41 protein-coding genes, 1 tRNA gene and 1 riboswitch (2 of these 43 cut by a window edge) are annotated in these 57,671 nt (G+C 42.3%); of the genes, 20 read left to right on the top strand and 22 right to left on the bottom strand.

Annotated features, from left to right (window positions below; translation table 11 throughout):
• From C900_RS08125 to C900_RS08105, 5 genes are all read right to left on the bottom strand, one after another.
• Positions 1–225 carry the 5' portion of a M16 family metallopeptidase gene (locus C900_RS08125; RefSeq protein WP_009579257.1) on the bottom strand. The gene continues 1,041 nt to the left of window position 1, outside the view, so only the first 225 of its 1,266 coding nucleotides appear in the window; its start codon is at positions 223–225; its stop codon lies beyond the left edge, outside the window.
• A gap of 3 nt (positions 226–228) precedes the next feature.
• The gene (gene porV / locus C900_RS08120; protein ID WP_009579256.1) at positions 229–1,389 is read right to left on the bottom strand and encodes a type IX secretion system outer membrane channel protein PorV; all 1,161 of its coding nucleotides are present in this window, start codon (positions 1,387–1,389) and stop codon (positions 229–231) included.
• Positions 1,390–1,416: 27 nt separating this feature from the next.
• Positions 1,417–4,842 carry a type IX secretion system sortase PorU gene (porU, locus tag C900_RS08115; protein ID WP_009579255.1) on the bottom strand — a complete coding sequence of 1,142 codons (3,426 nt, stop codon included), beginning with the start codon at positions 4,840–4,842 and terminating at the stop codon, positions 1,417–1,419.
• 78 nt (positions 4,843–4,920) lie between these two features.
• Positions 4,921–5,601: a CDP-diacylglycerol--serine O-phosphatidyltransferase gene (gene pssA, locus C900_RS08110; protein ID WP_009579254.1), complete on the bottom strand. Its 681-nt coding sequence runs from the start codon at positions 5,599–5,601 to the stop codon at positions 4,921–4,923.
• A gap of 12 nt (positions 5,602–5,613) precedes the next feature.
• On the bottom strand, positions 5,614–6,258 hold the full coding sequence (locus C900_RS08105; RefSeq protein WP_040496133.1) for an MBL fold metallo-hydrolase: 645 nt from the start codon (positions 6,256–6,258) through the stop codon (positions 5,614–5,616).
• A gap of 69 nt (positions 6,259–6,327) precedes the next feature.
• On the opposite strand from C900_RS08105, the gene C900_RS08100 reads away from it, so the two are divergent.
• The 4 genes from C900_RS08100 (at position 6,328) to C900_RS31110 (ending at position 11,828) form a co-directional block, all read left to right on the top strand.
• The gene (locus tag C900_RS08100; protein WP_009579252.1) at positions 6,328–7,407 is read left to right on the top strand and encodes an NAD(P)/FAD-dependent oxidoreductase; all 1,080 of its coding nucleotides are present in this window, start codon (positions 6,328–6,330) and stop codon (positions 7,405–7,407) included.
• Positions 7,408–10,677, top strand: a complete 3,270-nt coding sequence (locus tag C900_RS08095; protein ID WP_009579251.1) for a hypothetical protein — start codon at positions 7,408–7,410, stop codon at positions 10,675–10,677.
• A 48-nt stretch (positions 10,678–10,725) separates the two neighbouring features.
• Positions 10,726–11,604, top strand: coding sequence for a YicC/YloC family endoribonuclease (locus C900_RS08090; protein WP_009579250.1), 879 nt, complete (start codon positions 10,726–10,728; stop codon positions 11,602–11,604).
• A gap of 62 nt (positions 11,605–11,666) precedes the next feature.
• On the top strand, positions 11,667–11,828 hold the full coding sequence (locus tag C900_RS31110) for a FeoB-associated Cys-rich membrane protein (RefSeq protein ID WP_009579249.1): 162 nt from the start codon (positions 11,667–11,669) through the stop codon (positions 11,826–11,828).
• Here C900_RS31110 and C900_RS08085 read toward each other — a convergent pair.
• On the bottom strand, positions 11,825–12,847 hold the full coding sequence (locus tag C900_RS08085; RefSeq protein WP_009579248.1) for an SPASM domain-containing protein: 1,023 nt from the start codon (positions 12,845–12,847) through the stop codon (positions 11,825–11,827). The genes C900_RS31110 and C900_RS08085 overlap by 4 nt on opposite strands.
• A gap of 115 nt (positions 12,848–12,962) precedes the next feature.
• On the opposite strand from C900_RS08085, the gene C900_RS08080 reads away from it, so the two are divergent.
• From C900_RS08080 to C900_RS08030, 10 genes are all read left to right on the top strand, one after another.
• Positions 12,963–13,751: an ion transporter gene (locus C900_RS08080; RefSeq protein WP_009579247.1), complete on the top strand. Its 789-nt coding sequence runs from the start codon at positions 12,963–12,965 to the stop codon at positions 13,749–13,751.
• 135 nt (positions 13,752–13,886) lie between these two features.
• The gene (locus tag C900_RS08075) at positions 13,887–15,071 is read left to right on the top strand and encodes a lipoprotein N-acyltransferase Lnb domain-containing protein (RefSeq protein ID WP_009579246.1); all 1,185 of its coding nucleotides are present in this window, start codon (positions 13,887–13,889) and stop codon (positions 15,069–15,071) included.
• The gene (locus C900_RS08070) at positions 15,058–15,489 is read left to right on the top strand and encodes an SRPBCC domain-containing protein (protein WP_009579245.1); all 432 of its coding nucleotides are present in this window, start codon (positions 15,058–15,060) and stop codon (positions 15,487–15,489) included. The genes C900_RS08075 and C900_RS08070 overlap by 14 nt, the downstream gene beginning before the upstream one ends.
• A complete protein-coding gene (locus tag C900_RS08065) occupies positions 15,486–16,460 on the top strand; it encodes a helix-turn-helix transcriptional regulator (protein WP_009579244.1) in 975 nt (324 codons plus the stop codon). The genes C900_RS08070 and C900_RS08065 overlap by 4 nt, the downstream gene beginning before the upstream one ends.
• A gap of 225 nt (positions 16,461–16,685) precedes the next feature.
• Positions 16,686–16,798, top strand: a riboswitch (SAM riboswitch).
• Positions 16,799–17,133: 335 nt separating this feature from the next.
• Positions 17,134–18,465: an O-acetylhomoserine aminocarboxypropyltransferase/cysteine synthase family protein gene (locus C900_RS08055; protein WP_009579242.1), complete on the top strand. Its 1,332-nt coding sequence runs from the start codon at positions 17,134–17,136 to the stop codon at positions 18,463–18,465.
• A gap of 1 nt (position 18,466) precedes the next feature.
• Positions 18,467–19,477, top strand: coding sequence for a homoserine O-acetyltransferase family protein (locus C900_RS08050; protein WP_009579241.1), 1,011 nt, complete (start codon positions 18,467–18,469; stop codon positions 19,475–19,477).
• 2 nt (positions 19,478–19,479) lie between these two features.
• Positions 19,480–20,691, top strand: coding sequence for a homoserine dehydrogenase (locus tag C900_RS08045; protein ID WP_009579240.1), 1,212 nt, complete (start codon positions 19,480–19,482; stop codon positions 20,689–20,691).
• A 243-nt stretch (positions 20,692–20,934) separates the two neighbouring features.
• Positions 20,935–22,239: an NADH:ubiquinone reductase (Na(+)-transporting) subunit F gene (gene nqrF / locus C900_RS08040; RefSeq protein WP_009579239.1), complete on the top strand. Its 1,305-nt coding sequence runs from the start codon at positions 20,935–20,937 to the stop codon at positions 22,237–22,239.
• Positions 22,240–22,406: 167 nt separating this feature from the next.
• Positions 22,407–23,567 carry a formimidoylglutamase gene (locus tag C900_RS08035; protein WP_009579238.1) on the top strand — a complete coding sequence of 387 codons (1,161 nt, stop codon included), beginning with the start codon at positions 22,407–22,409 and terminating at the stop codon, positions 23,565–23,567.
• A gap of 26 nt (positions 23,568–23,593) precedes the next feature.
• Complete coding sequence (locus tag C900_RS08030; RefSeq protein WP_009579237.1) at positions 23,594–24,325, top strand: DUF6503 family protein; 732 nt, start codon at positions 23,594–23,596, stop codon at positions 24,323–24,325.
• Here the strand turns inward: C900_RS08030 and C900_RS08025 are convergent.
• Positions 24,322–25,593 carry an NRAMP family divalent metal transporter gene (locus C900_RS08025; RefSeq protein WP_040496128.1) on the bottom strand — a complete coding sequence of 424 codons (1,272 nt, stop codon included), beginning with the start codon at positions 25,591–25,593 and terminating at the stop codon, positions 24,322–24,324. The genes C900_RS08030 and C900_RS08025 overlap by 4 nt on opposite strands.
• A gap of 111 nt (positions 25,594–25,704) precedes the next feature.
• Between C900_RS08025 and C900_RS08020 the strand changes: the two genes are divergently transcribed.
• Positions 25,705–28,836 (top strand): caspase family protein, encoded by a 3,132-nt coding sequence (locus C900_RS08020; RefSeq protein ID WP_009579235.1) that lies wholly within the window; start codon positions 25,705–25,707, stop codon positions 28,834–28,836.
• Between the two features lie 87 nt (positions 28,837–28,923).
• Here C900_RS08020 and C900_RS08015 read toward each other — a convergent pair whose 3' ends face one another.
• The 6 genes from C900_RS08015 to C900_RS07990 form a co-directional block, all read right to left on the bottom strand.
• The gene (locus C900_RS08015) at positions 28,924–30,063 is read right to left on the bottom strand and encodes a PorP/SprF family type IX secretion system membrane protein (RefSeq protein WP_040496126.1); all 1,140 of its coding nucleotides are present in this window, start codon (positions 30,061–30,063) and stop codon (positions 28,924–28,926) included.
• Positions 30,064–30,070: 7 nt separating this feature from the next.
• Entirely contained in the window at positions 30,071–31,150 is a 1,080-nt protein-coding gene (locus C900_RS08010) for a T9SS type B sorting domain-containing protein (protein WP_009579233.1), read from the bottom strand.
• Positions 31,147–34,431 (bottom strand): tail fiber domain-containing protein, encoded by a 3,285-nt coding sequence (locus tag C900_RS08005; RefSeq protein WP_040496125.1) that lies wholly within the window; start codon positions 34,429–34,431, stop codon positions 31,147–31,149. The genes C900_RS08010 and C900_RS08005 overlap by 4 nt, the downstream gene beginning before the upstream one ends.
• A gap of 721 nt (positions 34,432–35,152) precedes the next feature.
• The gene (locus tag C900_RS08000; protein ID WP_009579230.1) at positions 35,153–36,136 is read right to left on the bottom strand and encodes an NAD(P)H-dependent flavin oxidoreductase; all 984 of its coding nucleotides are present in this window, start codon (positions 36,134–36,136) and stop codon (positions 35,153–35,155) included.
• Positions 36,123–37,511 carry a M28 family peptidase gene (locus C900_RS07995; protein ID WP_009579229.1) on the bottom strand — a complete coding sequence of 463 codons (1,389 nt, stop codon included), beginning with the start codon at positions 37,509–37,511 and terminating at the stop codon, positions 36,123–36,125. The genes C900_RS08000 and C900_RS07995 overlap by 14 nt, the downstream gene beginning before the upstream one ends.
• Before the next feature lie 42 nt (positions 37,512–37,553).
• Complete coding sequence (locus tag C900_RS07990) at positions 37,554–38,861, bottom strand: DEAD/DEAH box helicase (RefSeq protein ID WP_009579228.1); 1,308 nt, start codon at positions 38,859–38,861, stop codon at positions 37,554–37,556.
• A 53-nt stretch (positions 38,862–38,914) separates the two neighbouring features.
• Here C900_RS07990 and C900_RS07985 point away from each other — a divergent pair, with 53 nt between their 5' ends.
• From C900_RS07985 to C900_RS07975, 3 genes are all read left to right on the top strand, one after another.
• Entirely contained in the window at positions 38,915–40,252 is a 1,338-nt protein-coding gene (locus C900_RS07985; RefSeq protein WP_009579227.1) for a dihydroorotase, read from the top strand.
• A gap of 80 nt (positions 40,253–40,332) precedes the next feature.
• Positions 40,333–40,406 (top strand) — tRNA-His (locus C900_RS07980).
• A 560-nt stretch (positions 40,407–40,966) separates the two neighbouring features.
• Complete coding sequence (locus C900_RS07975; RefSeq protein ID WP_009579226.1) at positions 40,967–41,224, top strand: hypothetical protein; 258 nt, start codon at positions 40,967–40,969, stop codon at positions 41,222–41,224.
• A 188-nt stretch (positions 41,225–41,412) separates the two neighbouring features.
• On the opposite strand, the gene C900_RS07970 is transcribed toward C900_RS07975, so the two are convergent.
• The 6 genes from C900_RS07970 to C900_RS07940 form a co-directional block, all read right to left on the bottom strand.
• The gene (locus C900_RS07970) at positions 41,413–42,102 is read right to left on the bottom strand and encodes an OmpA family protein (protein WP_185113960.1); all 690 of its coding nucleotides are present in this window, start codon (positions 42,100–42,102) and stop codon (positions 41,413–41,415) included.
• The gene (locus tag C900_RS30345; RefSeq protein WP_221408112.1) at positions 42,044–43,852 is read right to left on the bottom strand and encodes a DUF5723 family protein; all 1,809 of its coding nucleotides are present in this window, start codon (positions 43,850–43,852) and stop codon (positions 42,044–42,046) included. Before C900_RS30345 ends, C900_RS07970 begins: the two co-directional genes overlap by 59 nt.
• A gap of 564 nt (positions 43,853–44,416) precedes the next feature.
• A complete protein-coding gene (locus C900_RS07955) occupies positions 44,417–45,169 on the bottom strand; it encodes a hypothetical protein (RefSeq protein WP_009579223.1) in 753 nt (250 codons plus the stop codon).
• Between the two features lie 264 nt (positions 45,170–45,433).
• Positions 45,434–48,175: a translation initiation factor IF-2 gene (gene infB / locus C900_RS07950; protein WP_040496121.1), complete on the bottom strand. Its 2,742-nt coding sequence runs from the start codon at positions 48,173–48,175 to the stop codon at positions 45,434–45,436.
• Between the two features lie 41 nt (positions 48,176–48,216).
• Positions 48,217–49,458, bottom strand: coding sequence for a transcription termination factor NusA (nusA, locus tag C900_RS07945; RefSeq protein ID WP_009579221.1), 1,242 nt, complete (start codon positions 49,456–49,458; stop codon positions 48,217–48,219).
• A gap of 7 nt (positions 49,459–49,465) precedes the next feature.
• Positions 49,466–49,933: a ribosome maturation factor RimP gene (locus tag C900_RS07940; RefSeq protein WP_009579220.1), complete on the bottom strand. Its 468-nt coding sequence runs from the start codon at positions 49,931–49,933 to the stop codon at positions 49,466–49,468.
• A gap of 190 nt (positions 49,934–50,123) precedes the next feature.
• Here C900_RS07940 and C900_RS07935 point away from each other — a divergent pair, with 190 nt between their 5' ends.
• Positions 50,124–51,137, top strand: a complete 1,014-nt coding sequence (locus C900_RS07935; RefSeq protein WP_009579219.1) for a M28 family peptidase — start codon at positions 50,124–50,126, stop codon at positions 51,135–51,137.
• A 68-nt stretch (positions 51,138–51,205) separates the two neighbouring features.
• Here the strand turns inward: C900_RS07935 and gcvP are convergent, their stop codons facing one another.
• Entirely contained in the window at positions 51,206–54,103 is a 2,898-nt protein-coding gene (gene gcvP / locus C900_RS07930; protein WP_009579218.1) for an aminomethyl-transferring glycine dehydrogenase, read from the bottom strand.
• A gap of 235 nt (positions 54,104–54,338) precedes the next feature.
• Here gcvP and C900_RS07925 point away from each other — a divergent pair, with 235 nt between their 5' ends.
• Entirely contained in the window at positions 54,339–55,868 is a 1,530-nt protein-coding gene (locus C900_RS07925; RefSeq protein ID WP_009579217.1) for a M28 family peptidase, read from the top strand.
• Between the two features lie 227 nt (positions 55,869–56,095).
• On the opposite strand, the gene lipA is transcribed toward C900_RS07925, so the two are convergent.
• Positions 56,096–56,983 carry a lipoyl synthase gene (gene lipA, locus C900_RS07920; protein ID WP_009579215.1) on the bottom strand — a complete coding sequence of 296 codons (888 nt, stop codon included), beginning with the start codon at positions 56,981–56,983 and terminating at the stop codon, positions 56,096–56,098.
• Positions 56,984–57,049: 66 nt separating this feature from the next.
• Positions 57,050–57,671, bottom strand: partial view of a hypothetical protein gene (locus tag C900_RS07915; RefSeq protein ID WP_009579213.1) — the 3' portion only. 107 nt of this gene lie beyond the right edge of the window; the window shows 622 of its 729 coding nt (coding positions 108–729); the start codon falls outside the window, past its right edge; the stop codon is at positions 57,050–57,052.

Here is a 57,671-nt window from a genome sequence, read left to right as displayed (position 1 = left end):
CTTTGTACCTTCTTGCAGCATCTTTAGCGTTATGAAGGATGCTGCTGTTTTATTTTCATAATACGAGCCACCAAGCGGGAATAGGACTTCCAGCTTTATGATTGGCTGCGAGCCGGCAGCAAGCGTGTAGACCGGAATGTTGTTATCCAGTTTGTGCTCTGCTGCTTTTGGGAAATTAATCGTATAGGATGTAGAGTGCTTGGGCGCAACAGTTCTATCTAACATAAATTAGTCCACTACTGATTCCTCTTCCTGAACGCTTTTATTGAAGTTAAACAGAATAGTGAATCTAAGTGTTTCAGCCAGTGGATGCTCCTGTTCCTTGGGAACCAAATAAGCGAAGTCAATACCAAAGACCTGATACCTGAATCCTAATCCAACTGTAAGGTACTTTCTGTTACCCTTATCTTCAGCTTCAAGAAAATAGCCTGCGCGGGCTGCAAACATGTTATTGTACCAGTATTCAGCGCCAGCAGACACAGTGAATTCTTTCATTTCTTCACTAAATCCCTCTTCAGCATCAGAGAATGAGCCGAAGATTCCGCTTAATAGAGATTTTTCGCTTTCGCTACCATCGTACCGAGGGCTAGGTACAAGTAGCTTATTCAGATCCAATCCAAAAGTAAGTTTATTGTAGGGATCAAGGCTCGTTGTAAAAGCAGAGCCTAACCGTAGATTTGTAGGTATAAAATCTTTATTGTTTTCATCTGAATATGTTAGCTTGGAACCTATGTTGGAGATTACAGCTCCAAGAGCCAGATTGGAATTATTCCCGCTCAATAAAAGGTCTTTATCATAAAACATAGCTATATCAGCAGCAATGCTATTTCCCGGTCTTGCCTCTACACCTCCCGATGAAAAACTACCAGTGAGGTTGGAATGGATATATCGGCCGACAACTCCGATACTAAGGTTTTGCGTAAGCATACGAGAATAGGTAGCATCAAATGAAAACTCACGAGGGTTGAACTGTCCTTCACTACCTCCTGCTTCATTAGTGAAGAATATCTCGCCCAGGTCGAAGTATCTCATGGAAACAGCTACGGCTTGCTCTTTAGTAAATTTATAATATCCTGAAAGATAGGTTATGGACATATCATTGATGATCTTGCCCAGCCAAGGAGTATAGGACAGTGCAAATCCGATATTGTTTTCAATAAAAACGAGTTTGGCGGGGTTCCAATAAACTGAGTTGGCGTCTGGTGATGTGGCAACGCCTACATCTCCCATACCTCCGGCACGAGCATCAGGAGTGATGGTTAAAAAGGGGACAGCAGTTGTTATAACTCTTCGTGTGGAATCCTGCCCAACAAGGCCTTGGGCCTGAAGTGATGAATGTATTAAAATGAATACCGCAAGCGCTGCTGTTAGCTTAAATAACCTTTTCATGTGAATTTCGTTAGCAAACAAATATAATTAATTAATAATAATAACTTTTTGATATTTCTGATTTTTTGCCCCGTCTGCCATAGAACGAACGGATAGCTTAAAAATGTATATCCCTGCGTTAAGTTTTTTGCCTGAGCTGTTTGTTCCGTCCCATTCAAAAAGGTTGACCCTGGCAGTACTTTCATCTACCTGAAAATCAATATCTTCCACGACTTCTGCATGCCTGGAAATGATCTGGAGGTTTATTTCAAGGTCCTCGCCAACTCTGGTATGTTCAAAAGTTAATGTTGTATTATCGAAGAACGGGTTGGGAGAATTTATGAAATTAGTAATGAAAAGGCCATTGGGGTCAGCCACTGTAAATTCAATTACAGCTTCACCAGAATTGTTGTGGGTGTCCCAGGCTTTGAGCTGAATAGTGTGTTTTCCTTTTTTCAGTCCGTTCAATGGAAACAAAAGTAGTCCTTCCTTATAGCTATCCTTAGACGCAGTATAGTAGTCATTCAAAACAAAGGTGGTTTCATTGTCTAAGGTTGCAGTAATATTATTTCCAACACCATATTGGGAAATATTGATACCGCTTTCATCGTAAAGCTTTGCAACAAGAAGCGTGTTGGCGCCCACCTCTCCTGAGCCGGTATAGGTTGTGTCACCAAGGTATAGCTTTATCTTTGGACCGGTATTATCCTGTTCAACATCTGTTGCCGATCCTCCGAATACTACATCAATATCAGCTCCATTTGCATCGGTTTTCTTATCATCATCAACGGCATAAAGGCTGATCTTTCCTTTTCCAGGCTTGTATGACATGTTTTTTGGGACTATGAACTTCACCTCGAACTGGCCGTTTGAAATGGTGGATTTGCCTCTGAACAATGCATTTTCCCTTGAGCTGTATGAATAAGGGCTACTTTGGTTGCCTAGCGTTGAAAGGGTAGATTCCTTATCGAAAACAATAACTTCCAGTTCTCCATCGAAATGGCTATCAATAGATTTATTGCTATTTTGTACTTCTCCGGTTATTGTTACTAAGCTCAATGCCTTAAGTGTATCGGTTTTATTGCTATTATCATTAATGCTTTTTATGGCAATTTGTTTTTCAGGATAGTTAAGTTTAAGTGAAGGGTCGCCCAGCAGAGCAAAATTTCTGTTACCTACCTGGTTATAGTCAATAGCTTTATCAATACTATTATTCTTGGTGATACGAAGTATGTCTCCCAATCTCAAATAGCTATCCCCTTCTTTTCTGAACGCTTCATCGTAAAATGCTTTGTTCAGCTCAAAATTTGAGCTGGAGTAGACAGGTCGGCATGTACTGATAATAGCTATTCCACCGCCATTGGGATGAGTAACTACCATTTCACCTCCTGAAGCAAGTTGCGGGTCGTCATGGCGGCCAAACTCACAGGTAGCCGTTACAAATAGTGGTAGTTTGCGGATGTTTTTCCAACCCTCGATCATAAACAAGGTTAAAACGCGCTCTTGCATCCAACCTAGTTCTCCCCCATGGCCAGTGAAATTTACTACAAGAGCCCCTTTTTCTACTGCCTGATCAAGTGCTTCACGGGCTTTCGGAGACGTTTCTCCATTGGGTGTGGAAATTTGAGGAAAGGCGTCCAGGTAAAGTTTGTTGTAGTTAAAGCTGGTAAAAGCTGTATCTATAAGCACTGCTAACTGATCGGACTGCTTGATATGTATGTTGTTATCTCCATCATCGGCTACAAAAACTACCTCATTTCTCCAGGGGCCAAAGTTTTTTGTGCCGGTGCTGTAGCTGATGAGTTTGTCTACCATATCTTTAGCTTGTTGCAGGCTGGTGACTGGCAGCCTTCCTATTCCTATTTCCAGGGTGTGGTTCCCGCCGGGCTCTTCAAGCCACTCTCCTTCATCATCCTCAAGAAAGCCATAGAAATCATCCGAGCCATACGTTTCCAGTGGGTGTAAAGAATTTCGTGATTCATATATGGGAACCAGGTTAGTGTTATTTTTCAATATGTCTTTGTAGTCATAGGACCCCTTTCCAAACAGTAAGAGATATTTAAGTCGATCGCTTTTTGTAAAAAGGTGTTTTGCAAGGTCTCGAATGGCGGTTACATCTTGTTTCCCACTTGAGAATTCATTGTATACCTGTTGGGTGGTCACCACCCGTGCGGTCATGTTGTCGTTTGACGACCTGAAGTTTGCCAGACGTTTTGCTTCAGGCAGTAGATCAGGATGGGAAACGATCAGAAGGTCAGGGGTGGTCATTCCTCTTAGATTCTGACTTGCAATTTCACCCGCAAAGATAGGAGTAATCACTTTTGAGGGGTCGAAAACGACAAATGAGTGCAGTTGCGTAGTTGAAGACCCGAATGAGGCCGTGCCATTACTCAGACTATATTGTTGATTCAGAGGTGCAAGAGGGCTGGTTATATCCCAGATTTTTACCTGGTCATTTACTCCTTTCACTTCAAATGCTGAGTTGGTATTGTTCAGGCTTTCCAGGGATCTGAAAATGGTATATTTATCATTTAAACGAAGTTCACAGATGGCTTCTAATTTTAAGTAGTTGAGGTATCCGATGGATCTTCCCGAGCTATTTTTTTCATAAGCTACTGTTACGGAAAGCTGGTTATTACCGGATAGCTGATTGCTGTTGATTGTATATGTACTTTCATCGTTTCTGCCTTTGACGCTGTAGCGATAGGCGCCTTCTCTGAAATCGGGAACAGGTGCAATATTCTGCTCTCCAAGAGCGACACCATTTATGCTCAGCTTGAATGTTGACTGAGCGAAGGACTGAGCCATTACAGATGATGTAATCGTAATTTCGGTACCCGCCATCAACCCGGGAAAACTGAAGTCATAGGTTTTTTCTGTCTGGACATCGAATTTATCGGTATACCATTCCCTGCCGGATTTGAGAAGATTATAGGCTTCTTTCTCAAACCATGAGATGGCATTGTACCTTCTGATTTTTTGGAAATCGGATCCGAGATCTTGTTGCGCCTTTACTCGCTGCCCGGCATCATTACCAATGGTTAGGAAATAGAAATTGAGATCAGAGTAAATATTTCGTTCATAAATTAAGGTTCCGCTTTCATCATAATGATACTGATCGGGTCCCTGGGCATAAAAAATTACATAATCACCGTTATCAAACTTGCCATCGCTTTCCCCATTCACCCAAATGCTGTTCTCGACCAGGTCTGTTAGCCTGGGCGCATTGTTGGCCTGGGGTAACATGCCTCCGCCATTTCCGTAGATCTTAATATTCCTTGGGTCTATAGACGAAGCGTCTATACCTATATCACTCAGGAATTTACGGTCTATTTTATAAATGCCCTCCTCAGCTACAGCCAGCTTATACCAGGTGCCTTCAGCTAATACCGAATTAGATGGCTGCGACAGCACCGGAATACTTAAAGTAATTACACTTACGAGGCAAAATATGACTTGTAAAAGTCTTGACATGTAGATGGTTGATTGATTTTAACAGAGAAACATGGCATCAGAAATAAACGTTTCTTATCGGTTATTATTATGATGTCTTTATTGGGATATCATGTTGTTGATCACTGACAATACAATATAACCAATAATGATCATAGGAATGGCCAAAACCTGAAACAATCCTAACAATAATACGCTCAGCAGAAGAAAAGTAAACCTTAATTTGTTGTCTGTCCACTTAAACGACTTGAATTTTAATGCAAAAAGTTCAATGGGTGAAACAAGAAGTAGGGAAAAACCTATTGAGACTATAACAAGTGACGTCAGGTTAATGATGCTGGAATAATCGGATCCGGCAATAAAAACTAAAGAGGATATAAACAGTGCATTAGCGGGTGTTGGCAGCCCGATAAATACTGATGTCTGCCTGTCATCGATATTGAATTTAGCTAATCTTAAGGCTGAGAAAATGGCAATAACAAAACCTATATAGGGTAAGTAAGCATTGTCAGTATAGTCTGTGATCAGGTGATACATGATCACTGAGGGGAGCACACCAAAGGTGACCATATCTGCCAGCGAGTCCAGTTCTTTGCCGATTGGAGAACTCACTTTCAATAATCTGGCTACAAATCCATCAAAAAAGTCGAGAACAATAGCCAGCCATAGCAGATAAGTGGCAAAAATAAGTTCTCCTTTGAAGGTAGCAACTATACCTATGCAGCCGCAGAGTAGATTTCCGCAGGTAATACTATTGGGGATGTGCTTTTTAATATTCAAAATAAACGATGATCAGGCAACCGCGCAGAAGGGGTTAGATTTTTTCTCGTACCCGATGTTGGTGGCAGGACCATGGCCACTGTACACCGTGACGTCATCGCCTAAAGGGAATATCTTTTTATGAATACTATTGATCAACGTTTCGAAGTCACCGCCAGGAAGATCAGTTCTGCCGATACTGCCCTGAAACAATACATCACCACCAATGCAAAACTTATCTTCCTTACTGTAAAAAGCAATGTGTCCTGGTGCATGTCCGGGAACAAAGAGTACTTCAATGCTTGAACTTCCAAATCTTACCTCATCGCCTTCATTTAGAAACTGATCGGGGTACGCTTCATGGTAGTTGGTAAATCCATAGGCAGGCGCGTAGGCTTTTACCGCCCTTAAGGTAGCCTCATCTTCCTGATGAATGTAAAGCTCCACCTTGTAATGGTCTTTAACAAACTGATTGCCAAATACATGATCAATATGACAGTGAGTATTTAAAAGTTTCACCACCTTCAGGTCGTTCGAAGCGATAAATTCTTTCAATTCTTCTTGTTCATAGCGCTCATAACATCCCGGATCAATAATTACGGCCTCCTTTGTGTCGTCATGAAGTATATAGGTGTTTTCCATAAAAGGATTAAAAACGAAAGACTTGACGTGTATCATTAAAATTTCTTTTCTCTTTTAGCAAATTTGTACGGTCAAGACAAAATTACATTATTTAAATCATTTTAAATGAATAACAGCAATGAGTTTGACTACATCGTTGTAGGGCAGGGGTTAGCAGGTTCGGCTTTGAGTTATCAAATATTAAAAGCGGGAAAGCGTGTGCTTGTAATAGACGACAATAGGCCTGTTACATCCTCTAAAGTGGCAGCCGGCCTTTACAATCCGGTTACGGGAAGGAAGATGGTGAAGACATGGAAGGCAGATACACTTTTTCCATACCTGATCTCATTTTATAAAGAACTTGAGGAGCTTTGCGGAGATCAATTTCTTATTGAAAGGTCAATATACCGGCCTTTTTTATCAATGGAGGAGCAAAACGAATGGATGGGTAAGAGTGCCTCTGAGGAATTTGAGCATTTTATAACAAAGGTCCATCATAGGTCGCAGTATGCTTTTTCTACAGATGATTATGGCGGTATAGAACTTAACATGTCCGGCTATCTCGACATACCCCGGTATCTGAAGGCTTATAGAAGTTACCTCGAATCAAAAAAAATAATGTTGAGTGCGAAATTTGATCACAAACTCCTCAAACCAGGTAGCGATGCAGTAGTGTATAGAGGATATAGCACAAAAAAGATTATATTTTGTAACGGACTTGATGCATTTCATAATACACATTTTGACTGGCTACCATTTCAGCCGGTAAAAGGCGAAGTATTGCAGATAAAAACAGAAATACAACTGGAACATATCCTTAACAGAGGTGTTTTCGTTATACCCATTGAAGATGATGTTTTTAAGGTAGGGTCGAACTATGACAATAAAGATCATACAATGGGGATAACATCAAAAGCCAGAGAAGAAATAACCATGAAACTGAAGGAGTTGGTGAATGTGCCATTTGAGGTAGTAGACCAAATTGCCGGAGTGCGCCCTGCTACAAAAGACAGGCGACCATTTATAGGTTTACATCCTGAATATGAAACTATTGGCATCTTTAGTGGGTTAGGAACAAAGGGAGTCTCTCTGGCGCCATATTTTTCCGGGCATTTCATCGATTTTCTGGAACATGGTAAAGAACTCTACCCGGAGGTAAATATTAGTCGCTATTTTTCGTTATATTACGATTCTCTAAAAAATTGAATGAAAAGAAGTAATTACTTTTTAGGAGCAGTGCTCTCCCTGGTTTTCTTATCGCAGTTGGCCACCGCTCAAAATACCAATGAAAAGTTCGGAAGGAACAGAATTCAGTATGAACAGTTCAACTGGCGATACCTGAGTTCTGACAATTTTGATATTTATTTTTATGAAGGCGGTGACAAAATAGCGAAGGAAGTTACTGAATATCTTGAAGAGGAGTTTGACCGGGTAACAGACATTATTGGTTATCCACCCTATTCAAAAACCAAAGTCTTTTTATACAATTCGGTTTCTGATCTGCAGCAGAGCAATGTTGGTATTAATGATGTAGCATTTAATCCCGGGGGAGAGACAAATTTTGTAAAGTCATACATAGAAGTTGCAAACCCCGGAAATATCAAAGATCTAAAAGATGAGCTGCTATACAAGGTATCCTCTCTGATGGTAAATGAGATGATGTTTGGAGGGAGCCTGAAGGATATGTTCCAAAATGCTGTCCTTCTCAACCTTCCCGAGTGGTTTATCAACGGAGCATCATTATATGTGGCAAGGGGCTGGTCTATCGAGATGGATGATTATGTGCGGGAACTGATAGATAAAAAGCATCCTAAAAAGCTCAACAAGCTTTCGGGGAAGGAAGCAGCCCTGGCTGGACAGTCTGTGTGGAACTTCATTGCAGAGAAATATGGCAGGAGCAATATTTCAAACATATTAAATTATACCCGGATCATCAGAAATGAAGAAAAAAGTGTAGCAATAACCCTTGGTGTTTCTTTTGATCAGGTAATGTATGAATGGCTCAACTTTTACACGGAGATAGACCGGCAGGTAAATGAAAATTATGCGGAACCTTCAAAAGACAATTTGATCACTAAGAAAAAGAATAAAAAAGGGATAGTTTACAAGCATGTGAAATTAAGCCCCGATGGCACCAAGCTGGCGTATACAGCTAATAATAGAGGACGATACACGGTTCACATGCAAGATCTTAGTAGTGGAAAAGAGAGGGAAGTGTTGTCAGGGGGCTATAAAGTGATCAACCAGGAGGTAGACAATAACCTTCCGCTTATAGATTGGGTGGATGAAAATACCTTAGGAATGGTACACTCTAAACGGGGTCAGTTATATTTTGTGCTATATGATGCTGTAACTAACAGCAGGCTTCCACGGCCAATGGGAAAATTCGAGCAAGTCAATAGCATGGATTTTTCAGATAACGGAAGATTAATGATTGTAAGTGCGGTGGTTAATGGCAAGAGTGATCTTTATCTGATGAGCACTCGCAGGGACAGAACCAAAAGACTAACGGATGATGTATACGATGATCTGTACCCCACGTTTGTGCCCAACTCCAATACTGTGGTGTTTAGCTCCAACAGGGTTAGCGATTCACTAAAAGTTGCTCAAAAAAGCTTTGAAAAGGTGAGTGACAACTTCAACCTGTTCTTCTTCAATTTGGATACAACTACCAATGTTGTGCATAGAGTAACCAATACTATCAGCAAGGATACAAAACCTTTGGCGTTGAGTAGTAATCGATTATTTTATTTAAGTGACCAAAAAGGGATATGGAATATCTTTAGTTATGATATAAACCGGGGGATCTATTCCCAGGTTACAAACTTTGCCACTAGTATTGAAAATTACGATATAGAGTTTAATAGCTCTAAACTGGTTTTTGTGATGGCAGATAAAGGTAAGGACTTTATTTATCTCAACCCTCAATTTAATTATGAGCAACAGATATTTACACCATTGACAAAACGGCAGCAGGTTATGCAGGCTAAGGCTTTTCGTATGAAAAGGAATGAGGATAAGCGAGAGGCGCTGACGGTAAAAGACATCGTGGAGCAAAGACTGAAAGAGGCGCGTAAAAAAGAGAAAGAAGAACAACAAAAGCCCGATACCCTTGAAGATGGTGTGATCGATACGGATAATTATAAGTTCGAAATAGAAAAGGAGATAGAGGAAGAGGAGAAGGAGGACGATGTCATTAATACTGATAACTATACATTCGATACAGAGATATTGCAAGAAGAGCAGAAGGATTCTTTCCTTTCTCAATATCGAAAGCTGAGAAAGGGCAATCAGATTTCGGGGCCATTCCCTTATGAAACGCGTTTCAGTGCAGATAATTTAGTTACATCCTTTGTGATCGACCCTTTGAGGGGATTCGGAATACTGCTGGAAACGGAAATGAATGACATGCTGGAAAACCATAAGTTTTCAGGAGGGATAATGGCAACAACGGATTTGCGGAGTGGAGATATTTACGCTGAGTATCAGTATCTGAAAAATCTGGTCGACTATAATGTAAGGTATGACAGGAATGTGATCTTTTGGGATACAGAGGCTGTACTTCACAGGTACAGCAAAAATACTTTTGAAGTTGGCGCTGCATATCCCTTTAATATTAAAACCAGGCTTGCGGTAAAGCCATTTTTTACCATTACCAAATTTGAAGACCTGGGCAATCTCATCACAAGCCCTCCGGTATTCAGGAAAACTGAAAGCGAGCAGTATGCCGGTGCTACTGTGGAGTGGGTATTTGATAATTCCATCATTAATGGCATGAACCTTATCGAAGGTACAAGAGCGAAGGTGCAGCTAAAACATTACGAAGGAATAACTGATAAGGGGCGAAGCTTCACAAATGTATCCGCTGACTTCAGGCACTATCAGAAAATATACCGGGAGATTGTACTGGCGGGCAGGTTATATTACGGAACCTTTTTTGGTAGCAGCCCCAAACAGTATCTGTTAGGGGGAATGGATAACTGGCTGTTTAACAAGGAAAATAAAGATGGAACAAACAACCCTCTAAGTTCGAGCAGGGAAGGCAACAATAGAGACCTTTTATTTGTAGAATATGCGACAAATCTCCGTGGCTTTGATTATGCAACCCTTTTTGGCCGAAACACATTGCTGTTTAATGCGGAGCTAAGAATACCGCTTATTCGTGCTTTAAGCAGTGGTCCTATTACATCAAACTTTTTTAGAAATCTCCAGTTCACAGGCTTTTTTGATGTAGGTTCAGCATGGACGGGGAAATCACCTTTTAGCGATGATAATAGTGTGAGCAGCCAGAGAATCCAGCAGGGTAACTTTCAGATTGATTTGAAAAACTTCAGGAACCCATGGCTCTACAGCTATGGGGTTGGTCTGAGAACAATTATTTTGGGGTACTATATGAAGTTCGATGTGGCCTGGCCTGTGGAAGATTACATAGTGGGCGATCCACGCTTATTCGTGACATTAGGATACGACTTCTAAGTCTGTTATTTTTGCATCCCATAGAATAATTCTTTTTAAAGGCGACTTATGCTTAAATCTATGACTGGTTATGGCTCATCGAACTTCTCAGATGACAACCTGACGATCAACATTGAAGTAAAGACATTAAATTCAAAATACCTGGACCTTAACTTCAGGCTGCCACGCGCATTCTCTGAAAAGGAGATTGAGCTTAGGAATTTAGTAAACGATAAATTGCAAAGAGGCAAGGTATCTCTAAGCATTGATTATATCAATGAAAGAGAAACGGAACTTAAGCAGCGATATAATGAAGAGCTCTTTGAGCAGTATTACCGTAGTCTGAAAAGGCTGGCTGATAAAGTCATTGCTCCCGACCAGGACTTGTTCAAGCTGGCTCTCAGCGCTCCTGATGTAGTGATCACTGACCAGGCAGAAGAGGTAGATGAGCAGGAGTGGGCGAAATTGAGGAGAATGGTGGAAGAGGCATTGGAGAGTTGTGATGCCTTTAGGAAGAAAGAAGGCGCTGAGCTCCAGCAGAAGTTTCACAGCTATATCTCTACCATAGGTGGGCATTTGGAAGAGATAAAGGCACTTGATCCAAAAAGAGTGGAGCGGATAAGGGAGCGGATAAAAGGAAATCTGCTGAAGTTCGTTGAAGATGAGGGATTGGATAAAAACAGACTGGAGCAAGAGATCGTTTACTATATAGAAAAGCTTGATATCACCGAAGAGAAAGTAAGGCTGGCGAGCCATCTCAAGCATTTTGAAGAGGTACTTGAGGATAAGCACTCTCTAGGTAAAAAGCTAGGTTTTATTTCGCAGGAAATTGGCCGCGAAATCAACACAATTGGCTCCAAGGCTAATGATGCTGATATACAAAAACATGTAGTGGCCATGAAGGAAGAGCTGGAGAAAATTAAGGAGCAGTTGCTTAATGTGCTTTAAAGAGAGGTAGGAAAAATGTCCCCGGAAACTAAACGATATTAATTACCGTTACAATTATCAGTATGCAGGAGGTTTTGATTATAATACTGTTTTTAGGCGCCCTGGCTTATCTGGGGAATATGCTTTATAAGCAGACCAGGGGTAATAGCGGCTGTTCTTCAAATTGTGGTTGTGATTCTGCTCCGGTGGCTAATTTCAAGAAGGTTCAGAACAACAAAAGCTAGGCCCACACCCTGGTGCCCTCTGTGCAGTTTCTGCACATCTCTACTTCACTTCTTGAATTGATCAGCGATTGTCTGAATCGTTGATACGGCTTGCTTTCCCATATTTCTTTAAAATCAGCGCCTGTCAGTTGTCCCATTTCATGGTGTGCATCTTTATCAAAACAACACGGCACCACCTTCCCATCCCAGGTAATAACGCATGAATGCCACATTTTCCAGCAGTGGTCCAGCAATTGATTTTTAATGGAGTATGTACCATCGGTATTTTTGCGATAGCGGGAATACTTGTCGTTTACAGGTATGAACTCAGAGCCATTTTTGTAGTCATATACCTGGGCAGTCTTAAGCCCAACTTCATCCACCCCAAGGACTTTAGCAAGCTTTTTTACCTCTCCGATCTGGTGTTCATTGGGGCCGACTACCAGGAATTGAAATACAATATGTGGAGTTCTAGATTTTAATTCTTTTTTCCATTTCACCACATTTTTGGTGCCTTCTATTACCTTATGCAGGTTCCCCCCTACTCTATATGACTGATAAGTTTCCTGCGTGGTGCCATCGATAGAAATGATCAGCCTGTCGAGGCCTGAGAGTACAGTTTTTTTTGCTATATCTTCTGACAGAAAGTGCGCATTGGTGGAGGTGGCAGTATAGATCTTTTTGTCAGAGGCATACTTTACCAGGTCAAGAAAGTTGGCATGTAAAAAGGGCTCTCCCTGAAAATAAAAAAGCAGGTACATGAGACTTTCTTCGAGTTCATCGATGGTTTTTTTAAATAATCCCTCCTGTAGCATTCCCGTTGGCCGGGTAAAGGATCTTAGTCCACTGGGGCATTCCGGGCATCGAAGGTTGCAAGAGGTAGTTGGTTCAAAGGAGATGCTTATCGGCAGGCCTTTGATCTTCGGGCTTCCGGTGGCTCTTGAATACAGATAGCTGGATACAATGCGGGCAGCATTCCAAGCTCTTCGTGGTGTGAGCTTAGATAAAAAATTCAGGCCGTCCCAGATATTTCTGTTCATCAAGGTTAAAGATAAGGAAATTGTTTGATGGATGGTTTTGCTATAAAGGCTCGTAAGTTTGCAATACATTGTATAATGTTTTTATCTTGCTTAGAGAAGTCAAAAAGCCACTGCTATGAAACTTTTAAGAAGGTTAAATATTATTGTTGATGATTCAAAGCACACAAAAGGTGGACGGCTCTATAATCAGATTCTAATTGTTCTTATAACTCTAAATGTCTGTGTGGTTATTATTGAGTCCTTCTCGTTACCTTCTTATACACGCCCTTATCTGAAGTCTTTTGAAGTTTTTTCAATTGTTGTATTTACGTTGGATTATTTGGTACGGATAGTTACTGCTCGTATCAGACACAAGAAATTGAATGGTATCAAATCATATTTAAGGTTTATTATATCACCGCTGGGGCTAATAGATTTGCTTTCCATATTGCCATTTTACCTTCCCTTACTCTTGCCAATTGATCTACGCTTTTTACGTTTATTAAGAGTTTTTAGAATCATGCGGGTTTTTAAACTCAATCGCTATTACAAATCTTTCCGTCTGATACTGCATGTTATCAACATAAAAAAGAGGGAGCTAACTATGTGTTTGTTTGCAGTTATTATTTTGTTGGTCATCGCATCTGCTATTATGTTCTATATTGAAAATCCGAAACAGCCAGATAAATTTCCGAATATTATTGCCTCCCTTTGGTGGGCTATCGCCACTCTTACCACAATTGGGTATGGTGATGTATATCCGATTACAGCGGCAGGGAAAGTAGTGAGCAGTTTTATAGCATTGGTGGGCATTGGATTTGTTGCTTTACCAACAGGTATTTTAAGCTCCGGGTTTTTGGAAGTACTTGATGAAAAAAGAAAGTTTAATTATTGTCCTCATTGTGGAGAGAAACTACCCTGCTAGATGTTGCACTTCGTGCCTTAGTGTCTCCATGGCCATCACTGAACTAAAAAAATCTAAATCACTAACCCCTGGCTTTTTCTTTCGTAGTATATTCACAATATTGAAAGGCTTACGGACTTCTTGAACAATCTCTGCATGAAAAAAATCTGTTTACTACTTCTAACAATATCTCCATTTTTTGGCTATGCACAGAATTTAAAGCTTTCTCCTGAAGCAGAGATCCATGTGCTGACCTGTGGCCCGTATCAGGGGGAGCTCTATTCGGCATTTGGTCATAGCGCCATTAGAGTAAAAGACCCGGGAAAGGGGTACGACATTTTATATAACTATGGCGTATTTGATTTCGATCAACCTAATTTTTACCTCAATTTTACCAGGGGGCATCTGTATTACAAATTGGGAGTGACCGACTATCGCAGGTTTCGTGACTATTATATTTATTACAACAGGTATATCCGTGAGCAGGTGCTTAATTTATCAGTAGAGCAGAAGCAGGAACTGTTTGATTTTTTGCAATGGAATGCCTTGCCCGAAAATCAATACTACCTGTATGACTATTTTTATGACAACTGTGCCACCAGAGTTCGCGATGCCCTCGTGAAGACCTTTGGTGACAAGGTGAGCTTTGACGGATCTTATGTGGAAACGAAACATACTATTCGGAGTCTTACCGACATATACCTGAAACAGCAACCCTGGGGTGATCTGGGAATAGACATATGCTTAGGCCTGCCAATGGATGTTGAGGCCACGCCTTACATGTACATGTTTTTACCAGATTATATAGAGCAAGGCTTTAATCATGCGACAATAGTACGAGACGGCAAAAACGTGCCATTGGTGAAAGAAACCCTGATCACTTATGAATCGAAACCGGAAGCCGATCAGGCATCTGCGATCACTCCATTTATAGTTTTTGTTCTCTTGTTAGCTGGTGGGACCTTTCTTACCTATCTCGGCTTCACCAGGGACAAACGGTTTGTTTGGGTTGATTGCTTTATGTTCTCAGTGGTAGGAGTATTGGGGTGGTTGCTGTTATTTTTGTGGGCAGGCACCGATCATCGTGCTGCTGCTAATAATCTCAATTTGTTGTGGGCAGTTCCTTTACATTTTCCGGTAGCATTGATGCTGCTTAAGAGAAACAAATCGTTATTTTTAAAGAACTATTTCAAAATAATGGCCATCTTAAGCCTGCTATTACTTGCGGCTTGGGCTTTTTTGCCACAGCAACTGCATTACTCACTGATTCCTTTGGTGATGCTGCTTGGCTTGCGGTCATTTTATATTCAACGATACCTATCCAAAAATGAAGGAGCTTAGCACATCTGTGAACATCTCAGCCTCTCCCGATAAGGTCTGGAGTATTTTGATGGATTTTGATAAATACCCGGAATGGAATCCGTTCATTATCAGTATTATAGGTAAGGTCAAGCTCCGGGAAAGACTAAAGATAACCATACAACAGCCTGGGGCGAAACCGATGGTATTTAAGCCTCAGGTGACATTATTTAAAAAAGAGAAGCAATTTGGCTGGCTGGGAAGTCTCTTTATGAGAGGGATCTTTGACGGACATCATATCTTTGAAATTGAAGATCATGGCGATGGAACATGTACCTTTGTGCAAAGAGAGGAATTTGCCGGGGTACTCGTGCCATTTTTATGGAAAAGCCTCGACATCAAAACCAGGGCAGGCTTTGAAGCTATGAATAATACTCTTAAATCACTTGCTGAACGATGAACCGCATTGACAGATTATCGGCTATTCTTATTCAATTACAAAGTAAAAAGGTAGTGACTGCCCAACAGGTAGCTGATCGCTTTGAAATAAGTCTGCGCACGGTTTATCGTGATATCCGAGCATTGGAGGAGGCGGGCGTTCCTATTGGGGCGGAGGCGGGTAAAGGTTATTTTATTATGGAGGGATACAGCCTTCCTCCTGTAAGCTTTAGTAAAGATGAGGCAGGAGCCATTCTTCTGGCTGCTAAGCTGGCGGAGAAAAATACCGACAAGTCTATTCAGCAACACTTTGAAAATGCCCTGTTTAAGATCAAATCAGTACTGAAAACACAGGAAAAGGACTACCTGGAAAGCCTGGAGGAACACATACAAGTACTTCAGGCGCCTAATCAGAACAGAAGTGAATTCCCGGATCACTTCTTGTCAGATATTCAGGCTGCTCTGGCAGAAAATAGAGTGGTGTCTTTTGAGTACTATTCTAATTACAAAGATCAGTTTAATACCCGTGAAGTGGAGCCTTTAGGTTTATGCTTTTATAGTTCACACTGGCATATGATAGGATACTGCAGAATGAGGCAGGATCTTCGTGATTTTAGAACAGACAGGATAACTAAATTAAAGGTGTTGGACGAAAAATATGATCCTACGAACCATCAATCATATCAATTATACCTCAATAATTTCATGAGAGGCACTGATCTCAAGCGTGTGGTGATCAGGTTTAATGCAGAGACTATCAGGTATATTGGAGAGCAGAAGTATTACATGGGCTGGACTGATGAAAAAAGGGTTGATGGAGATCTTGAGATGAGATTTATGACCTGCAATTTTAGAGGATTCTCCCGCTGGCTTCTGATGTTTGGCGCCAAGGCCACCGTGCTATATCCGCAGGAACTTATTGAGGAAGTACAGCAAATATCAATGGAAACTTATGAACATTATAGTAAGTCCCTTTTGGTTCGTAACAATTGAATAGTGAAGCGTAGCTTTATGTCTTAAGTCGAAAACAGGGCAAAGAACTCACACGCCTGCCTATAATGAGAATCTGTTCCATTTTATTAAATATCCCTTGGTCTTGGGCGGTACTTTAACAGGGTGCAGCTATTTGTCAAACAAAAATTTCAAAAATTATTTGGAAACCTTACAAACCCTCACTAGGTTTGTAAGATCAATTCGATGCTCTCTTTTGAGAAAGTCGATTTATAAAGAAGCGTGGAGAGACTGGCTCTGAGAAACGCTAGCAACCTGGTCACCAAATCCAAGGTGCTAAATCCTGATCCCGGGAATGTTCGTCAAGTGACGGATGAGGGAGAATATAAATTGATGAAAAATGAAAAGATCAATCCAACATCAAACAGGACTTTTAGCCGCATTTCAGCGATCAATTCAATCACTGGCTAATCACATTATTTCTTATTTCTGCAACGACTGTTGTTGTTGCTGTTGTTGCTGTTAGGCGATCTCCTGCCTCACTCCGAGCAACAAGCTGCCCCTGAACTACCGGGATAGAGAATCGTATATTGTTTTGATTCTCGCCTCCTGCGGATTGTTACGCAATGACACTCCGCCCCATCAGCGCAGCATACCACCAAACACACAATTTAACGGTAAGAAATTTTTAACAATAAGAAATAAAAATAAGATCATGGCTAAGAAATTAAATTTCGAAACACTACAGTTGCATGCAGGATATGAAGATGTAGAGACTACAACCCGTTCCCGGGCAGTTCCTTTATATCAAACCACATCCTACACATTTAAAAACTCGGAGCATGGCGCTAATCTATTTGCGCTAAAAGAGTTTGGCAATATCTATACCCGTATTATGAATCCTACCACCGATGTATTTGAGAAGCGGATAGCCGCCCTCGAAGGTGGTGTAGCAGCATTGGCCGTAGGGTCAGGCCAGGCGGCACAATTTATAGCACTTAACAACATACTTACGGTCGGTGACAATTTTGTTTCTACCTCTTTCCTATACGGAGGTACCTATAACCAATTTAAAGTTGCCTTTAAGAGGATTGGTATTGAAGCCAGATTTGCTGAGAGCGATAAGCCTGAGGATTTTGAAAAACTTATCGATGAGAAAACAAAAGCCATTTACCTGGAAACTATCGGTAATCCTGGTTTTAATGTTCCCGATTTTGATGCAATCGCTAAAGTGGCCAGGAAGCATGACATTCCTTTAATAGTCGATAATACGTTCGGAGCCGGAGGCTATTTGTTCAGACCCATAGAGCATGGCGCTGCCGTGGTTACTGCCTCTGCTACAAAATGGATTGGCGGACATGGCACTTCAATCGGAGGGGTGATCATCGACAGTGGAAATTACAACTGGGGAAATGGTAAATTTCCTCAGTTTACGGAGCCTTCAGAAGGTTATCATGGCCTGAATTTCTGGGAAACATTTGGTTTTAATAACCCATTAGGGCTTCCGAATATAGCATTTGCGATCAGGGCCAGGGTGGAAGGTCTGAGGGATTTCGGTCCGGCGCTTAGCCCCTTTAATTCATTCCTATTGTTGCAAGGCCTGGAAACCCTTTCACTACGGGTACAGCGCACAGTTGACAATGCCCTTGAGCTGGCCGAATGGCTGGAGGCTCACCCTCAGGTAGAATCAGTGAATTATCCAGGGTTGAAGAGCAGCAGTTATTATGATCTGGCTAAGAAATACCTGAAAAATGGCTTCGGTGGAGTGCTATCCTTTGTGATCAGAGGAGGCAAAGAAGAAGCAACAAAATTTGTTGATAGCCTGAAGTTGGTGAGTCACCTGGCCAACTTAGGCGATGCCAAAACACTGATCATACAGCCATCGGCAACCACACACCAACAATTAAGCAATGAAGAGCAGTTGACTGCCGGTGTGCTGCCCAATCTGCTGAGAATATCGGTAGGAATAGAACATATAGACGACATAAAAGAAGATTTAAAAAATGCCTTTGACAAAATCAATACCGAAGTTTCAGCAGAAGCATAATTTGCAATCCCTACAGTTGAGTCAGGAGTTCAGGTTGGAGTGTGGCGACATACTCCCTGAACTCGAGATCAGCTATACCACCTATGGCACGCTTTCTCCAGAAGGAGATAATGTAGTGTGGGTATTTCATGCGCTTACTGCCAACGCTGATCCAGTAGAGTGGTGGCCAGGCCTGGTTGGGAAGGGCTTTCTGATCAACCCTGATAAATATTTTATTGTCTGCGCTAATATGCTGGGCTCATGTTATGGCACCACCGGTCCCGATAGTATTGATCCAAGAACCGGAGAAAAGTATGGAGCCAGTTTCCCGGTCGTAACTATTAAAGATATGGTTAATGTGCATAAGCTTTTGCGGGCTCACTTAGGTATTGATAAGATATTGCTGGGTATTGGAGGCTCGATGGGTGGTCAGCAGTTGCTGGAGTGGTCATCTACTGATGTTGATCTGTTTGATAATATCTGTGTGATTGCTACCAATGCGCGGCATTCCGCCTGGGGTATTGCATGGAATACAGCACAACGTATGGCTATAGAGGCAGATCCCACCTTCAGATATAACTATGATGGTGCCGGTGAAAAAGGGCTGCAGGCCGCAAGAGCCATAGCCATGCTCTCTTACAGAAATCAAAACACCTATCGTAAAACTCAAACCGATTTTGAAGATAAGGTAGATGATTTCAAAGCCAGTAGCTATCAGTACTACCAGGGGCAAAAGCTGAGCGACAGGTTTACGGTTTTGTCATACTATTATTTGAGCAAAGCCATGGATAGCCATAATATCGGCCGAGGAAAAAAGTCTGTACGTCATGCATTAAAATCCATCAAGGCAAAGACTCTTGTGGTGGGAATAAAAACTGACATACTTTTTCCTTATGCTGAGCAAAAATTTATTGCCAAAAATATAAAAGGATCGGAGCTGGCACTTATTGATTCACTTTATGGGCATGACGGATTTTTAATAGAAACCAAAGCAATCGGAAAACATATTCAAACTTTGATAACCAGAAAATAAAAATGAGTAAATATAAAATAGGTCTTTTTGGATTCGGTTGTGTAGGGCAAGGGCTATATAAAACGCTTGCCGAAAACAGCCTTGACGCGGAAATCGTCAAAGTTTGCGTCAAGAATAAAAACAAACAGAGAAGTATCGACAATGATAGGATCACTTATAACCCCTCAGATATCCTTAATGACGATCAAATTAATATAGTAGTTGAACTGATAGATGATCCTCAAGCTGCTTTGGACATTGTAAGAAAAGCTTTGAAAAGCCGGAAAGCAGTAGTAACGGCCAATAAAAAGATGGTAGCCGAAAATCTGGATGAATTGATAGCGTTGCAGAAAGAATACGAAACGCCACTCCTTTATGAAGGGGCTGTATGCGGAAGTATCCCGATTATCAGAAACCTGGAGGATTACTATGCTTCCGAACATATCAGCGAGATAAAAGGGATCTTCAACGGATCGTCTAACTATATTTTAACAAAGTTATTTCAGGAAGGTAAATCTTATGAAGAGGCTTTGGGAGAGGCTCAGGCCAATGGCTTTGCAGAAAGCGATCCAACGCTTGATGTAGGTGGTTTTGATCCTAAATTTAAGTTGAGTATTATCCTTCAACATGCCTTTGGCTTAAGATTACACCCGGACAATATCTTCAACTGGGGTATACAAAACATTACCGATAGCGACATCGCATTTGCCAGGGAAAGAAACCTGAAGATCAAACTGTTGGCTAAAGCTTATTATAATGGAGATAGCCTGTCGGCAGTGGTGGCGCCTCATTTCATAGATTCGCAAAATCCATTATACCATGTGGAGAATGAATTCAATTGTGTGCTGATCAATGGAAAATTTGCCAGCAATCAAACGTTAATTGGAAAAGGAGCCGGAAGCCTCCCTACCGGGTTGGCTGTATTATCTGACGTGGTAGCGCTGACTCAGGGATATGCCTATAGGTACAGATCTTCCGATCACAAAGTAGATACTTCAGAATTAGTGGAGGTTTACCTGAGTGCCAAAGACATTGACGCTATCAACTGGACTGCCTTTGACACTATATCGGAAAAATATGTGGGCAATGATTATGGTTATGTTATTGGAAAGGTGGCGTTATCAGAGCTAAGCAGCCTTCTCTCTAATGGAAGTCCGGATACTAACCTGGTTTTTACATCCGGTAGCCAAAAAGAGGTTGAAATACCAAGCCTGACCTACTCATACGCGAGCTAAACAAATTTTATTGATATATTTCTGCTTAATTTTGAGTCATGAGGTGGAGACACTTCATGGCTTTTTTTGTTATTGCCACCTCTATATTTAGATGTTTATCGCATTACCTTTCCAAGCCTTTTCTTCTCCGCCAAATAACCCCAAAATTTAATTCTATAGATTATAGTTTTAAACTTTTACTAAATATATTTGTAGTCCCATTCCAAAGGGGCAAATTTTTATTGAAGAAACGATTCAATTTCAATGAGTACAATCATTTTAACTTCTATTGTAGCATTTACACTTATTATTCTGCTACTGGTCTTTGTACTACTTTTTGCACAGTCGAAACTGGTGCAGTCGGGGCCTGTAAAAATTACTATCAACGGTGATACTGACAATCCTATTGTAACGACAGCCGGTTCAACATTGCTGTCTACGCTTTCCGCACAAAAGATATTCCTGCCATCAGCTTGCGGTGGCGGAGGTACTTGCGCTATGTGTAAGTGTGTGGTTGAAGATGGCGGGGGAGAGGTACTACCTACCGAGGTGGGCCACCTGAGCAGAACAGAGCAAAAAGAAAAGGTGAGACTTTCATGTCAGGTGAAGGTAAAGCAAGATATGAACATCAGGATACCTGAGGAGATCTTTGGTATTAAAAAGTGGGACTGCGAAGTGGTGTCTAACTACAACGTATCCACCTTTATTAAAGAGTTTGTGATGAAACTTCCTGAAGGAGAGCACCTTGAGTTTGAAGCCGGGGGTTACGTTCAGATAGATGTTCCGGTTATCGAAGTGAAATTCTCGGATATGGACATAGCTCCTAAGCCTGAGCTGGGCCACCCGGATGATGTGTTCCAATCGGATTGGGATAACTTTAAGATGTGGGACCTGGTGATGAAGAATGATGAGGAGATATTCAGAGCCTATTCAATGGCCAATCACCCTGCAGAAGGAAATATTGTAATGCTGAACATCAGGATCGCTACTCCACCATGGGACAGAGATGCAGGTAAATTCATGGATGTTAATCCTGGCATCTGCTCTTCTTACGTATTCTCAAGAAAGCCTGGTGATAAAGTGACGATTTCAGGTCCTTATGGTGAGTTTGCCATTAACTATACAGATCGTGAAATGATCTATATTGGTGGTGGTGCAGGCATGGCTCCTTTGAGGGCACAGATCTTCCACCTGTTCCATACTATGAAAACTGACCGCAAAGTGTCCTACTGGTATGGTGGCCGATCTAAGAAGGAGCTTTTCTATGTGAACCACTTCAGGAAAATTGAAGACGAGTTCTCAAACTTCCAGTTCAACATAGCGCTTTCAGAGCCTTTGGATACGGATAACTGGAGAGTGAAGAAAAGCCTTGACGACAGAGACGCTGATGGATACCTCGGATTCATTCACCAGGCACTCTATGATAACTATCTGAAAGATCACCCGGAACCGGAAGAAGTAGAGTACTACCTGTGTGGACCTCCATTGATGAACGCAGCAGTATTGAAGATGCTGGATGAAATGGGTATTCCGCCAGAAAATATCAGATTTGACGATTTCGGAGGATAATCCGATAAAATGAAATTAATAGGCCATTCGTAAAAGGATGGCTTTTTTTATTATTAGCGTATTTGGTGCCGACACTATCTGCTCAATGTAGATAGTGTCGCTACCAATAGTAGACAATTTTAATTATAATTTCAAAAGTGTATTTTTAGTTTTTAAAATTAAACTCTATGGACCTTAAGATCTTTTTTTCACCCCTGGAAGAGGAGGATTTTTCCCATATACGGCATTCCAACAGCTTCTACAAAAGCATAAGGGCGAATGTTGATCGCATGCCGGACTATAAAGATGCGGACATAGCTATCATTGGTGTGAATGAAGAGCGGGGAACTGTAGTCAATAAGGGTGCTGCCAAAGGAGCTATAGAAATAAGAAAAAAACTTTACAATCTGAAGAAAGGATACGGTGCCTATAAAATAATTGACATGGGTACACTTCGCAACGGAGTTGATCTTGACGAAACACACGGGCGTGTAAAGGAGGTTTGCCAGATCTTAATTGAGAACAATGTGCTTCCGTTAATCATTGGGGGCTCCCATGATATTGATTATGGGCAATTTCAGGCTTACGAAGGGATGGACAAGCTCATCAGCTTGCTGAATATAGATGCTTTATTGGATATGGAGGAGGGGATAAGCCAGCCGGCACATCAGCAGCATATCCATAAGATATTACTACACGAGCCAAACTACTTGTTTAACTACAGCCATCTTGCCTATCAGAGCTACCTGATCGATCAGAATGCCATTAACATACTCGAAAAGCTATACTTCGAAGCCTATAGAATCGGACATTTAAGATCTAATATTCAGGAAATGGAGCCTATAATCAGAAATGCAGATATGCTTTCGTTTGATATTACGGCTATTAAGTCGAGTGATGCGCCAGGCACTGCCAATGCCCAGCCTTTTGGACTGACAGGTGAAGAGGCTTGTCAAATATGCTGGTATGCCGGTCTCAATGAAAAACTGAGTTCAGCCGGGTTTTATGAGTATAATCCTGAATATGATGATAGTTCGAAGAAGACAGCCGCAGTGGTAGCTACTATGATATGGTACTTTATCGAAGGCTTTTACCACAGAAAGAATGAACAGAACTTCAAAAACAATGACTATTTGAAGTTTGTGGTTTCCATGCCCTCTGACCCTGAAACGCTGAGTTTCTACAAGAGCAAACTAAGTGAAAAATGGTGGATGGAAGTGCCTTTTCCGCAGGGAAAGGAAAAATATTCCAGAAACTGTATTATTCCGTGCTCATATTCTGACTACCAGGCTGCGACCAAAGGTGATCTGCCGGAGCGGTATATCAATACACATGCAAAACTTATATAATTGTTATTCATCTAAACTTTAAGAATATGAAGAAGATATTGATGGCGCTGATGGTACTTGGTGCTATTGGTTGCGATAACAAAGAAAAAGATCCGGAAGTAATAGCATTTGAAGCTATTGAAGCAGCAGGAGGACCGAATTATGACAGTATAGAAGTAGAATTTACCTTCCGTGATAAGGAATATGGCGCGAAGTATGCTTCGGGGCGGTTTGAATACGTGAGGCTTTTTAAAGATTCGACCGGTTTAATAAGAGATGTGTTAAATAACGATGGGTTTTACCGTGAGATCAATGGTGCGAAGGCAGATATTCCGGATTCAATGGCCTCCAAATATGCCAATTCAGTAAATTCTGTTATTTATTTTGCCATGCTGCCAAAGGGGCTGAACGATCCCGCTGTAAACAAAGCATATCTCGGAAAAGCCACCATTAAGGGCAAGGAGTATCACAAAATCAAAGTGACATTTGAGCAGCAGGGAGGAGGTACGGACTATGAAGACGAATTTATATATTGGATTGGTACCGAAGATAAGAGAGTAGACTATCTCGCCTACAAGTACCTAACTGAAGGTGGAGGCATGCGATTCAGAGAAGCATACAATGAAAGATTTGTTGGAGGTATTCGTTTTGTTGACTATATCAATTACAAACCAAAAGCGGAGATTACTCTTGAAGCCATTGGAGAAGCATTTGTCAATAGTGACCTGGAGGAGTTATCCAGGATAGAATTGAAGGGCGTACGGGTAAATGAGCTTTAGTTTTTTCGCAACTGCCATATTTTATAGATAGTAAAGACCATCAGAGGTAATGCCAGTATTTGTAAATAAATAAGGCGAACGGTTTCATCGGTGGCCGCTAATCCCAGTGCGTTGGTAGCAGCTTTAAAAATATTATTGAGACCGATGAGCAGCACTATATTGAGTATGATCAGTGATAGTACGTTAAACCATTTGCTGTTCATATACTGGCTGCCAATTAGCCGGGCATTGTTTGCCTGAATAATAAGAAGGATAGCCACCATTGGTAGTATCATACCATTTAATGCCTGAGCTGCTATAATCACAGGAATCGGCTTGACCTCAGAAATTCCAAATATTAATCCCGCCATAAGCACGGCTTGCCATATGCGTTTGTAGATGTGTTCTTTTTTTGTCCCGGCAATGCTTTTCGCCAAAACACCGGCCGCTAAGGGAGCTGTGATAGATGAGGTGAAGCCAGCAGCAAATAACCCCAGGGCCAGCATTACCTTTGCTGAATTGCCCAGGCTGTCGCCCATTGCGATTGCCAGGTTTTGAAATGAAATGGTGCCATCTATTTTTGTGCCGGTAATAAGTATAGCGATGGAGACAATGCCACCGAGAACAACAGAAACTACTAGTCCAAAGCGCATATTTTTTATGCTTTGCCCATGACTGATCCCCGATCCCAGAAAGAGATTGTAGGGGACTATTGTAGTGCCTACCAGGCCAAGTATCAGCCATTCAGACCCTTCAGGTATGCTAAAACTCATCCCCTGGCCTATTTCTGACAATGATAGCTCCGCCTGCCAGGCCACATAGCAAAAGGCGATGCCCATGACCGCCACCATTACGCCCAGAAGATTGACTATGGTTTTAACCGTACCCAACCAAAGCAGGAGAGCACAGGCAATTCCGATGATGATGGTAAGTATTATTCTATCAGCCTCCAGTAAAAGTTGTACACCGGCCAAAGCACCAAGTATATTACCTGCTTCGTAGGCAGCGCAACCAAATATGACACCGAAACCAATAAAATATGCCAGCCATGAAAACCCCGTGGTCATTTTGATGGTGTTGCCGATCTCCATGCCTGAAGCGATGGTAATTCGAGCAGCCATTTCCTGTAGCGCTATACAAGCCACTGTGGCGAAAGCCAGCGCCCATATTAACTCAAACTTGAACATTGCTCCGGCAGTTGAGGCAGTAGTTAACGTGCCTGGACCTATGAAAGCAGCCGATATTACAGACCAGAAAAGAATATTCAGGAAACGTGATTTCAACGACATCTGGTTGATAGTATGAGGTTTAAGTCGGTTACAATTTGCCTTTTCAAAGTACTAAAAAATAATTACTTTTACTTATTATACGGTCCTTACGCTTACTTTAACATGACCTTTATGAAAGTATTCAGACAATCATTAATTCTGGCTGTTTTTCTATTGATGAGTATTGCAGAAACAGTAGGGCAGACAGGAATACCCAGGATAGTGATCAATACATTGGGGCATTCGGGAAAGATCTATAATATACTATTCTCACCGGATGGTGAGCGCATCATATCTGTTTCTGAAGACAAAACAATTCGCGTGTGGGATGCTCGCACGGCCGAGTTGGTGACCAAATTCGAATCGCAGATCGGCAATGGCCCCGAGGGCATGCTTTATGCTTCAGCTATTTCTCCGGATGGTAAGTTGCTGGCCGTAAGTGGCTACCCTGTGAGTAGCGAGAAGGAAAATTATATTGTGCTTATTGATCTTGAAAAAGGACAACAAGTGGCAACGGCTGTTGGACACTCTAATGTGATCAATAGCCTGGATTTCAACGGCAGAGGTAATTATCTCGCCAGTGGTAGTGATGATGGAACGATCAGGATCTGGAAAGTCGACAATACTAAGATACTACGAACTGTGACCACAATTGAGATCGGCAGCAGGGTGACAGGGGTATCGTTTAATAACAGAACCCAGGCACTGGCTGTGGCCTCGGACAATAAAAATGTACTTCTTTATAATCTCACAGGCCTGGACAGTGGCATTAAAAAATTTCCACATACGCAACTTAAAAAGCATAAAGGTATAGTGAACAAGGTGGCTGTTGCACCTGATGGTAACTATATTGCTTCCAGCAGTATGGACAATGAATTAATTCTATGGAAGGCTGATGGATCTTTCGTAAAGGAGTTTGACAGGGTAGGAAGTGTGATTAATGCGCTTACCTTTTCTCACGATTCCAAAATATTGGTGGCGATGGATGCTGCAGGCGGTGGGGTGAGTTATTCTGTTCCGGAAGGCAATAAATGGACCGATTTTATCGGACACGACAACACTGTATTTAGCGCTGATTTTTCTCCTGCCTCTATAAGCGGAAATTATGTTGTTGCTTCTGCGGGTGGTAATGATAATGTAATACAGATATGGAATCCTATTAATGGAAGAACCCAACAAACCATAAAGGGAAAGGGAGCGACCATCTGGGATTTGGCTTTTGGTGCGGGTATGGAACTGTACGTGGCCAGACAACAGCCCAGGAATAATGCTAATGCTACATACAACTTCCTTTTTGATCTTAATTCCTTTACTATAAAAAGGGATCCGGGAAAACCGGTTACCACCTTTCTAAAAGATGCCAATAAGGACGTGAAACAAACCAGTGCGTACAGTCTGGAAGTATCGCGGGGTGGTATTATCAAAAACAGTGAATTCGAGGATGGCCGGATATTAGATTTTCAGGTTACCCCTGATGGTAATGTAATAGTTGGTAGTGACTTTTCTTTAAAAATGTATAATCGCCAGGGCCAAATTGTTAAGGAATTTATGGGGCATACAGGGGGTGTCAGGTCAGTAACAGTAAGTCGAGATGGGCGATATATGGCTTCGGGTAGTGAGGATCAGACGATCAGGTTGTGGAAATTGGCAGAGAAAGGTGAAGCGCCAAGCATGCGTGATGTATTCCAGGACCCGGTATGGGGGGAATACTTTGCCTCTTTGGAGGTGGATAGTTTAACGTATACCTCTTCAACAAAGGCATGGAGAGAGGTGATCAGTTATCTGAAGGGCCATGGAGATAAAACATGGAAGGATATCGAAGAGGTATTTTCTACCCTTGGTGAAACCGTTGCTCCATTTGCCAATTTATTTATTGCCGATGATTCAGAATGGATATGTTGGGCTCCCGAGGGCTATTTTAGCTGTAGCTCCTCCGGTGGAGAATATTTTGGTTGGCATGTTAACAAAGGAATTCATGAACTGGCCGATTTTTATACGGCCGAACAATACTTTGACATTTTATACCGCCCGGAAACACTAGTAAAAAGTATCGGCCAGGGGCGAAGGGTAGTGGAGATACTGACTGAAGAAGGGGAAAGGATTTTTGATCTTACCAAATTAAGCCGGCCATCTGCAGCATTTTTTAATACCAATGCGCTCACTTTTGGTAAAGATAAAAAGTTAGACTACACGCAGGGCAAATTCTTTACACAAAGCCAATCGCTGGACCTGACAGTTGACATTTATGATGGAGGAGGAGGAGTAAAAGAGGTGAACGTTTATCAGAATGAGAAGCTGATCATCATCGATGATGAATTTGAAAGTTTGGGAGAAGGGCAAAAAGTGGAGAAAAGCTATCATGTCGATCTTGTAAATGGAGCAAATGACTTCCGGGTAGTAGTAAAGAATTATCAGAAAATTGAATCCCGGCCTGACCACCTGAAGGTCGAATACAATGGAGAGATCATAGCCACTTCCAGTTTGTATATTTTATCCGTTGGTATTAATAAATACAAAAATGCTGCTTACAACCTGAATTATGCGCAGCCTGATGCTAAGTCATTTACAAAAAAGGTAATTGAAAATGGCAGTAAGATGTTTAAAACTGTTAGAAAAACAGAGATATATGATACTGAGGCTACCAAGGAGAACATTATTAAAGGTTTTGAATCTATAATTGCACAAGCGCAGCCTGAGGATGTTTTTGTATTTTACTATGCGGGCCATGGTACTTTGGATGAAGAAAACGATAATGAATATTACCTGGTGCCAACAGATATCACCAAGCTATATGGTGACCCGGCTCAACTTCAGGCAAGGGGAGTTTCTGCCACCAACTTGAAGCGCTACCTTTCACAAATACGCTCACAAAAGCAGTTGATATTAATGGACGCGTGTCACTCGGGAGGAGCTATGAAGTCGATGAAAGTGCGAGCTGCGGCTTCCGAAGAAAAGGCCATTGTGCAGTTAGCCCGTGCCTCAGGTGTTGTGATGCTGGCATCCAGTGAGACACAGCAATTTGCTGCCGAATTTGAAGTATTAAAACATGGTGTATTTACATATGCTTTATTGGAGGCGCTGGACGGTGCCGCAGATAATGGAGATAATAAAGTAACTGTCAATGAACTGAAAATCTACATGGACGAGCGAGTGCCTGAATTGAGTAATCAATACGGAGGGCAGGCGCAATATCCGACAGGGTTCGTACACGGTAATGATTTTCCTATCAGCCTGATCTATAGTGAGCAGAATAGCGAAGACTGATAAACCAAAATTCAGCAAAAGCCGAGAACTGAGAACGGTAAACTAAGAACAGTGAACTGAGAACTGAGAACTGAGAACTGAGAACCATCATCTATACCTGCGCTTCCGATGATTCCGCTTGTAGTTTTTCTTTCTCTTTTTCTTATTATCAAACTTCTTATGCTTAACCCTGGATAGTTTTTTGGTACTGTTATAGCGGCTACTTGGGGATTTGACGTTATTCAGTCGCTTTTTCTGACTTTTTTTGAAGGCTTTTGGTCCTTTGGCTCCAATCTGATTCTTTTTTGCTGCAGAGCTAAGGGTTTTTCTTCTGAAGGCTAATGAATTTTTATAATCCTGCCTGAAGCGCTCTTGATAATTCCGATCGTTGAAATCCAATCGCAGGGTTATTTCACTGGAGCTCCCCACATCACTTCCCAGATTGCCATTCATCATTTCGTGGCTATACCCCAACAATACTTTTTTGGCAATCTTTATGCCTGCGGTCAGGTTGATGATATCACCTTGTCGCATGGATCCTCCTAAGAGAAACAGGTTGTTATAGGTGTAGTAAATCCCTGCGTCCCACGTTTCATTGACATCGGAGAATTTTCTAAAAGTGAAGGTTGGTTCAAGTATGTCATCACCGCCTCTAATTGGGATTAACCCTGCCGCATACCCCGAGTAATATTCTGACAGAATGCTGGCATTATCATTAACCAGCAGGTTTGTAGCTAACCGGTTGGCAGCCGCGCCTATTTTGAAATACCGGTGCTGATAATTGATCCCAAAAGAGAAATCAAAGTTGGATTCCCGTTGTCCAAGAAGGGGGTCAGTAACATCGCCAATAACATTATCCATATTGAAGCCAACACTGTTATACTCTGCTGATACCCCCATGGAAAGCACATTATAGCTGCCAAAGTTAATATGATAAGCAAAGGCCCCTGAAGCATAGGTATTGCTGACAAAATTGACCTTCTCGGTAAATAAGTTGGCTCCGACACCAAAGCGGTGATTCATCAATGGGGCATGGAAACTAATAAAGTTGTTTTCCGCAGCGCCCTCTACATTACTGAAGTTCTTTCTGTGGGCAAGCGTTAACGACCCAAAGGTATTACCTGCCATAGCAGGGTTGTAAATAAATGAGTTAGTCAGCTTTTGGCTGAACAGCGGAATGTCCTGCGCGTGGAGTTGGAATGAAATGAAGAACAGAAAAAGCCAGCTATATCGTAAAAGTTTTTTCAATAGGCAGTTATTTTAATACTGTTATTGTCTGTTTCAAAGTTTGTCCGTTACCATATTTCAAAATACAGATGTAGTTTCCGGAGGCCAGAAAATCAAAACTGTTATCATATGGATTATCAAAGGCATTAAAATTTCGGAAGTTTTCCTGCCTGTAAACCTCGTTGCCCCACCGGTCAAGTATTATTACTTCGTTACTATCAGCGTAAGCTTCCACAGCATCAATAATGAGGTAATCATTTTTCTCATCGCCATTTGGAGTGATAATGTTGTGAATTATCGGCACGAGGATTAGCTTGGAGCCGAGCAATAAAAATGGCCCTACAGCAGGTTTGTTACTGCGTACAAGTGTCTTATCTGAGGCCAGTCCATTGCCAAGGTCTGTTATTAGTGTCAGGTCTGAATTAGATTCAAGTACTACTGGCTGTGTATTACCTCCTTCTAAAAGAGCTTCATCTCCCGCTAATACAGGTAGTGTTACTGTAGAGCCGCTAAAAGTCCCTAGGATGTGCATCTCCCAATGCCAGTTCGATGAGGCGGACTGAACATTATTCGGAAGAGTTGTTTCACCCAGGCTACCGGTGTGTGCCTGGATGCCGAGTAAGAGATCACCTGCGCCCTGGACGCTGTGTAGTGTTACAGGAGCATATGTGCCGGCAACCCCTATGGGGTAAAATTTTTCTCCTGTTCCCGTGTGAAATAATGTGCCGTTGACATACGCACCATTTTCTGCAATTACTGTTCCTCCAGGTCCAACAGTTAATTGGGCAGATGCATCAGGAGTGATGGTGCCGGATTGTAACGATAGGGCTTTAGAGATAATCCATTGGCCTGAGAGGCTGTAGCTGCTGCCCGACATGATCAATTGAGGGATCTCAATACTATTGATGGATTCTATTACTCCCTGGCCCACGATACTCAAGGTTGTATTATTGCCAAGAACGAGCTCTCCTTCGTTAAAAAAAGAGGCATTAGTGGTTATTTCCGTTCCCGGAGCCGATGCCATGGTTGTTCCCGGGGCAATCTTAAGCTGGGCGACTGCCTGGAAGCTGAAAATCGCAATTAATATGCTTGAAAATAGCAGCTTCATTTTTCAGCTTTCATTTGGAGTGTCTGATAAATGGCATCCAGCTTAGCTTCAAGCGCTTTTAGTTTGATGTCCTGTTTTGCTTCGGCTTTCTGTTGCTGACTGAATAGTTCCTTTAGGGCAGCAATTTCTGTTTGCTGTTTTTCTATCATCTGCTTCTGATCTTTAACAAGCTGGTTCAGTTCCTTTATGGCACCGGTAAGTACCGGGGTGATCTTAGAGTAATCCACCATCATAGGCTCCTCCTCAACATTTCCCATAGGATCACCGGAAACAGCTTGTGGGAATACTTCTAGCAATTCCTGAGCAATAAATCCTACTTCATTTTTCTCAGGAGCGGCCTTAAATTGATAGGCTCGTGGCCGGATATTATTTACCATGTCAAGTGCGCCATTAAAGTCACAAATATTTTGCTTTAACCTTCGGTCTGACGTGGTATTGAAGCTTACCCCACCACTTCCGGTAGCTCTAATTGAACCTTGATCAATGCCACCTCCATTCTGAAGAAGAAGGTAATAGGAGCCTGTTCCGGGAGTAGTTGCTCCAAGTCCTATCACAACTCCATCAGCTGCGGTATTAGTGGACCGGTTATAGAAACGGGCAACATAATTGGTGCCATTGTCTTCTACCTGAAATTTTGAGAGCAAGCTGGTCGTCCCAATCCCGACCGAACCTTCTACGAGAAGGCCATTCGTGGGAGCAGTGTTAGTGCCTGAATAAGTTGCGCCTATAACAGCGCTGCCTTCTACATCCAGTTTGTTTTGAGGTGCAGTTGTCCCAATTCCCAGACTCTGTGTTGATCCCTCAAAACGTGCATATTCAGTGGCATTGTTATAGATGATTACATCATACCCGGTGTTTGGATGAAGTCTGATGTTTGCGTCAGAATAGTGCATAAGATTAGAACCCGTGATAGTAATTCCGGTGTTGGCACCTGCTCCGGTGAATCGGATAGCATTGCTTGCCATATCCAGGTTTGTGGTGGCAGTATGATTTCCAAGATCATCACCCATAGTAGCCCAACTGGTAGCAGAACCGTCATAAAAGTTGAACTTACTGGTGCTGGTATTATAAATTAAAAGCCCATTTGCAGGAGTCCCGATGATATTTCTTTGTGCTGTCGTCATCCTTGGGATCAGAATTCCTTTACTCGTAGAATTGATATCAAGTATCGCAGTATTATTCAGGTTATCACCGTTGATCACAAGACCATCTCCGGTAAAATTCATGCGCATTGAAAAGGTCCCCAAGGTAGCATCAGCCGTGCCTGATTGAAAGGTAAAGAAGCCAATTCGCTCCGGCTGCATGGAAAGCACACTGGAACCGTCTGTGGTAGTATAGTTAAACGATCCCGGGCTCGACTCATACACATTATGTGTTAAAAGGTTGCCCCCGGATGATGCGGGGAAGAGGTGCATGGTATTGCCTATTTGGAGGCTGGTTTGGGGTGTATTTGTTTGGATACCCACGTTTAATCCGTCATCTCTGATAGCCGAGGCTACAAAAGTTCCTGAGCTGGCTCTTGGTACAACATTGTCGGCTAATGTTGTAGAATTTGCCACACTGTTAAGGGCCTCTCTAACAGCCAACTCGGAAACCAGGTTTGCATCCACTGCCGTGGCTAAGTTTCTGATACCCGTTCCTCCACCTATTAAACTGGTAGTAATAGTTCGAAAAGCTAAATTGCCGGAGCCATCGGTACCTACCAACTGGTTTACACCTGATGGTTGCAGCCAAACCACATTGCCACTTGCATTATTAGCCAGGATCGCACGGTTGGCGCCATTATCTGCTATTTTGTTTAGTGTAATAGCATCATCAGCTATTGTCAGCAAACCGGAGCTATTAATTATGGCATCGCCACTAAGCGTAGTATTTTCAAACTGTGTATTTGCGGTATTATAAACCAGTATATTTCCATCTGAAGGGGTAGTGATGAGCGCATCGGAAAGATTAGATAGCGATAAAGATCCCAACCCATCTATGTCACCCTGAAGTTCGGTTAGGGCGGATTGAACATCCGTGGAAGCCAAATTTCCGGAAGGGGTAACTGCTACCTCAGAAGCGGTCTGATCATCGGTGGTGGTTATTGTAACAGGTTCCCAAAACCCCGTGCCCGAATTGAATTGCAGTATCTGCCCCCCGGTTGCGCCACCACTGACTATCTGATTGAGGTTAATGCTACTTTGTATAGCAAGTGAACCTGCATCAGAGATCTTTGCCATCGTCAGTGTTGGTATGTCAGAAGCAGTTAGGGTACTGCCCGAAGTGACCCTGCCTTTTGAATCAACAGTAACTTTGGTATAGGTGCCGGAGGTAACTGTATTTGCAAGTGTCAGTGTGCCCGTATTACCTAAGGTAGCATCTCCGGATATAGTTACACTGTTTACGGTGGTGCCATTGCCTATTAATATTTGCCCGTTGCCTGTATTGCTTAGCGAAAGATTAACATCACCCGATGTGGCCCCTCCTGTTATGCCGTTTGAAGTGTTTACAGCGGTGATGTCGCCTGCTGCCAGCGTTGTGGGTAGCCATTGGCCTCCGGTGTATTGCAACACCTGGCCGGATGTCGGTGTAGTTGCTGAGACCAACTGGCCCTGAATGCTAACGGCATCCACGTTGGTCAGTGCTGAGCCATCGCCGGTAAAAGAATTGGCAGTGATGCTGGTAGCCGTAGAAATATCTGCTCCGGTAATGCTGTTATCCAGTATTTCGTTGCTGGTAATTCCTCCTGTGGCCACACTAATTGTACCGGTGTTGGTAATAGGCCCGCCAGTAAGTCCTGTGCCAGTGCTTATAGAGGTTACAGTACCTCCGGTGGAAAGAGTCTGAAGATTCCATTGTGATCCATCCCATACCAATGTTTGATTGACTGCTGTACCATCTGAAAGCTTGATAGGATCACCCGTCAAGCCAGTACCCGAGATCACCCCCTCCGTAATGGCTACCTGGCTGCCCCAGTCATCAGCGCCCGCAGCCCCGTCACCGATACCGATCCATGTGGTTCCATTCCAATAATAGATCTTGTTATCACTCCGGTCGAATACTACCATCCCCGCTTCTGAAGCCGTAGCCCCAATCACTGATTTGTTGGTAACTAACGGAACGATAAGCCCCTGATTGCCACCGGGCGATACCAGCATGAGCACAGCTTTGTCGTTGATGGCTTGGGTACCTATTGAAACCGAGTTTTGCTGTGCCGCAACACTACCCGCAGCCAGGAAGAAAGTCAAGATTAGCTGGCACTGGATACTACGCCAATGTAAAATGTAAGATTTAGCCATAATAAAATACTCTTGCAGGATACCATTTCAAAAAGAAATGAAACGGTCGATTTTAAATATTTTTATTAACTACAGACCCACAGATAGGTTTTTCGCGATAAATCGAATATATAACAGTTTGCAATATAATAATTTACCCTTTACTAATGAATACTCCAAAGTCTATATTCTTGCCCCTTCAGGATGTAATACCTGGTGATTATATTAACAGAAACCCCTTTCACCAGCCAGTCTGCCTCAGCTATCAATTATCTATTGATATGGTGATTTACCTAAAAAGTAACTCTTTTGGCTAAAAATGCTTGCGTAATTTCACACGTTTCTCTAAACTTATTGATCAATAAGTTGTTAAGACAATAATTGTTCTTCAACTACTTTTTTTAACTGCGATGACCGCTGTTGAACCCGGCCTGTCGGGAGTGACATTTGCAAAATAGTGTGGTTGAAATATTATTTTGCATTTTAAATAGCAGTGTGAATTTCGATGCGGTAATTATTTTAAAATTAAAATTTTATTGCAGATATTTCGCAGTTGAAGGAATTCAATTTTAATATTGAACCTTTTATTTTCAACCTAAACCCAGGGATTGACTGATCACTAGATCATGAAACCTGTAAACCAGAAAAGGGAGCAACGGCTCCCTTTTCGTTTTGAAAACCTGAGGTTCTTACCAGATCAAGCAATATTTCTGGGGAGGGGTGTAAATATTACGGGTCCTTCTTACTCCGCCAATTCCTCAGCTTGAGAATAATATTCATCTGCTAACGTAGCAACAATTTCTTTTACCGAACGAATGTCCTTAACATGCTCAATGGACGGACCTGCACACCACAAAGTTTTATAAGTAGCGCTGAATGCAGCTTTTTCCAGGGATTTCATGCCCTTATAGAAGGTCAGCATTTTAGCATATTTTTTAAGGGTTCGGTTTTTGTTGAGCAGAGACTCCAGCCAGCTTTGTTTGGTTCCAATTTGTTGCACATAAGGAGTATTGATAACTGTGCATGGTGTTCCCGAGAGCCTGTCTGTCATCACTATATCATTAGCGCCATAGTCTACAATGGCCTGTTTATACTCCTGAGAAACGCCAGCCTCAACTGATGCAATAAAGGGACTGCCCATGGAAATACCACAAGCTCCCAGTTCGAGCATTTTTCTGAGACCACCTCCTGTACCCACACCCCCTGCCGAAATCACTGGTATACGACAGTGGGATCTTAACAAAGGTATCAATTGCCCGGGAGGCATATTTCCAGCATGACCACCCGCACTGGAGTTTACAGCTATTAGTGCATCTGCACCCAGCGCCTCTACTTTCTGAGCATATTTTTCTTCTGTGACATCACAGAAAACCTTAATGCCCTTTTCTCGACACGCTTCGATCACTTTTTTAGGGCTACCCAATGAAGTAATAATAAAATCTACTTTGTACTCGACACAGGTTTTTAGCTGTTCATCTAAGCGGTAGTTGGATTTGTTTACAATAAGATTTATCCCGAACGGCCCTTTGACACTGTTCTTTATTTCGCTAAGTGCAGCCCGGAATTCTTTATCTGTACGATAATTCAGGGCTGGTATGGCTCCGGTTATCCCTGCCTTTATGCCCTCGATCGTCATGGCTGTATTTGATACCAAAAACATTGGAGCCATGATGATCGGGTACTTAATATCGAGCAACTGTGTGAGTTCTGTATTAATTTTTTCCATCCATCCCGTATTTATCTATAAGATATACTAAAGCTGCCATACTTCCTGCTCCCATTTCCAATTCTCTTTTGTCAACGGTTTCGAAGGTATCAGCATCAGTATGGTGTAGGGTAAAATATCGTTGTGAATCAGGTAAAAAGCCTATCAATGCAGTTCCGCTTTCACCAAGCGGGCCAATGTCCGCGCCTCCTCCTGGTTTGCCAAAATCATAAATATCATAAGGGGCAAACAACGGCTTCCAACTCATCAATGCAGACTTGGCCTTTTCGCTGCCAGATATTGTAAAACCTTTTGGCGTAAAGCCACCACGGTCCGATTCAATGGCGGCTATATGGGTTTCTTTATTAGCTGTTGCCTGTGCCGCATATTTCAACCCCCCACGCAGACCATTTTCCTCGTTCATAAACATTACTGCTCTTAATGTTCGCTGCGGCTTGTACCCTAAAGTCATCAAAATTCTAATCGCTTCTATGGATTGGACACAGCCTGCACCATCATCATGAGAGCCATCGCCAACATCCCATGAGTCGAGGTGACCGCCAACCACTATGTATTCGTTCGGATACCTGTTGCCTTTCATTTCACCTATCACATTGTAGGATAGTACATCTGGTAGCATTTCGCAATGTGTCTCCATGTATACTTTCAGGTTTGCATCATCTTTTAGTAAACGGCTTAAGAGGTTTGCATCATTGGTACTTACCGCTATTGCAGGGATTCTACCTGCACTTTCATCATATACCAAAGTGCCGGTATGAGGTATGTCGTCATTATTAGAGGCCATAGATCTTACTATCACTCCTTTGGCGCCAAGCCTGGCTGCTTCCGAGGGGCCATTTACCCGTTGGTCTACAGCACCGCCATATGCACCAAAAGTATTGATTAGCGTTGGGTCCATTGGTCGGTTATAAAACACTATTTTCCCCTCAACATTCTTTCTTCCGAGGTTCTTCAGCTCGTCAAAATTCTTTACCTCTACTACTGAAGCCGCTAACCCGTCAGGACCAGTACCTACCGAATTTCCAAGAGCGCAAACTTTTAGATCTATTGTCCCCGATTTTGCATTGACGATTCTGGCAACTTCTTTTTTGCCTCGAACCCAATGCGGTACCATTACTTCCTGCAGATAAACGGTGTCAAACCCTAAACGCATCATTTGCTGCCTGCTCCACTCTACGGCTGCGGCTGCTTCAGGTGATCCACTAAGCCGGGCGCCTATGTTATTACTCAGATAATCCAGCATTTGGTAAGACTGTCCGTTTGTTAATGCTTCATTGAAAGTCTTTCTAAGCATCGCTTCATCTTCGGATTGGCTAAAAGTATAATTAGGTAGCGTAGCTGCCAGGTATAAAAAAAGTAATGTTTTAATTTTCATTGAGTTTATTCATTTTATAGTTCGTAACATAACTGTGTATTCCTACCTCCTCCTTGTTTTTTTTCTTTTACCTCCCCGGTCCTTCGTTTGCTTTTCATAATTTCTTTTCTTTTCATGAAATGCTCCCTTAAAATCAGGATCTTCTTTTCTTTTGTAAATATCTATTTCCATTTCGATCTGTCTCTGTTCTTCTTTCGGAGTGGCTGTTACCTCCACTTCTTGTGGCAACGGTAGTTCGGGGATGTTGATTCTGATGAGCTTTTCTATATTTTTCAAATGGAGCATCTCTGCCTTGTTGGCGAAAGTGATGGCAATCCCTTCATTCCTGGCACGACCTGTCCGCCCAACCCGGTGTACATAATCTTCATAGATGATAGGTACTTCGAAGTTGATAACGTGCGAAACCATGCTTACATCTATTCCCCTGGCGGAAACATCAGTAGATACTAATATCCGAAGCTTTCCATCCTTAAACTCATTCATGGCATTGATCCTGCTGGATTGTCCTTTGTTAGAATGGATTACTCTAACCGGCCCCAGGTCCTTTCTGTCAAGATATTTATATACATTGTCAGCGGTGCCTTTTGTCTTGGTAAAAATTAATACGCGGGAAAACTCATCTTTACGCAATAAATGCTCAATCAGGTTGATCTTTGTCTTTAAATTGGGCACCTGGTATAGCTGCTGTTCAATGGTGTCAACGGTAGTAGCCTGTGGCGCAACCTCAGCTATTTCAGGAAATTCAAGAAATTCTTCGGACAACCTGATTACTTTGTCAGGCATAGTAGCTGAAAAAAGTAAATTTTGCCGTTTTACGGGAATTACTTCCAGAATTTTACGGATCTGAGGCATAAATCCCATATCCATCATCTTATCTGCTTCATCGAGTACGAGCGTCTGTATTTTTTTTGTATTCAGCTCACCTTTCAAATAAATATCCATGAAGCGCCCCGGTGTGGCTACAATGATGTCGACTCCCTGTTGTACAGCCTCTATTTGTTTTGTGGGCCCTATGCCACCATAAAGTGATGTATAACGGATGTCCAGGTACTTAGCGAGTTTTTGAATGTTATCTTCAATCTGCAGGATAAGCTCCCGGGTAGGGGCGAGGACTAAAGCCCTGGGTTCGGTTCCCTGAGCGTATTTGACTTTCATAAGTATTGGTAATACGAAAGCTGCTGTTTTCCCTGTACCTGTTTGGGCTATCCCCATAACATCATGACCTGCAAGTATCAGAGGGATGGCTTTCTTTTGAATTGGTGTGGGCTCTGTAAACCCTAACTCTTCAATGGCATTTAATAGTTGCCGGTTCAGCTTAAAATCATCAAAAGTTTCAACATCCTTGCCCATAAACCATGTTTTTTATTTGTTGCTTGGCTCCGAAAGCCTGAAATTTGCAACTTATGAAATCGATATTAATTACAAATGCCCAATTAGTCAATGAAGGTAAGTGCTTTTCTTCTGATATACTTGTCAAAGGACAATATATTGAAAAGATTGCCGGCAAAATAAATGCAGAAGAGGCTGACCACGTAGTAGATGTGCAGGGCAAATTTGTATTGCCTGGGGCGATTGATGACCAGGTGCATTTCCGTGAACCAGGATTAACCCACAAGGCGAATATATATACGGAATCACGCGCTGCGGTTGCCGGGGGTGTTACTTCTTTTATGGAGATGCCCAACACTGTTCCCAATACCCTCACACAGAAGCTGCTGGAACAGAAGTATGAAATTGCAAAAAACACATCGCTCGCCAACTACTCATTTTTTATGGGAGCGAGCAACGACAATATCGAGGAGGTGTTGCGAACACCTAAGGATAAAGTCTGTGGTGTGAAGGTGTTCATGGGTTCTTCTACCGGCAATATGTTGGTGGATAACGAGCAGACTTTAGAGAATTTATTTTCACGTGTTCCGATGCTTATAGCAACACATTGTGAAGATGAGGCAACTGTTCGAAAAAATACAGAAGAATATAGAAGGAAGTATGGAGAAGACGTGCCCATTTCATGCCATCCATTGATCAGAAGCGAAGAAGCATGTTATAAGTCTTCTTCTATGGCGGTAGCTTTGGCCAAAAAGCATGGAGCTCAACTGCATATTTTACACATTTCAACGGCTAAGGAGCTATCTCTCTTTGAAAACAAAACTCCGTTGGCGGACAAGAAGATTACAGCAGAGGCTTGTATCCACCACATGTGGTTCAACGATACCGACTATGATAAGAAGGGAACATTGATCAAGTGGAACCCTGCTGTGAAGACCAAACATGATCAGGAGGCTATTTTTCAGGCCGTGCTGGATGGCACTATTGATGTTGTAGCAACAGATCATGCACCGCATACCTTGGAAGAGAAGAATAATAACTATTTCAATGCTCCTTCAGGAGGTCCATTAGTTCAGCACAGTCTGCCAGCAATGCTGGAGTTCCATCATCAGGGGAAAATATCAATAGAGAAGATCGTTGAAAAGATGTGTCACAACCCTGCGATACTTTTTGATATTGAAAAGAGAGGATATTTGAGAGAGGGATATTTTGCTGACTTGGTTGTGGTGGACACGGACAATCCCTGGACAGTAACCAGGGAAAACATTTATGCCAAGTGCGGTTGGTCTCCTTTCGAGGGGCAGCAGTTTAGTAGCAAAGTTCTACATACCATAGTATCAGGGCATTTGGTGTATAGCGATGGAAAATTTGATGAAGGACAGAAAGGTGAACGACTTCTTTTCAGCCGATAAAAAATCGCTAATAATTCTGAGTATAACTGTTTGTAAATTCATTACTACTATCTACCTTTGCACTCCCTATAGGGAAAATGGTGGTTGTAGTTCAGTTGGTTAGAACGCCTGATTGTGGTTCAGGAGGTCGTGGGTTCGAGTCCCATCATCCACCCGGAGATATAAAAAGCGCCCTGCAGAGTACTGCGGGGCTTTTTTTGTTGCAGTAAATTGAGCGGGGACGAGAAGTTTATCCCGGTGCAGCAGAGCGGATACCGGGAAGTCCCATCATCCACCCGGAGATATAAAAAGCGCCCTGCAGAGTACTGCGGGGCTTTTTTTGTTGCAGTAAATTAAGCGGGGACGAGAAGTTTATTGATATTGGAAAACTCGTTTAGCCCAGGCATTTCAAATAACTACCACGTCATCCTGAAATTTTCGGAGAGGAACGGAGAAAATATTCAGGATCTCCCCGAAAAGCGGCAGAGGCCAGACCTTATGCAAAGTCACGGATTAGGGGGATTCCTGATCTCGGCTGTGCTACGTCAGGAATGACGAAAGAGAAAAGGCTGTGTCGAGAATGACAAAAAGAAGAGAATGTGTCAGAAAGTAACAAGAAAAAGAAGAGGCACCTAATTTCCGACTTCGGTCTTCCGACTTTTACAACAATACGATTTTCAAAAGTTCGTTATGACACTTCTTTTATCTTTTCTCAATATTGCGTAAGTTGCCAGAATGATCCATAGTCAGAAATTTAATTCTCTAGCCTTAAAGGATAAGCTCAAGACATTGTTTTTGCAAGGTAGCTTTGTGGTGTCTATCCGGTACTATGGATATAAGATAAATCTGTACCTTTTGAACAATTACTATGTTGAGGTTTTTTACAACCATAAACTTGATATAATAGAAAAAGTTCAGCCCCTGGAGAAGAATCACACCCGGATGAAATTCTACTCTGATCAGATCAAGCTGCCAGGTGATTTGGCTATATAGTTTATTAAGAAAACGCCCATTTTCTGTTATTACGGACGAAGTGTTGCAACCTTCTATTGTGGCTCCTTCTCCTTCACGTAGTTTTAGCAGAGCAGCTTAATAGCATTTTGGAAAGAAGGCCGGGGGATTACTATTATCACGCCCGGCCATTCCAAAGCTCTTGGATTTTACAGGCTTATTTCAGAAAATCAGTTTTCATTGAAAACCTCAAATAACACTGTCATTTCCACCCTTCTGTTTTTACGTCTACCCTCCCTGGTATTCTCCGGTGCTACAGGCTTGTCCGGGCCGTGCCCCACTACCGTTAATCTGGCTGTTTCTATGCCCTGTGAGGTTAGAAAATCAGCCACAGCCTGGGCTCGTTCTTTAGAAAGTCTAATGTTAGTGGCTCTACTGCCAACATTGTCAGTATGGCCCTCAATAAGTAAATTCCAGTCGGGTTTCTTTTTCAATAAATTCGCTAACTCCACCAGAGAAGTGTATGATGACATGGCTATTTTGGACTTGCCACTTTCAAATTCAAGATTTTCAAATGCTGTGTTTAAAACCTCCTGATCTTCTTTTTCTATTGCAGGACAGCCCTCATTTTCTACAACGCCAGCTACATTAGGGCACTTATCATCGATATCACGGATTCCATCTCCATCAGTGTCAGCAAAAGGGCATCCGCTATTTTCAATAAGACCTGCTTCATACGGGCATTTGTCTTCGTGATCATGTACGCGATCACCATCACTATCAGGGCACCCTGCCTCTTCTTTTGGGCCATATAGTTCGGGGCATTGATCTTCAGAGTCAATAACCCCATCACCATCTGAATCAGGGGCAGCCGTTAAACTCCTGAAGCCCCGGTACATCAGGACAATGATCTTGCTCATCAGCCACGCCATCATTGTCCAGGTCAGGGCAGCCAGCCAACTCAACAACCCCAGCTACTTCAGGGCAAGAATCCTCACTGTCCATCACACCATCGTTGTCAGTATCAGGACAACCATTAAATTCACTCGTGCCGGCAACCTCAGGGCATTGGTCATTTTTATCTTCGATGCCATCTCCATCAGTATCAGGACAGCCTTGAAAGGCCTTCAGTCCGGGGATGTCGGCACACCTGTCTTCACTGTCCTGTACACCATCACCGTCACGGTCAGGGCATCCTTTAAACTCCCAGACCCCAGGTACTTGGCGGCATAAATCATATTTATTAGATACACCGTCATTATCTTTGTCTTTCTTCTTTCTGAAAGGAATACCAAACCTCAGTCCGAATTGTACATTAGCATGATATAAAGGATCTTTAGTTAACAAATAGCTTATCGCATCTGAGGAGCCGATCATCAATGGCCCGAGGCGAATATTTATACCTGCACTAAGTTTTGACACTCTATTGTAGGATATTGGCATACCTAACCCTAATCCCTTGCCTTCGAGGCGTGGTGTAATGGAAAAGGTAGAAAAATAGTGAACCTTATCCTTATCTGATTTACCGTGTTTTAGAGCAATATAAGGAGTAAAGTTTAAATAAAATCTGTTGGTAACGCGGTAGTCGAATTCTGCAGCGACTGCAGTGGGTAAACTCATCTTGTAGGCTTTACCAGGAGTAAAGGTAAATAGACTGTCCACGATCTCATCAATGTCACCATCCAGATCATCCGGGTTAAGCCCTTCAGTGCTTCCCTGGAAATTCCCAGTGTTTTCGCTCTGGGTGTATTTAACTGCCCCTAAATCGAGCAGGGAGAAGCCAATTCTGTACTTATATTTGGCCCGGTCCCTGCGTTCCAGATCTGTTTTGCCGTCCATGTCGTAAAGAAAATCGTTGTAATCAGGTCGATGCTCGTATACAACACCCAGGTCAAAGCCTACAGAAGGATTGCCCCATGCCCTGTTAATTAGACCTTTTGCAATGTCATCTTCAAAGTCGTCATCGTCAAAATAGGCAGGGTATCCATAATCAACGTTAATCTCACCGACATCTACATTTTCTCCATCTATTCCGGAGTAGCGGAGTCTGTTTATATAAGCAAAACCTGAGCCGACACCATTTAAGAGTTTTACGGTTAAGCCTGCTTTCAAAAACCTGTCCTGATCGTTGAATATTACCCGTGCATAGGTTAACCCCCACTCTGTCCATAATTGGCCGGCTACTTGAAAATCGCTAAAATCAAATCTTTTATTGGCATCAACAATTACTTTATCATCGGCAAGGCTGTCTAGAAATTCAATACCCTCCTTACTAAGCCCGGAAAAATTGATCACACTACGGACCCGTGAAGTAAGCGCAAAGGCATGTTTCGGGCTCATGGTCACCATGAAAGAGGGCCCTAGGATGTTGGCTTTAGCAAACACAAAACCCTTTTGACCCTTCAACTCGCGGTGTAATGCTTCATAATCGATGTCCTTAAAATTGCTTTTGTCTACTCCCCAATAATTGTTAGAAACACCTGCGTCCGCACCGATCCAGTTCATGTAAAAACCAAATCTGCTATCTGCAATACTTGCAGGCTGGAATTGGGCACGATTTAGTATAGCATAATTACTGCTATGGAAGCCAAGCCATTCCTGCGCTTCACTTTTACTGATAAAAAGTGATAGCACAAGCAGCAAGAGTGATAACTTAAAAGGTAACCTCATGATAGTAAATAAAAATATAATTTTAACAAGAAAAATATTTGAAAATAAAATTCGAAAATAGTTAAGTTTCATAAAATAAAAAAATAATATATTAATTTTTTAACACCTATTCTGTTTTTCTGCACTCCATTCACATTCGGAGGGAATGAGCACAATTCAGTTGGAGTAATTTTGGTGATAAAAGTTAGAGTATGGACGATACACGATCATTCCAGGTTTTTTAGGAATTAAGCTGAAATGCGGGGGAGTAAGGATTTCAATCGATATCTGGGATGGGGATATGGTTTTTTTTTAAACTAACAAGCTTGCCGAGAACGAGATGGAAAGTGAATGGTAGTTCTACTACGGTCTGTACATCCCTCTCCTTTTCTTGTCTTCGTAAGGCTTTTAGCGGAGCAAGGGAGGAGAGGACGATTTTGCCATGCCAGTATTTCAGCCTGTGATGGGTGAGGTGTAAAGCAGGCCAAACTTTTGACTCCTCAGGTCCCCATCTTTTCTGCCTCATCCAAAAAAAAGAGGTGCCTTAAAAGGCACCTCCCTGGTTATTTATTTAGTATCAGTTTATCATGCAGTGGCAGTTTCTTCAGATTGTTTAGTATCATTTAACATAGCAATTTTGTAGTTCTTTTTGGCTTTATAGCCACAGTAACCACACTCGAAGTGTTTCATTAACTCACCTTCTTCGGTTGAAGATGGTGACTTCAATATCTCTTCTCTGGCTACTCTAAAAGTTTGATAATTACATTCAGGGCACTGAAGAGCATGAAGGTGGCCAGCATATTTTTCAATTTTAGTATATCCGGTTTCTTCATCCACCCACACATCGTAGTCAATTGAATAGATTTCCTCTTCAGCCTGCATACCTTCATCCAGGTATACGTCTTCCTCTTCTTCACTTAACAGCTTCATAGGCTTACCGGTTTTAGGAGAGATACGTGGCTTATATCTAAGCTTTTTCAAACGCTTTTCAATATAAAAAGGATAGTAAAATTTAAGTAAATTCTGTACGATCACGCCAATAATTAAGCCCATAGACACCGTGACGAAAATCCTTACGAAAAGCCATAACATGCCAAGCTCTGCAATAAATGAGTTGGCGTAAAGTCCTCCAGCTATGATCACAAGAATGCTGCAAGTCATCAAAATATTGATCTCACTGCGGTTTATATAGTCATACTTGTTCTTTGAATCGCTGGTAGCTGATAACTTTAAAATATGGCCTATTAAAATAAGAACTGCTAAGCCGGTCAAGCCGTAAGCAATATACTGCGCCCACGTGTTCCAGGTATCAAACGATTGTATCGGGGTTTCTTCCATGGCCTATTGTTTTTAGAATTGTAAGGTTTTGTTTAAACAAATAAAATTGATTTAAAGGACAATTTAAAAATAACTCTCCAATTTTAATATTCTTTAAGAAAAAAAAGAACAAAATTATCTCTAATAACTTAACACGGTGGGATTTCCACGTGAAAGGCTATCAGAGCAGGCGCAATATTAATATTAATTCATTTAATTATTTCAAAAGCAAGCAATTGAAGATAGAAAAAGGGCGCAGATGCCCTCTTAATTTTCTATTTTACTCTAAAGCTTTCTTTTTGTTTCGCGTTCTTCATAACTTTCAATGACATCACCTTCTTTTATGTCATTAAAGTTTTTGATGCTTATACCACACTCATATCCACTTTTCACTTCTGTTACATCGTCTTTGAAACGTTTGAGTTGGCCCATTTCACCGGAGTAAACCACAATACCATCCCGAATAAGTCGGATAGGGTTGTTTTTCTTGATGTATCCATCAGTTACCATACATCCGGCAACTGCTCCTACCTTGGATATTTTAAATACATCCCTTACTTCCACATTACCAACGATCACTTCCTCCACTTCAGGATCAAGCATGCCTTCCATTGCATCGCGAACATCGTTAATGGCATCGTAGATCACAGAGTATAGTCGGATCTCGATTTCTTCATTGTCAGCAATCTTACGGGCGGAGCCTGACGGCCTAACCTGGAAACCAACAATTACTGCATCGGAAGCCGAGGCCAGCAATACATCTGATTCTGATATTTGTCCTACACCTTTGTGTATAATATTTACCTGGATCTCTTCGGTGCTAAGCTTAAGCAGTGAGTCGGAAAGGGCTTCTACCGAACCGTCCACGTCACCTTTTACAATGACATTAAGCTCTTTGAAGGATCCGATTGCAAGTCTTCTGCCAATTTCATCCAGTGTAATGTGCTTCTTGGTCCTGATGCTTTGCTCACGAAGTATCTGCTCTCTTTTTGTAGCTATTTCACGAGCCTCACGGTCGCTTTCCATTACATTGAACTTATCACCAGCCTGGGGAGCTCCATCTAATCCCAGCATCAGTACCGGAGTGGATGGGCCTGCCTTGTCCATTTTGCTGCCAATATGGTCAAACATGGCCTTCACTCTGCCATAGTAAGCTCCTGCAAGTATTACATCGCCTACTTTCATAGTGCCGTTTTGCACCAGAAGAGTAGCTACGTATCCACGTCCCTTGTCAAGAGATGCTTCAATAACAGTACCCGTAGCATTTTTAACCGGATTGGCTTTAAGCTCCAGTAGCTCTGCTTCCAGCAATACTTTTTCCAATAACTCCTCTACACCCTGGCCTGTCTTGGCTGATATTTCCTGGCTTTGATATTTACCTCCCCAATCTTCCACTAAAATGTTGATGTTGGAAAGTGCTTCCTTGATCTTGTCAGGATTAGCATTTGGTTTGTCAACTTTATTAATAGCGATTACAATAGGTACACCGGCAACCTGCGCGTGATTGATGGCCTCTTTGGTCTGAGGCATAACATCATCATCGGCAGCTACTACTATAATTACTATATCTGTTACCTTGGCACCTCTGGCTCGCATTGCTGTAAATGCTTCGTGACCCGGTGTATCAAGGAATGCTATTTTTTGTCCGCTTTCAGTGGTTACATCGTAAGCACCGATGTGCTGGGTTATACCACCGGCTTCACCTGCAGTGACTTTGGAGCTTCTGATATAGTCAAGCAATGAGGTTTTACCGTGGTCAACGTGACCCATGATCGTAACGATCGGAGCCCGTGGCTTCAGGTCCTCTTCTGCATCTTCTTCAACCTCTACCTCGATTTCATCATCCGTTGAGGTAAATTCCACATTATAGCCGAACTCATCTGCTATTACAGTGATTGATTCGGCATCAAGACGTTGGTTGATCGAAACGAACATACCAAGACTCATACAGGTAGAGATCACATCATTAACTGATACATCCATGAGCGAGGCGAGGTCATTGGCTGAGATGAACTCTGTCACCTTCAGTGTTTTTGATTCTTGTGCTTCCTGAAGCGCCTGCTCCTCCTTAGCCTCAGCTATCGCAGATCTTTTCTCTCTTCTGTATTTTGAACCTGAGCTCTTTTTCTTAGTGCCGCTTAATTTAGCAAGAGTTGCCTTGATCTTATCCTGGATCTCCTTGTCTGAAGGTTCTTCCTTTTCCGGGCGTGGTCTCTTGCCTTTTCCTTTGTCCTGCAGTTCGTGGCGCGGTATCCTTTTTCTCGGACGTTTCTTTTTCTTTTGTTCTTTTCGGTCGTCAGAAGAAGCTACCGGCTTATCTTTTTTCTTCTCTCTTTCTACCGGCAGGTCTATTTTGCCGACAACTTTCAGACCTTTAAGCTTATCTGCTTTAGCCTCGATAAGCTGCGATTTTTCCTCTTCCTCCACTACTTCTTCTTTTGGCTCCGGCTTAGGAGTTTCGGTCTTTACGACTGGTTTTTCCTCTTCCTTCACCTCTTGTACCGGTTCTTTTTTAGCCTCTACTTCTTTGGGTTCTTCCTTGCGAGGCTCCTCTTTTTTAGGCTCTTCCTCCTTTTCAGCAGGTTTGCTTTTTTTGTCGAGATCTATTTTCCCCAGTACCTTTATGCCTTGAAGCTTGGGCTTTTCATGTTCCACCCGCTCAGGTTTTTTTTCAGGGGCAGGTTCCTGCTTAGGTTGCTCCTTAACTTCCTTACTCTTGTCTGCTGCAAGGTTCTTAATGAGAATATTTTCCTCGTCATCTGATTTTTTAGAACTATCAGTATCACTGTCAATCACCACGTGTTCATTATGCTTAGTCCCGATCGTCAGGCCGGAAGCTTCTTTCTTCTCAGAAGCTGACGCAGCAAATTCTTTAGATAACATAGCGAATTGCTCGCTTGTTACCTTAGAATTAGGGCTGCTATCTACTTCAAAGCCTTTATCAGCAAGAAAATCTATAATAGTAGTTCGACCTACATTAAGTTTTCTGGCGACCTGACTAAGCCTCATGGTTTTTTCGTCTGACATACTCAAATATCCCTTTTTTTTATGATTTTAAAAAATACTTATTATTCGAACTCCTGTTTAAGAACCCTCATCACATTGTCAATAGTCTCCTCTTCGAGGTCCGTTCTTCTTTCAAGTTCTTCTTTGTTGAGCGCCAATACACTTTTTGCTGTATCGAGTCCAACTCTTTTCAATTCATCGATTACCCAGTCTTCAATTTCATCTGCAAATTCATCCAGATCCACGTCCTCCTCTTCAAATTCTCCGAGTTCTCTGAATACATCTATTTCCATGCCTACTAAGCGGCTGGCCAGTTTAATGTTTTGACCACCTTTACCGATCGCTAATGATACCTGATCAGGCTTAAGGTACACGGAAACACGGCCTTCATCTTCACTGATCTTGATACTTGAAATCTTGGCAGGGCTTAATGCTCTCGTAATGTACAGATCAAGATTATCAGTATAATTGATCACATCAATATTTTCATTTTGAAGCTCGCGAACGATACTGTGGATACGCGAGCCCTTCATGCCTACACATGCTCCTACCGGATCAATGCGGTCATCATATGATTCAACAGCTACTTTGGCCCTTTCACCAGGTTCGCGTACTACTTTTTTGATTGTGATCAGACCGTCATAAACTTCCGGCACTTCGCTTTCAAACAGCCTTTCAAGGAATACCGGACTTGTTCTTGACAGGATAATCTTAGGGTTACCATTGATCATTTCTACTCTGTCAACGATGGCTCTTACCTGATCCCCTTTTCTAAACCGGTCTTTTGGTATCTGTTCATTCTTAGGAATAGATATTTCATTTCCTTCTGCATCGATGAGCAATACTTCACGGCTCAGTATCTGATATACTTCACCATTGATGATCTCACCAACAAGGTCTTTATATTTCTGAAAGAGGATATCCTTCTCCAGGTCTTTTACCTTTTGGATCAACGTCTGGCGTGCTGTCATTACGGCCCTTCTTCCAAAATCATACAAGGTGATCTCTTCTGCCACTTCCTCTCCAATTTCAAAATCAGGCTCTATTTTTCTGGCTTCGGTCAAGCTGATCTTGTCATGGTCCCAGATATCTTCTGAGTTATCATCTACAATTTCTCTGAATCTCCAGATTTCCAAGTCGCCTTTGTCGGCATTGATAATTATATCAAAATTTTCGTCCGTTTCGAATTTCTTTCTTATCATGGTCCTGAACACATCTTCCAGGATACGGATCATTGTAGGTCTGTCTATGTTTTTTTGTTTGGCAAAATCTGCAAACGACTCAATTAATACAGAGGTATCCATTTTTCTTTTATTTAAATGAAATCTGAACTATAGTTTTATTAATGTCTGATCTAGGTATCTCTACCTCTTTATATTCGATGTTCTTCCCTTTTTTTACTTCCTGGTCTAATACCACCTTTTCTTCGGTGACATCTTTTAAAATGCCCACTATATCTTTATCATCTTTTAAAGATATTTTTACTTTTCTACCAATATTCTTTTTGTATTGCCTGACAGACTGCAAAGGATAATCCACACCGGGGGAGGATACTTCTAATCTGAAAGCATCTTCAATGATGTTATTATCCTCTAATTCGGCTCCGATAGCACGGCTGAGATCGGCACAATCATCAATTGTTACGCCTTTGTCTCCATCTAACAAAACTAATACCTTTTTAGGTCCCTTATGAGATGAGATATTAACGTCAACAATATAATGGCTTTCATCATTCAGATGATTTTCAGCGATCTTTTTTATTTGTTCCGTCAGCTCCATACTTATAGAAAAAAGAATATAAAAAGAGGGGACTCGCGTCCCCTCAGAATTTAGTTTTCTATTTCAGATGCAAAAATACACCAATTTATTTGCTTTACAAACAATCTTTACAACAAACTATTGATAAAAGTTTTCCGTTGTTAAGGGATTATATCATTACTTTAGCCAAAAATTATTAAATGAGATATAAATGAATCTAAACAGTGTCTTAAAATACAGGAGCTTGCTTCTTTTGTTTGTCTTTTTAACCATTTCTTGTGGAGATGACAAAAAGAAGGAAGTAACCCAGGAAGAACCTCAAGTAGAAAAAGTGGTAAATGTGCCTAACTTTAATCCTGACTCAGCTTATCATTTCATTAAAACCCAGGTGGACATGGGACCCAGGGTACCCAATACGGCCGCCCACAAAGAAGCTGGTGACTACTTTATTGCTACACTACAGTCTTATGGGGCCGAGGTGCAAACTCAGGAATTTGAGGCTACCACCTTTGACAATGAGAAGCTATACCTAAGGAATATAATTGCCTCTTTTAACCCGGGAAAAAAGAAGAGAGTGCTCTTAGCTGCGCATTATGATACACGGCCATTTGCAGATAAAGATAAGGAGCGACCTAATGAACCCATTGCCGGTGCTAACGATGGAGCGAGTGGCGTAGGAGTTTTACTGGAGGTAGCACGTGTGATCAGCACCAATAGGCCTCCGGACATAGGTATTGATATTATATTTTTTGATGGGGAAGATTGGGGTGAAACCGAGGGTAGCACCAGAACTGCACCTGCCAATGGTACGGACAGTTGGTGGTGCCTGGGCTCTCAATACTGGTCAAAAAACAAGCACAAAAAGGGGTATTCAGCTTACTATGGCATTTTGCTTGATATGGTAGGCGCCAAAGGAGCACAGTTTCCCATGGAGGATACCTCATTGTATTATGCACGTTCAATAGTAGAAAAGGTATGGGACCGGGCGGCAAAGCTGGGTTTTTCCAGTTACTTCGTAAGAAAGCAGCCGGGAGGAATTACGGATGATCACTCGTTTGTAAATAAGTATGCCAACATCCCGATGATCGATATTGTCCATTATGATCCTGCAACCGGATATTTTGGAGATTTCCATCACAGCCACAAAGATGATATGGATATTATCAGTAAGGAAACACTGGAGGCTGTTGGGCAAACTTTGCTTGCTGTGTTATACTACGAATAAATTTAGAAAACAAAAGAAGGCGCCCTTCTGAGACACCTTCTTTTGTTTTCTGTAATAGATTTTAAAGCTTACGCTTCAACTGGCTCTGAGTCTCCCTGGTATTCCTCCAAGGGCAAACAACTGCAAACCAGATTTCTGTCGCCATACGCATTATCTACCCTTCCGACCGAAGGCCAGAACTTAGCATCTCTTACAAAAGCCAGCGGGTAAGCTGCTTTTTCCCTGCTATATGGCTTATCCCAACTGTCGCTCGTTACCAAAGGAGCTGTATGAGGGGCGTTCTTTAGTACATTATTCTCCTTATCAGCCAGACCGTTTTCTACTTCCCGGATCTCATTTCTGATCTCAATTAATGCTTCGCAGAATTTGTCTAACTCTTCACGCGCCTCGCTTTCTGTCGGCTCAATCATCATTGTTCCGGCTACCGGGAATGATACCGTTGGGGCATGGAAGCCATAGTCCATCAGCCTTTTTGCTATATCTTCTACCTCAATTCCTGCTTTCTTGAACTCACGGCAGTCGATGATCATTTCATGAGCACATCTGCCGTTTTTACCTGCGTATAATACAGGGTAGTGGCCGGACAATTTCTCTTTGATATAGTTAGCATTCAGTATGGCTATTTGAGTGGCTGCCTTAAGTCCCATTCTTCCCATCATAGCAATATATGCATACGAGATAGTCAGGATACTTGCACTACCCCAGGGAGCAGCGGAAATAGCGTCAATGGCTTGTTTACCTCCTGTTTTGACAATCGGATTACCCGGAAGGAATGGCTTCAGTTGTTCGGCTACCCCAATAGGGCCCATGCCTGGCCCGCCACCTCCGTGAGGGATGCAGAAGGTTTTGTGTAGGTTTAGATGGCATACGTCTGCTCCTATGTTGGCAGGACTTGTAAGACCGACCTGCGCATTCATGTTTGCACCATCCATATATACCTGGCCGCCATTTTGGTGAATAATATCGCAGATCTCGATAATGCTTTCTTCAAATACACCGTGTGTAGAAGGGTAAGTCACCATCAGGGCAGAAAGATTGTCTTTGTTTTCCTCTGCCTTTGCTCTCAGATCCTCTACATCAATGTTTCCCTTCTCATCGCAGCGTACAATAACTACTTTCATACCAGCCAAAACTGCGCTGGCCGGGTTGGTGCCGTGCGCTGAAGAAGGGATCAAAGTTACATTTCTATGTCCATCACCCCTGCTTTCATGGTAGGCTTTAATCACCATCAGTCCGGCATACTCTCCCTGTGCGCCACTATTTGGCTGCAGCGATACTGCTGCAAATCCTGTGATCTCACACAACCACTCACTTAGTTCTTCGAATAGCGTCTGGTACCCTTCTGCCTGATCTTCAGGGGCGAATGGATGTATGTTGCCAAATTCAGGCCAGGTTACGGGGATCATCTCAGTGGTAGCATTCAATTTCATGGTACAAGAGCCCAGCGAGATCATTGAGTGAACCAAAGAAAGGTCTTTGTTTTCCAGTTTTTTAATATAGCGCAGCATCTCATGCTCCGAATGATGGATGTTGAAGATCGGATGCTGCAGGTAATCTGATTTTCTGACTAAAGCATCAGGCCAGCTCAACGCCAGGTTTTTGCTCTCGGACTCTACGTCTATTGTCAGAGCCTTCCCGGCAGCCCTGGCAAATATGTCCAGGATATCTTTTATGTCATCAATGCGTGTGGTTTCGTCAAGTGAAATACCCACGCAGTTGTCGAAATACCGGAAATTCATTTCACTTTGAAGTGCAAGAGTGCGCACACCAGCCGAATCACCAACTTTTATTTTCAGGGTATCGAAATAGTGATCATTTAATTGCTCATAACCAAGATCCTCCAAACCTTTATTGAGCAGTTGTGTGAGGCCATGTATTCTGGTGGCGATTTTCTTCAGACCTTTCGGCCCGTGATAAACGGCATACATACCCGCCATAACAGCCAGCAGCACTTGTGCGGTACAAATGTTGGAGGTTGCTTTTTCTCTTCTGATGTGTTGTTCGCGGGTTTGCAATGCCATACGGTAGCCATTATTGCCCTGACTGTCTACTGATGCACCGATAATCCTGCCCGGGATCTGACGTTTAAAGGCATCTTTTGTTGCAAAATAGGCAGCATGAGGGCCTCCGTAACCCATGGGCACGCCAAACCTTTGGCTGGTGCCTACCACTACATCAGCGCCCATTTCACCCGGTGATGTCAATAGCAACAGACTCATTAGATCGGCTGCCACTGCAACATATACATCCTGTTCCTTAGCAGCGCTAATGAAAGCAGAGTGATCGATAACGGCCCCATCATTGTTAGGATACTGAACCAGTACCCCGTATATTTCGGGATCGGTAAGATCCAGGTCCCTTATGTCTCCTACAACCAGGTCAATACCAATAGATATTGCCCTTGCCCTGATTACGCTTATAGTTTGAGGGAAAGTGTTTTCATCAATAAAGAACTTATTGGCATTCTTGCGTGCTCCTTTTCGGGCGCCTGCCAGCATACTCATTGCCTCGGCGGCAGCGGTGCCTTCATCCAGCAGAGAGGCATTTGCAATTTCCATACCCGTGAGATCGATGATCATGGTCTGGAAATTGATCAAAGCTTCAAGCCTTCCCTGGGCGATTTCGGCCTGGTAGGGCGTGTATGCTGTATACCATCCCGGGTTTTCCAGGATATTTCTTAGTATCACATTGGGTACTACGCAGTTATAATAACCAGTACCAATGTACGAACGGAAGATCTTGTTCCGTTGTGCCAACTTCTTAAAGTCGTGTAGAAACTTGTACTCTGTTTTAGCAACAGGTAAATTAAGTTCGCCTTTTAGTCGAATAGATTTAGGAATGGTCTGATCGATTAACTCTTCTAGAGAGTTAGCTTTCACTACTTCCAACATTTCCTGAATCTGCTGCTCATCCGGACCGTTATGTCTGGTGTCAAACCGCTCCAAATTGTTGATATCTAGTTTCATCGAGTTTAGTAAAATAAGTTCTTTTTGGCATGCATTATGCACATGCTAAATTCGCTTGCAAAGGTATGATTTTATTGTCAGAAAAGCGCTGATCGTAATAACTAAAAACGGCTATTGCAAACGTTAGCACTAGGAAATTGACCGTTTATAACAAATTCTGGACAAAATCATACCACCATAAAGTTTTTGCTTAATTTTAGGGGTTATAACTGCATTACTTGAACAAAAAATTAGGATGAAAAAATTGTTGATAACACTGATGTTGGGACTGATCTTTGCCAGTACATACGCGCAAAACGAGCAGGATGCCCGACAGTATGCCGAGACCATTACAAAAGATGATCTGTACGATTACCTGTCGATACTTGCTTCGGATGCTCTCGAAGGACGTGAAACCGGGACCCGCGGACAGAAGATGGCTGCAGCTTTTATCAGGCACCATTTTGAAGAGCTTGGGCTTCAGGCCCCTGTGCAGATCGGTGGCATGATGAGTTACTACCAGCCGGTAGCGCTCTATACAAGCAGGCCTGGTGATATCTATGTCAAAGTAAAAGAGGTGCGCTATGATAATTTCAAAGACATTATCTATTATGGGTCGGCCAGCACTGCAGGGGAGGTTGCCAGTGAGGTGGTTTTCATTGGTCAGGGTCAGGAAGAGGATCTTAAAGCGGCGGATATTAAAGGTAAAGGGGTCTTTGCGGTAATCGACAATATTCAGGGTGCACGTACGGTGATGGAGGTAGCTACCAGGGCCGGAGCAAAGACAGTGTTTCTGTTAAGTACTTCTACAGATGAGGAATTTGCCGGAGTGGCCGACCAGTTCAAGCACTGGCTTTCTGGAGGACGACTGTCTGTAGAAAAGCCCTCCGCTACCAGTTCTTCTCCGGGTGTTTTCTTCCTTTCTCCCTCTGTGGCTGAAAAGCTATATGGTAAATCTGCCGTGGAGTTGAAAGAAGCAGCTTCTGCAGTAGATAAAAAAGCGGCCTTTAAAAAGATAAAGCCGTCAGGGTTGACATACAAAATCCAACAGAATATTGAGTTAGTTCAGACTGAAAATGTTTTAGGTTACCTGGAAGGAACGGATAAAAAAGACGAACTGCTGGTAATTACTGCACATTATGATCATATAGGAAGAGATGGAGAGGAGATTAACAATGGCGCTGATGATGATGGATCGGGGGTTTCAGCCGTGATAGAGCTTGCTGAGGCTTTTACCAAGGCTAAGGAGGAAGGAAAAGGACCCAGAAGAAGTATATTATTTATGCTGGTAACAGGCGAGGAAAAGGGTTTGCTGGGCTCTGAGTACTATGCAGCCAATCCTATATTTCCGCTCGAGAACACTGTGGTGAATCTGAATATTGACATGATCGGCAGGGTAGACCCGGCACATAAGGACAATCCAAATTATGTTTACCTGGTTGGTTCGAATCGTCTATCGACTGAACTACATGAGATCAGCGAGAAGGTAAATGACACTTTCACTCAATTTGACCTGGACTATACATATAACGATGAGAGTCACCCTGACAGGATCTACTACAGATCAGACCATTGGAATTTTGCCAAGAATAACATTCCTGTGATCTTCTACTTCAATGGTACTCATGATGATTACCATCAGCCCACTGACACAATTGATAAGATCAATTTTGAGATGCTGACAAAGAGAGCGAAACTGGTATTTTATACCGCATGGGTTTTAGCCAATCGTGACAGCAGGCCGGTTGTTGATAAGTTGCAAGACCAGAAGATGGGTAAAAACTGATCCTGTTTACAGTTTACAGTTCTGAGTTCCCGGTTTTGAGTCAAAAGTTTATTGCTTCTTATGTGTCCCGGAATTAGCGGAAAGCGTTGATAAGTTTTAGTTCGTGTGTACAAGCTATTCGTGCCACCACTATCGTCTGTGAGAAGATAGTAGTGGCACGAATACTATGAGAATGGTGGAACTCAGAACTCAGAACTTCAGAACTCAGAACTGTAAACTGTGAACGGTTATATTGGAACGTTTACGTGTCTTTCAGCATGATATGAAGACCTTACCAACGGACCTGATTCCACATATTTAAGGCCTCTTTTTAAACCTTCCTCTTTGTAGGCTGCGAACTGATCGGGATGGATAAATTCCGCTACTTCAAGGTGCCTTTTCGTGGGTTGTAAATATTGTCCTAAAGTTAATATATGTAGTCCATGAGCTGCCAGGTCATCCATTGCTTTATGTACTTCATCAGGAGTTTCTCCAACACCAAGCATGATGCCTGATTTTGTTCTTTTTCCGGCCTCATTAATGAGCTTGATCTGCTCAAGACTTCTTTGATACTTTGCCTGCGGACGAACTCTCCTGTAGAGGCGTTCCACAGTTTCAACATTATGAGACACAACCTCCTGTCCACCTTCTATCATTCTATATAGAGCGTCCCAGTTGCCTTTCACGTCAGGAATAAGGGTCTCTATGGTAGTTTCCGGGCTTAACTTTTTAGTTTCTACCACTGTTTGGTACCATATCTCCGCGCCACGGTCTTTCAACTCGTCTCTATTTACTGATGTGATCACGGCATGTTTTACTCCCATTAGCTTTATGGCTTCCGCTACCCGTTTCGGCTCTTCAGTGTCGTACTCTGGTGGTCGGCCGGTGGCCACAGCACAGAAGGTGCAACTACGGGTACACACGTTGCCCAGTATCATAAAAGTGGCTGTACCTGCTCCCCAGCATTCGCCCATGTTAGGACAACTGCCGCTTTCGCAAATGGTGTGCAGCTTATGGTTGTCTACGAGCTTTCTCACCCGGGCATATTCTTTTCCTATGGGAAGTTTTACCCGAAGCCAGTCAGGTTTACGTTTTTTTGGTTGGTCTGCATCTGAAATTACCGGAAGCTCTATCATAGCGAATCTGTTTTTTACGCTGCAAAATTAGGAAACTAAGGTTTTAATGTTGCAAAGATCAATTCATTATCTTCGCTTGCCATAAAACAAAGTGATGAAGGCGGTTGGAAAAATAGCATTATTTTCTGCTGTAGGCATCAAAGTGATCTCTTCAGTATAGGCATCTAGTAAAAATCCTGCCTCGAAGCCTGTTACATGGCTTTTTAACGTGCCCAATTCAAAGCTTAGTGCTGCTTTGAAGTTTCCACCGAGCTTAATTTTTGATTCCTGGATCCCCTGTAGGACGTGGCCCGTGCCCAGAATATCCTGGAATTTATGCTTGTTGGGATCGTACTGCTCCTTTTTGGTATCAATTGAAGTAATATTACCATCTACATCGTAATCTATGTAGTACGGAGCAAGTATTCCTATTGAAGGGCCTATAGCCACAACAGCCTTGATCTCCACTCCTTGCTGAGGGGCTTTTCTGAATAAAATCAATTCACGACCATACTGTCCTCTTAACGCATATAGATAGTTACTTTTTCCATAGATAAAAAGATTTCCTGTTATTCTTGAGTTTCTGCGTACTTCAAGAGGGTGCTTCACATTCACCAGTTCAAATCCTATACTTTGATACAAGCGGTCGTTGATGCGTTTTGAACTGCGAATTACAAAACCCCCGATCAATCCTCCGGAGGTGTTTTTA

Origin of the sequence: Fulvivirga imtechensis AK7, from assembly GCF_000331535.1 — a bacterium.
Lineage (GTDB): Bacteria > Bacteroidota > Bacteroidia > Cytophagales > Cyclobacteriaceae > Fulvivirga > Fulvivirga imtechensis.
The sequence above is the reverse complement of the archived record's forward strand: the minus strand, read 5'-3'. Positions and strand labels throughout refer to the sequence as shown.

What these genes read in the sequence shown, in the direction of transcription:
- C900_RS30345 (WP_221408112.1), bottom strand. Translation starts at nt 43,852, where the DNA reads ATGAGGTTACCTTTTAAGTTATCACTCTTGCTGCTTGTGCTATCACTT.
- C900_RS08100 (WP_009579252.1), top strand. Translation starts at nt 6,328, where the DNA reads ATGAATAACAGCAATGAGTTTGACTACATCGTTGTAGGGCAGGGGTTA.
- nusA (WP_009579221.1), bottom strand. Translation starts at nt 49,458, where the DNA reads ATGGATACCTCTGTATTAATTGAGTCGTTTGCAGATTTTGCCAAACAA.
- C900_RS08075 (WP_009579246.1), top strand. Translation starts at nt 13,887, where the DNA reads ATGAAAAAAATCTGTTTACTACTTCTAACAATATCTCCATTTTTTGGC.
- C900_RS08105 (WP_040496133.1), bottom strand. Translation starts at nt 6,258, where the DNA reads ATGATACACGTCAAGTCTTTCGTTTTTAATCCTTTTATGGAAAACACC.
- C900_RS08070 (WP_009579245.1), top strand. Translation starts at nt 15,058, where the DNA reads ATGAAGGAGCTTAGCACATCTGTGAACATCTCAGCCTCTCCCGATAAG.
- C900_RS08030 (WP_009579237.1), top strand. Translation starts at nt 23,594, where the DNA reads ATGAAGAAGATATTGATGGCGCTGATGGTACTTGGTGCTATTGGTTGC.
- C900_RS08085 (WP_009579248.1), bottom strand. Translation starts at nt 12,847, where the DNA reads ATGAACAGAAATATCTGGGACGGCCTGAATTTTTTATCTAAGCTCACA.
- porU (WP_009579255.1), bottom strand. Translation starts at nt 4,842, where the DNA reads ATGTCAAGACTTTTACAAGTCATATTTTGCCTCGTAAGTGTAATTACT.
- C900_RS08020 (WP_009579235.1), top strand. Translation starts at nt 25,705, where the DNA reads ATGAAAGTATTCAGACAATCATTAATTCTGGCTGTTTTTCTATTGATG.
- C900_RS08000 (WP_009579230.1), bottom strand. Translation starts at nt 36,136, where the DNA reads ATGGAAAAAATTAATACAGAACTCACACAGTTGCTCGATATTAAGTAC.
- nqrF (WP_009579239.1), top strand. Translation starts at nt 20,935, where the DNA reads ATGAGTACAATCATTTTAACTTCTATTGTAGCATTTACACTTATTATT.
- C900_RS07985 (WP_009579227.1), top strand. Translation starts at nt 38,915, where the DNA reads ATGAAATCGATATTAATTACAAATGCCCAATTAGTCAATGAAGGTAAG.
- C900_RS31110 (WP_009579249.1), top strand. Translation starts at nt 11,667, where the DNA reads ATGCAGGAGGTTTTGATTATAATACTGTTTTTAGGCGCCCTGGCTTAT.
- C900_RS07975 (WP_009579226.1), top strand. Translation starts at nt 40,967, where the DNA reads ATGATCCATAGTCAGAAATTTAATTCTCTAGCCTTAAAGGATAAGCTC.
- C900_RS07995 (WP_009579229.1), bottom strand. Translation starts at nt 37,511, where the DNA reads ATGAAAATTAAAACATTACTTTTTTTATACCTGGCAGCTACGCTACCT.
- infB (WP_040496121.1), bottom strand. Translation starts at nt 48,175, where the DNA reads ATGTCAGACGAAAAAACCATGAGGCTTAGTCAGGTCGCCAGAAAACTT.
- C900_RS08010 (WP_009579233.1), bottom strand. Translation starts at nt 31,150, where the DNA reads ATGAAGCTGCTATTTTCAAGCATATTAATTGCGATTTTCAGCTTCCAG.
- C900_RS07990 (WP_009579228.1), bottom strand. Translation starts at nt 38,861, where the DNA reads ATGGGCAAGGATGTTGAAACTTTTGATGATTTTAAGCTGAACCGGCAA.
- C900_RS07925 (WP_009579217.1), top strand. Translation starts at nt 54,339, where the DNA reads ATGAAAAAATTGTTGATAACACTGATGTTGGGACTGATCTTTGCCAGT.
- C900_RS08045 (WP_009579240.1), top strand. Translation starts at nt 19,480, where the DNA reads ATGAGTAAATATAAAATAGGTCTTTTTGGATTCGGTTGTGTAGGGCAA.
- porV (WP_009579256.1), bottom strand. Translation starts at nt 1,389, where the DNA reads ATGAAAAGGTTATTTAAGCTAACAGCAGCGCTTGCGGTATTCATTTTA.
- C900_RS08090 (WP_009579250.1), top strand. Translation starts at nt 10,726, where the DNA reads ATGCTTAAATCTATGACTGGTTATGGCTCATCGAACTTCTCAGATGAC.
- lipA (WP_009579215.1), bottom strand. Translation starts at nt 56,983, where the DNA reads ATGATAGAGCTTCCGGTAATTTCAGATGCAGACCAACCAAAAAAACGT.
- C900_RS07940 (WP_009579220.1), bottom strand. Translation starts at nt 49,933, where the DNA reads ATGGAGCTGACGGAACAAATAAAAAAGATCGCTGAAAATCATCTGAAT.
- C900_RS07935 (WP_009579219.1), top strand. Translation starts at nt 50,124, where the DNA reads ATGAATCTAAACAGTGTCTTAAAATACAGGAGCTTGCTTCTTTTGTTT.
- C900_RS07955 (WP_009579223.1), bottom strand. Translation starts at nt 45,169, where the DNA reads ATGGAAGAAACCCCGATACAATCGTTTGATACCTGGAACACGTGGGCG.
- gcvP (WP_009579218.1), bottom strand. Translation starts at nt 54,103, where the DNA reads ATGAAACTAGATATCAACAATTTGGAGCGGTTTGACACCAGACATAAC.
- C900_RS08025 (WP_040496128.1), bottom strand. Translation starts at nt 25,593, where the DNA reads ATGTCGTTGAAATCACGTTTCCTGAATATTCTTTTCTGGTCTGTAATA.
- C900_RS07970 (WP_185113960.1), bottom strand. Translation starts at nt 42,102, where the DNA reads ATGAGCAAGATCATTGTCCTGATGTACCGGGGCTTCAGGAGTTTAACG.
- C900_RS08095 (WP_009579251.1), top strand. Translation starts at nt 7,408, where the DNA reads ATGAAAAGAAGTAATTACTTTTTAGGAGCAGTGCTCTCCCTGGTTTTC.
- C900_RS08065 (WP_009579244.1), top strand. Translation starts at nt 15,486, where the DNA reads ATGAACCGCATTGACAGATTATCGGCTATTCTTATTCAATTACAAAGT.
- C900_RS08055 (WP_009579242.1), top strand. Translation starts at nt 17,134, where the DNA reads ATGGCTAAGAAATTAAATTTCGAAACACTACAGTTGCATGCAGGATAT.
- C900_RS08035 (WP_009579238.1), top strand. Translation starts at nt 22,407, where the DNA reads ATGGACCTTAAGATCTTTTTTTCACCCCTGGAAGAGGAGGATTTTTCC.
- C900_RS08080 (WP_009579247.1), top strand. Translation starts at nt 12,963, where the DNA reads ATGAAACTTTTAAGAAGGTTAAATATTATTGTTGATGATTCAAAGCAC.
- C900_RS08005 (WP_040496125.1), bottom strand. Translation starts at nt 34,431, where the DNA reads ATGGCTAAATCTTACATTTTACATTGGCGTAGTATCCAGTGCCAGCTA.